Below are 56,319 nucleotides of genomic sequence, written 5' to 3' on the forward strand. Positions count from 1 at the left end.
GTATTTTTAGAAATCTGCACTTGATTATTTAGTGTTAGGATTCCAAAATAACTTTCTGCAACATTTGAAACAAGGCTTAAGCGCACCATATCCCGATTTGCCTTCACTGCAAACAACTGCGCCAAAGCTCTTCTGTCCGCATCTCTTGCGCGTCCCCACAAATCAAGCTCGAAGCTCAAAACCGCACTTAAAGAGAAATTGTTATAATTGTCTGGCTGATTTTGCGCTAGATTTTTGCGATTCTTTGTTGCCCCGCCCTGTGCTTGGATATTAGGATAGCGGTCGCTTCTCGCATAGCTCCATTGACTACGCGCCTGCTCTACTCTTTGCATTGCAACAAGTAAATCATAATTATTCTGCAATGCTTCCTCCACAAAACGATTTAAAGTCTCATCTCCAAACTCTTCCCACCATTTTTGCGAAATTGCTATTTCTTGCGCAGATTGTATTGCCTCTTGAGAATCCGGCAAGTTTGTTTGTGGTTGCGCATATTTTGGAGAAAGAGAACAACCACTTCCTAAAATAGCCAATATCGCAAGAGGAAAACAAATTTTAAAAATCTTAAACATGTTTGCTCCTAAAAGACGCGATAAATTCGCTAAATCTTGCAAAATAAGTATAAAAAAGCGGAATAAAGAAAGTAGCAATAAAAGTTGCTGCAAGCATTCCACCAATGACACCTGTTCCGATTGCGTGGCGACTAGCTGCCCCTGCACCTGTGCTAATTGCGAGAGGAAAAACACCGATTGTAAATGCAAGCGAAGTCATTACAATCGGGCGGAATCGCAATCTTGCTGCTTCCACCGCAGAATCATAAATATCCTTACCCTCGTGTTCTCGCGCCTGCATTGCAAACTCAATAATCAAAATCGCATTTTTTGCTGCTAGTGCAATCAAGGTAATCAACCCGACTTGGAAATAAATATCATTGTTTAATCCTCTAAGCCAAGTTGCTAAAATCGCACCAAACACCGCAAAAGGCACAGCAGTAACAACTGCAAGAGGCATAAGCCACCGCTCATATTGTGCCGCTAGAATCAAGAAAACAAAAACAAGTCCAAAGATAAAAGCAACCGCTCCTGTCCCACTGCTTGCTTTTTCTTGATAAGAACTTCCCGAAAATGCAATCGTATAACCCTCTGGCAAAACTTCATTAGCGACTTCTTCAATCGCCAAAAGTGCGTCCCCTGAAGAATAGCCCGGTTTTGCATCTCCTGAAATTTGTGCTGCCGGGAAGAGATTAAATCGCTCCAAAATATCTGGACCAATCACGCGTTCATATTTTACAAGCGCGCTAATCGGCACAAGTTCGCCACTATTAGAGCGCACAAAGACATTACGCAAATCCTCTGGCTTTTCTCTAAAAGGACTTTCAGATTGCACATTCACCTTGTAAGTGCGCCCAAAGAGATTAAAATCATTGACATAATATGCCCCAAAAGTTGCTTGAAGTGTCGTAAAGGCATCAACCACATTCACCCCCATTGCTTTTGCTTTTTCTCTATCCAAATCTATGTGATATTGCGGCACATTTACGCTCAAGGTTGTTCGTAGTCCTGTGAGTTCTGGACGCTTTTGTGCAGCCTCTAAAACAAGCTGCGTGTTTTTTTGCAACTCTTGCACAGGAGCTCCTGTGCGGTCTTGTATATACATTTCAAATCCATCTGTCAAGCTAAGTCCCATAATCGGTGGAGGATTGAGTGCGAAAATAATTGCGCTAGGATATTTCATAAGCTGTCCTGTTAGAGAGCCCGCTAAAGCTTGAGAATGCTGCCCTGCACTCTTTCTTTCTTTCCAATCTTTTAACATAATAAACGCTGTACCACCATGACTTCTTACTGCACTTGAGAGCATATCATAACCTGCGAGTGTCATAATAGAATAGGAGTTTGGATTATTCATTACTGATTCTGCCACAAAATCTGCCATTTGTGTTGTTTTGCTAAGAGCAGTTGCTGGTGGAAGCTGCATAGAAATAAGCAAAACACCCTTATCTTCTGATGGCACAAGCCCACTTGGCACACGCGTAAAAAGTCCTGCTGTAATTGCCAATAACCCCACAAAAAGAATCACATACAAACTTCCACGTCGAATCGTATGCGCGACTTTTTCAGTAAATTTATGTGTAAGCCAATCAAAGAAAGTGTTGAATTTCTTAACAATATAAAAAGGCTTTGGTTCTTTTGTTTTAAGGATTGACACACAAAGTGCAGGCGTAAGCGTCAAAGCAACAAATCCTGAAATAACAACTGAAATAACAATAGTTACCGCAAACTGCTTGTAAATCTCTCCACTAAATCCTCCAATAAACGCAACAGGAATAAACACCGCAGAGAGCACCAATACAATTGCGATAACCGGGCTTTGAATCTCCTCCATTGCCTTAATCGTGGCTTCTTTTACGGGGAGTTTTTCTGCGTGAATAAGTCGCTCTACATTTTCTATAACAATAATCGCATCATCTACGACGATTCCAATCGCCAAGATAAGCCCAAAAAGTGTCAATAGATTGATAGAAAATCCGAGCAAATACATTCCCGCAAATGAGCCAATAATAGACACTGGCACTGCAATAACAGGAATAATCGTCGCCCTAAAGTTTTGTAAAAAGAAGTAAATAACAATCACAACAAGAATAATTGCTTCAACAAAAGTTTTAATCACCTCACCGATAGATATTTTCACAAATTGTGTTGTATCATAAGGAATCGCATACTGCAAACCATCAGGGAAATCTTTTGAAAGCTCCTCTAGCTTTGCAGCCACACCATCGGCGACATCTAACGCATTGGCTCCGGGTTGCAAAAAAACACCAAAGGCAACTGCCTCTTTTTGATTATAGTAAGCATTCACACTATAATCCTCCGCCCCCAATTCAATCCGTGCAATATCCTTAAGACGCAGAGCAGAACCATCTTCGTTTGTCTTAATCAAAATTTCCTCAAACTCTTTTGCATCACTAAAACGTCCTTTTGTTGTTACACTATAAGTAAATTCTAAATCCTTTCGCACGGGTTCTTGTCCAAAGAATCCTGCGGCAAACTGCGAATTTTGCTCTTGAACTAGAGCAATTACTTCGGAGGGAGTAAGGTTGTATTTGGTCAATTTATCAGGAGAAAGCCAAATACGCATAGAGTATTCTTGTCTGCTAAAGAGTGTTGCATCACCAACGCCCGGCACACGTTTTAACTCATCTAAAATATTAATTGCGGCATAGTTTGCAATATAAGTTGCATCTTGATTGGGCATATCAGAAAATAATGAATAAACCGCCAAAATCGTAGAAGACTGCTTATTAACTGTTACGCCATACCTTTGGACTTCTTGTGGTAATTGACTTAACACAGCTTGCACACGATTATTTACATTGATGGTCGCTTGGTCTGGGTCTGTTTCATTGGTAAAATACACATTAATGCTTAAAGAACCACTAGAAGTGGAAGAACTTTGCATATAAATCATATTTTCTACCCCGTTGATACTATTCTCCAATACACTTGCAACGGTATTAGAAATAACTTCCGCACTTGCGCCGGGATAAGTAGCAGATACTGCGACTTCTGGTGGAGTTACTTGAGGATATTCCTCCACTGCCAAAGAAAAAGCCGACAAAGCCCCAGCAATGACAATGATAATGGACATCACCATTGCCAAAACAGGACGTTCAATAAAAAATTTAGAAAACATTAAAGAATCCTTTGCTTAAGGCTTAGCCTGATTGTTTGGAGCTTGATTGGTCTGTGCCTGATTGAGCGGAGTTACTGGAGCACCCGGGCGCAATTTAATCAACTGACTTGTAACAATTATATCTCCGTCATTCAAACCACTTTTGATTATCACATCGTTACCGATATTATAACCTAACACCACAGGTGTTGGCTGGGCTTTCCCCTCCACAACTTTAAAGACAAAGCTTCCTTTGGCGTCTTGCATTAGTGCTACTTGTGGAATCGCAATGCAATCTTTTGCGATGATTCCATCTAAACGAATGCGCGAAAATTCTCCGGGCACCAACAAATGCTCTGGATTCTCTACAATAGCACGCGCTTTAATTGTTGCCGTACTTGGTTCTAAAACGCTATCAATAAAGTCTAATTTACCAAGATTATCAAAAGGTGTGCCATCAGAAAGCAGATAAATCACCTTGACATTTTCATAATCCAAAGTGCGCAAGAAATAATAATCATTGCTAGGGATAGAAAATTCTGCGTGGATTGGGTCTAATTGCGTAATGGTTGTGAGCAAATTATCTGCTCCTACTTTACCCACCAAATCACCGATGTCGTAACGCTTCATACTGATTTTACCACTTGCAGTTGCCATTACATCAGTGTAACCCAAATCAATCATTGCCGCGTCCAAGTTCGCACGCGTATTTTCATAAGTAGATTGTGCAGAATCATATTCTTTTGGGCTAAGTGCTTTATTTTTGAAAAGCTTTTGTGCTCTAATCCAATCACGTTGTGCAGCTTTAAAAGCTGCTCGTGCCATATTGACAGCTGCTTGATATTTGTCAGGTTCAATTTTAAAGAGCTTATCGCCCTTTTTAACCAATGCACCCTCAACAAAATATTGCTCCAACAAAACTCCCTCTACACGTGCATAGATTCCTACACTCTGCAAACTTGTTAGCTTTGCAGGATATTCAAAGTTAATCGGCACATCTTGTCTTTTAACATTATGCGTATTAACAGGAAGTGCCATATTTTGCTGTTGTTCTCCGCCTTTATTTTCTTTAGAACAACCTGTTAATAAGACAACACCACAAAGGACGCCTAAAAATAATTGAGAAAGTATTTTAAGATAATTTTTCATTTTTTCTCTTTTATATGAATGATTCCAAGCATAGGGCTTGCTTGGTATTTAAATGCCTGTAAGACAATTTGTTTTGTAAAAATTCTGCGTAATGGCATATTACACAAAATTTAATGCGATATTTTAACTCAAAAAAACCTTAAAAATAATAAAAAATCCTGAACTGCTTTAAAAAAACTTCAAAATTCTATAAGACAAAAGAGGTTTCAACCTTTGAGATTCCATTGTTTTTTGCAATCTCAAAGCTACGGATTGCCACGATTCCATAATATAGAATCTCGCAATAACGCATTGTCTAATTTTGCAACCTTTCTGCTTTGTCCCATTCCAAAGGCGCTATAATCTCTCTTAATTGCATTTGTAATTGCTCATATTTTTGGCAAATACATTCTGTTGCGCTTTGCAATCCCTCACCAATTCCGTCCAATGTTTTTATAACTTGACGCGCTTTGATAGAAATATCTTGCAAAACTCCATTGGTCATTGCAGGGCTCATTACTTTCTTACTCAATTTTAAAGTCATCAAACTGATTAATTCGCCATTTTTTTGCATCAACCTTGAAACATTTAAAATATCCTCCAAATCCGTTTGGGCAAATGTTAAACTCTCTTTTAACTCTTGTGTTTTAGAGTGCAAAACAGCCAAAAATTCATAAGAATGTTTGGAATCTTTTTTGACACTCTTGCTTTTGTGCGCATTTTTGGTCTTGGCAAACTCAACACCATTGCAATCTTGCAACAAATTCTTTAAACGAATTTCAAGATTCATTAAGGTTTGCATATGAATGTGAGAAATGATTTCAAAACTTTTTTCTTTAGATTGATTGGCAAAGTTTCTATCTTGCAATTCCTTGATAGCAATATGGAAAGATTCTATATCCATTGTCATTGTATCAATACAAACTGCTCTTTGACGCAAATGCCCAATCTGCGCCTCATAATACTGCCTTAACGATTCTATTTCCAATTTATTCAACATCAATATTACCCTTCTTTAGTGTTTATCAATAATTCTAAAGTGAAGATTGCAAAAGAATTGCTTACCTAAAAGAATCTGATATGATAGAATAATGAGAAAAAATTTGCCAAATGAAGAGAGGAATAAAAGCGGATTTTTTAAATTTAGAGATGTTAATTTTTCTACTAAAAGCCCCCCCCCCCCGCAGGAATAGCCTTTAAGTAAAATAAGATTTATTGTGGTTTGTTTGAATTGCAAAAACATTTCATTCCTTAAATACGCTCAAATGATAGAATAAGTTTCTAATCCACACTAGACTAACAAGCTAAACAATGATTTATTTTATAGAGAATAAAATTAAGATTCCATAAAGTTATATTAATCCATCAAAATTTATGAGAATTTAAGGAAGAGGGAGAATGGTACGCCCGGAGGAATTCGAATCCCCGACCTACAGGACCGCAACCTGTTGCTCTATCCAGCTGAGCTACGGACGCATATATGGTGGAGTGTAGGAGGTTCGAACTCCTGACCTCAACGCTGCCAGCGTTGCGCTCTCCCAGCTGAGCTAACACCCCTACACTTTTACTAAAAGGCGTAATTATAGCAAACAAAGCTTAAATTAAATTTTAAGCTTTTGTAGAGAGTGCAAATAAGTTTCCACCGCACTTTGCAATTCCTCTAAGCTTCCTGAATTGTCAATCACATAACTAGCCATTGCGCATTTATCTTCTAATGGCATTTGCGATTCTATACGACAAAGCGCATCTTGCTCACTTAGGTGATTGCGTTTCTTAAGACGTTCAATCTGTAAATCCTTTGTTGTGTAAATCAGCAGAGATTGCTGAATTGGATAATGTTTTGTCTCAAAAAATAAAGGAATATCAATAAAATATAAAACCTTTTTACTTTCTTGCTTTTGCGCTTGTTGTAGAATCTCTTTTCGGATTTTTGGGTGCAAAATGGATTCCAACTTGCCCCTAGCAACTTTGTCTGCAAACACAATCTTTCCTAATTTTTGCCTATCAATCCTCAATGCGCAATCACTACAATCTGCACTTAAGATTTCATCACCAAAAAGCGCAATCACTTCTTTTGCGCTAGAATCCAATATCGTATGTGCAATCTCATCTGCACAAATAATATGATACCCATAAAGCTTTAGCAGCGAAGCCACTGTGCTTTTGCCACTTGCGATTCCACCGCTTAATGCAATAGCATATCTAAGCTTCAATTTTTCGCTACTCCAAAAAGCATGTTTTTAACGGATTTTGGTAACACAAATGCACTCAAATGTAAATTTGCGTGATAATATTGCAATCCCTCTAACATATCTGCGCGTTGCAACTGAATATCCGCTGTGGGGTGATAGATTTTAGAGGCAAAAATATAACAATCTTGTAAAAGAGACAAAGGCGCGAAACAAGGCATTTTCACCCCAAAATCTCCCAAAGATTCCAATAAACGCTTGACTTCTAAGGTTTCTAAAAGAATCTGTGGTGATTTTATCATTAAAATTCCTTTTTCTTCTAGCAAAGGCTGATAATCCTGCGCTTGCTGTGCAGAATCCAAAAGCAGGACAATATCATAACTTACCCGATTTTCTTGTGTATTTTGCCTTAAAAATTCTTTACTTTGCTGTGGAATCAAAGTAAAGCGCGGGGATTCCATTACTTCTTTATAATGCGGAAAAAAGCTAACAAGCGATTCTAAAACCTTTAAATCAAATTGCAAAAAATCTACGCATAAATCTTGATGACGCAAAAATTCAAAAGCAATTTCTAAGTTGAAACTTCCCGCAATCAATACACGCTTGGGTGCTCTGTGCGAACAAGCCAAGAGATGTGCCAAAAACTCACTTTGCACACAAAGCATTTTTTGAAGCAACATTCCTTCTTCTAGCAAGGCAATCTCACCAAATGCTTTGGAGGTAAAAAGCTCCAATGTATGCCTTTCACCTTTGACTTCGTGCAATTTGCGTTCTATTTTATATTCTTGTTGAAATTTATCGTTATAGGATTTTGTAACCCACATATTTTTCCTTTATTCGTTAAATCTCAAAAGCCTATTGTAATTTTGGTAAAAATATCTTTAAACTTATATGTTTAGTTCAATACCAAATAAAAATCTTTTCCTATAAAGAAAATTTTACTCATTCCCTTGCTTTCTTCTACTACAAGAATCTTTGTAGAAGCATTAAGAAAGTTTTGCACCAAAATGTCTTCGTGTGTCATCGTATTGGGTTCGCACATTTTACGCGTCATTCCGACATTGTCTAGGTGGAAAGATTGCTCTTGAATCAAATAACTTCCAAAAAATTGATTACATCCAAAAGTGCCATAGATTTGATTTTTGGAGAACTGCAAAATCGGGAGATTCTCTACATTTTTTTCTAAAATAATGGTTTTGCCTTTGAAATGATATGAATGGATTTTCCATTCTTTTTTGGATTCCAAAAGCGTTACAAAATCCACTTCCTCACAATTCTTAGCCGTCTTTGTTCCTTGATGATAGCAGGGAGCAAACTTTAGGTCATTGGGAGTAACAACACTAGAACTACAACTTACAAAGGTAAAAGCCGCCGCACTCATCGCCATACCAAACAAACCCCATTTCAAAATTTCTTGCATTTTACGCATACTTACTCCTTAATTTAAACGTACAATATTTACCTTTGCGTTAGAACGCAACTTTTCAAAATATTCATAAATCAAATAATCCTCTTTTTGTTCCATTATTTTTTGCAAAACTACATTGCGCACATTATCATAAGGCAAAAGCGCAGGATTATTTTTTGCCTTAATCAAAAACACAACAAATTCATCAGAAACAGGAAAAATCGGAGTGAATCTGCCGATTGCCCCTTGTGTAAAAGCACTGACGATTTGCGGATGTAACTCCATTGTTTGCAATACTTCATTTGTCTTTTGCACATTGGGCAAAACGACTTTACCATTACTTTGGACAACTTTTTCAAGTGATTTTGCCTCTTTGCTGAAGTATTTGACGACATCTATGCTTTGAGGGATAGAAAATTCTTGCTTGTGCGTATTATAATAATTTTCAAGCTCTTTTTCATCTACCATTCTCAAACCCTCTTGCGTAATAGATTGATAAAGCTTTCTTTTTTGCAAATTGCGTTTAATTTCCTCTTTGTAATGCTCCCAATTTCCGCCATTCCCTTGAATATAATTTCTCACTTGCTCCAATGTTGCCTTTTTTTGCTTTGCGATTCGTGCAATCTCATCTTGAATCTCTATCTCATTGACAATAATTTTTCTTTTATCTATTTCCTCTTTATGCAAGCGGTCATTAATAAGCAAGTCTATCGCAATCTGTTGCGAAACTTTGTCGCGTTGCTGTATTTTATAAACTTCCATTAAAGTAACAGGATAATCATTGACGAAAAATGCGATTCCATTCACGAGAGAAGGGGCAGCAAATAAGCTAGAATGGGCTAGCAAAAAACCAAAACCCACAAAATAAACAAGAAATTTTAGATTCCATTTGTGTTTTGCCATTATGATTCCTAAATCTAAATTTTGAGCAATTTTAGCAGAATCTCTCTAGGTTTTTGTTAAAATGCGCCAAATCTTTTAAGTACATCTTGCAAAATTTTATCAAAGCATACAAAACTTTCCAAGTCAAGCTCTTCACGCACAGAATGCGGGTGAGAAATATTTGGACCAATAGAGGCAAAACAAATGGAGGGATATTTTTGTTTTAAGATTCCACATTCAAGCCCCGCGTGGATACTTTTTAGTTGCGCGTTAGGATTATGCTTTTGAGCAATTTGCAAGACATTTTGCAACAACTCGCTTTCCTCTCTCTCCCAAGGCGCATAATAATCTAATAATTCAACCTCAAAACCCAATGCTTCTAATCTCATTTTCTCTTTGGCAATATTGTCCTGCATTAAAGATTCTTGATTTCCTCTCCCCATTACCACAAATTCTATCTGCACTTTTTCACCCTGAAAGTCTTGTTGCAAAATACCAAGATTACTTGAAAGAATCGGCTCGGTATTTTGAGCAACTATGACGCCATTTTGTAAGTCTAAAATAGCTTCCAAAAGCTTACAAATATCAAAAGTCTTTCTTTGTTTTTCTAGTGGTTTTTTCGTAACTTTAAATTGCACACAATCCCCTAAACCTCCTTGTGTGATTCTTTCTAGGATTTCTTTGCATTGCGCCGTTCCCTCCTGTGGAATCGCAACAGATAAAGTCGCATTCACAGGAATAGAATTCCTCTTTTCTCCCCCACAAAACTCTATTGCTAGTGCGCCACATTCTATAAGAGATTGTGCCACTTTGGCTAATTCCAAAATCGCATTAGGGATTCCTTTGTGGATTTCAATCCCACTATGTCCCCCAATAAAACCTTGCGTACAAATCTCCAAAACTTCACAATCTTTTGTGATTTCAAGACTTGGAAAAGACATTTTACATTCCAAATCATAACCACCCGCACACGAGCATACCACCTCATCTATCTCCTCACTATCACAATTTAGCATATACGGAGCTAAAAGAGGCAGTGTAATCTCCCTTGCTCCTATCATTCCTACTTCCTCATCTATCGTAAAGAGGCATTCTATATTTTGGCAATCCCTTAATGCAAGCAACATACAAGCCAAAGCCACGCCATTATCTGCCCCCAAACTAGAATCCTCCGCACACAAAAATGCTTTGCCCTCACGCTCTATAAACTTAGGTTTTACCAAAAATTGTGCAGATTGTCCAACATACACCATATCATAATGTCCTTGCAAGCACAACTTCGGTAAGCCTTTTGTGCATAGCACATTGCCCGCTGTATCGCATTGTACTTTTGCGCCAAACTTCTGCGCTTTTTCAATAATCCATTCTTTTAATGTTTGCGTTTGGAAGCTTGAATGCGGAATCGCACAAATTTCCAAAAATACCTTTATGGGTTCAAAATTCTTATATTTTTGCATATTTTTTCCTTTAGATTTTATGAATTTTACAATATTCTACAATTTTACCATGGAATCTTGCAAAGAGCAGATTAAGCGGAATCTTAAAGCCATAAAGCGTGCAAACCTTGTCATAATTTTCATACACTCCACTGCTTAACCAAATTTGTAAATCCTCATAAGACTCCAAAGTATAACCATAGCTTTGGAGTAGCTTATAAGTGTATTTGTCTGCAACCATTACTTCTTTTCCTAATCCATAGCACAAAATCGCATCGCAACTCTCGGCTCCAATGCCCTTTTGACTCAAAAGCCACTGCCTTGAAACTTGCGCACAAAAACTTGCATAGTCTCCAAAATCTTTTAAAATATTCTGACAAAGTTGCTGGATTCTTGCTGCTTTTTGGCGGTATAATCCGACATTTTGAATGAGATTCTGTAAGGTTGGCAAGGACATCTCACTCAAAGAGTTTAGATTCAATACTTCTTTGTTTTTTAATTTTTCTAACGCACTAGAAACTTGCTCCCAACGCGTATTTTGTACCAAAATCACCCCAACAATTACTTCAAAACTTAGCGCATTAGGCCACCACCATAAATCTTTTAAGGATTCCAAATCCGCTAAAGAAATCTCTACAAAGTCTTGTGGAATCACTGGCAAAAGATTCTGCGACTTTAGATACTCTAGCAATTCATAACTATCTGCGATTCTCATTCTCTGCCCTTAATTTTATCTAGCCATTCCTTTAAAGTCTTTTCAAACCCCTTAGGTAACCACTTTACAAACTTCAAATCCTTATGAAGATATTTTTGTTCTACAAAACCACCAAAATCGTGAGGATAAAGATAGTTTTTGTTAAATTGCACAATATTTTGCGGAATCGGCTCGTTGGGATTCTGCTCTACATATTGCAATGCCTTATCAATGGCACAATAGGCACTATTGGATTTGGGCGAACTGCTAAGATAAATCACACATTGTGCTAAAAGAATCCTTGCCTCTGGATAACCAATCTTTGCAACACTTTGCAAGGTAGAATTGGCTAAATTTAACGCATTTGGATTCGCATTTCCGATGTCCTCACTCGCCAAAATCACAAGACGGCGCGCAATAAACTCCGGATTCTCACCCCCCGCAATCAAACGTGCAAGATAATAAATCGCCGCATTCTCATCACTTCCGCGAATGCTTTTAATCATCGCAGAAATCAGATTATAATGCGTATCTAACTCACTCGTTCCACTTAAATTTGTTTTGCGGAAAGTTTCTAATAACTCCACATTTAAGGGCAAATCCGTGCTTAAAGCGCAATCCAACAGATTCAGCATTGCCCTTGCATCGCCACCACTTGTTTGAATTAAAAAATCTTGAATCTCTGTGCTTAATGCGTAAGGTTTTAAAATCTCCTCTAAATCCTTTTTCTCTAGGGGATAAAATTCAAAAACCATTGAACGTGAGCGAATCGCTTGAGTAAGTGCAAAATAGGGATTTTCTGTGGAAGCTCCCAAAATTAACGCTTGATAATTTTCCATAATGGGCAAAAGCATTTCTTGTTGGGTTTTGTTTAAACGATGCACTTCATCAATAAAAATCAATGGCTTTTGCAAGGCATTTTGATAATTTTTCAAAATTGCACGCAAATCCTCTGACTTGAAGTTTGTCGCATTTAGAGAATAAAAAGGAGAGTCTATTGCTCTAGCAATGAGAATCGCAGCACTCGTTTTGCCACTTCCGGGAGGTCCAAAGAAAAAGCTGTGTGGAATCTTACCGCTCAAAATAAGGCGCATTAAAGGAGCATTTCCTCCAAAAAGATGCGATTGTCCTACGAAATCTTGGAAACTTTTAGGTCTTTTATTGTATGCTAAATTTTTCATTTTCACTCTTTAAGGAAAAATATGTCAAAGTTTGTTCCTTTGCTACTTGGGATTTTCGCCGCTTTTATGGTGCTTTTTATGATGTATGGTATAGGCAATCCTGTGTTTTAGCAGGATTCATCATCAATTTTGATATTTTTTTAAAATCTTTAAAACCTTTTTGGGTTTGTTTGCAATTTGGATTAGTTCTAATTCCTTTTTTGAAATAACGCCCTCCTTTAACATTGTGCATTTAAGCCATTGCATAAATCCCCTCCAATAATCTTTGCCATACAAAATAATCGGGATTCTCTTGTGCTTACCTGTCGCAATTAGCACCAAAACTTCGCTTAATTCATCTAAAGTGCCAAACCCTCCGACTGCCACAATGAATGCAGTAGAATTATAATTAAAAACGATCTTTCGGCTGAAAAAATTTTGAAATTTCAGCGGCACTTCCACATAAGGATTCATTTGCTGTTCGTGAGGAAGTTGGATATTCAAACCAATAGACACAACCGAATGATTTTTCAAGCTTGCGCTAGGGGACATCAAACTTTGAGTTTTTTTGTATTGTATCAGCCCGCGATTCGCCGCTTCCATAATCCCAGGACCGCCCCCTGTCATAATAGAATAACCCTTTGCGCCAAGTTTCTGCGCTAACTTCATAATGGATTGATAAGCTTTACTCTCGCAACTCACACGCGCTCCTCCAAAAATCGTAACAATATTATCTAAATTTTCTAAAGTCTTTAATCCCTCTTTAATCTCTGCTTTTAATGCACTTAAATCCATTTTTAGCCTTTTAAATTTGTTTGATTGATAAATGTTAAGAAAGTTCTATGTGGTACGCTCAGAGGGAGTCGAACCCCCAACCCTCAGATCCGAAGTCTGATGCTCTATCCAATTGAGCTATGAACGCATTTTAAAATTTAAAATAAGGTATAATAATATCTCAAAAAAATTTAATAATTACTAAAAGGAAAGACAATGAAAAAGTTATTCTTGGCTTTGTTATGGATAAGTCAAATCATTTTTGCGCAAGAAGCACGACAAATCATTGCAGTAAGCATTCCTATGCAACAAGAATTTGTGCAGAAAATGGCAGGGGAACAATACGAAGTATTTGCCTTAATAGAATCTGGAATCAATCCCCACGACTTTGAGCCGAAGTTTTCAGATGTCAAAAAAGTAAATTCTGCTTTAGCTTATTTTGGTCTTGGAATGGAGTTTGAAGCTATTTGGCTAAAGCGATTCAAAGCACAAAACAAGGCGATGAAAATCTATGATAATAGTTCAGGAATCACAAAAATTAACTTTGCACATTCACACGAAAAACACAAGGGACATTCTCACAATGAGGGGGACACACACATTTGGCTCTCTACGCAAAACGCTAAACAAATTGCACAGAATATTTACGAGGCTTTAAAAGAATTAGACCCAAAGACAGATTATTCAAAGGCTTATCAAGCCCTCCTTGCTGAAATCAATCAAACCGATATGCAATTAAGGCAAATCTTAAACACCTTAAAAGAACATCAGAAATTTGTTGTTTTTCACCCTATGCTTGGGTATTTTGCTAGAGATTATCACTTAGAGGAAATTGCGATTGAGATTGAGGGAAAAAGTCCAAAAATGCAAGAAATGATAAGCGTCATAGAAACGATTAAAAACAATAATCTTAAAATCATTTTTGCCCAACCGGAATTTTCCACCAAAGCCGCAGAATTTATTGCCAAAGAAAGCGGTGCGCAACTTGGATTCTTTTCCCCTTTGCAAATCCCTTGGAGCAAGAATCTCTTAGACTTTGCTACTACATTAAAAGAAAATGCGCAAAAAGAATAGAATCTCTTAGATTCTTATGTGTGCGCTTTTTAAAGATTCCACTTGCGCCCTTGTAAGAGATTCACTAAGTTTTCGTTATTGCGAGATTCCACAAGGAATCGCGGCAATCTACAATTCTAACATATTTATGATTCTATAATCTTATTCCTTGCAAGATTTTTGCTTAATTAAATATTTATTTATTTTCGCTCTTTGATTCATGAAACGAAATTCCATCAAAAAACTCACAAATATCCACTTCTAAAACTTTAGCAATTTGCAAAAGATGTTCAATATTAAAATGCGCTCCTTTTAACCCAATTTCAGCAAAAGAAACAAGACTTACGGAATTGTGTCCTATGGCTAAAGAAAGTTTGAGCTGGGAATAATGATTTTTCTTCCTTATTTTTGCAACATTTGCGCCGATTTGTTTATAAATTTCTTTAATCTCTTCAGGCTCTAGTGGCAACTAAATCACCTTATCATAATAAGTCAAAAAGGAGGAAAGATGAAAGTTTCATTTAGTTTTTGTTTGGTCAATTTACTTATATTCTTTTTTACAGGCTGTGGAATCAAAACACAAGAATATCATTCATCGGCAGACAATGTGATAGAATTAAAAAAATATAGCACCAAGGTTGCAGTGGGAAATTTTAGTGCAAACAACGCAGGAGAAAGTCATATTTTATGCAGGTTAGCTGAAACGATTTCTACACCAAGCGGAGAGCCATTTTCAGAGTACATCAGAAAAGCTCTTATAGAAGAACTTAAAATAGCTGGGCTATATGATAAAAATTCTAATATTGTTATTATTGGCAACCTTAATAATATCTATGGTAGCAGTGCATTGGCAAACGCTTATTGGGAATTTGATGTAACAATTTCGCAAGAAAATACTTCAAAAACTTTCAATATCCAATCCAAAACGAATTATCCATCTGCTTTTTTAGCTTTCACAGCTTGCACCAATATGGCTGCAACTTTGAATAAAGGCGTCAAAGAGTTGGTTAATAAAATCATTATACATAAAGAATTTGCAGACATTATGCAAGATTATAAAAAACAATAACAACTAGGGAATAACTCTAAACTAACATAAAAGATAGATAAAAAAGGTTTGTAGTACAAAAAATAGGTATAATGATTTTGTGTCGCCATTCGTCGTACTTCTAAATACGAGCCAAGAAGATTTTGAAGCCACAAGATTGCATATTACACTAGAAACTTACAGTAGCACGAATGTGTTAGATAAGAATGTCAAAGCAAAATGAGCCTTAAATATGGCTCAAGTAATTTAATTGAGTAAAATCAACCATAGGGCTTTTTATGTTGGGATACATTTTTATTTATTGTATTTTGTGTATTTTTGATTCGGTTTTTAAATGATATTGATAGCGAACGTAAGGAAAATGCTGACAATCCAACCAAAGAACATAAAAGTCTTTTTCAAATTGCATTTAAAAGCACGTCTAATATCTTTAAAGATATTAATCAAGCTTGGGAAAATACCAATGATGCATTAGAAGCTGGTTTGAACGAAATTGAAGCCAGTTTAAATAATGCTAAAAATATTCAAGATAGTGGCAAAAATGAAAACAAACATACAAATCTTAACCAATATCAAGATTATATTGTTAAGGATTCCGAATATTCTAGCGACACTCAAGTAAAATACAAAACTCACAAAATTTCTAGCAAATCACGAAATAAACAAAAAGGGGATAAATACGAATTGCAGATCGGCAAATATTATCAAAAGAAGGGCTATAAGGTATATTTTAAAGGTATTAATGAGGGATTGTACGATGAAGGCATTGATTTAATTGCTTACAGAGGTAAAGAGGCACTTTTAATTCAATGCAAAAATTGGGAGCATTCGCAAGTAAAACAAGGACATTTAAGGAAATTTTTAGGCGATTGCACTGCATATTTAAAGCAAAATCAAAAGATTTTTGCTAAAAAGAATATGCGCCGAGTGTTTGTAACGAGTTGTAAAAATATGAATTATGGAGTAAAGAAATTTATTGTGGAAAATAATATAGAATATAAAGTTATCCCATATTTAGGCTAAGGAATAACTATAAATCTACAATGCATTTGTAGCTCACTAAGCACTCTCCCACAAAGCGTAAATCTGTAATGGAATCGCAAAAAGCGATTCCACCTCACTCCCCATAGCCGAAATTTTCTACAACGAAATCTATGTCTTTATCTCCACGACCGCTTAGATTGACGAGTATTTTTTGTCCCTTTAAATTCGGAGCAACTTTGAGAGCATAAGCCAATGCGTGGCTAGATTCAATTGCGGGAATAATTCCCTCATTTTTACTCAATACAAAAAACGCTTCGATTGCCTCTTTGTCGCTAATCGTTGCGACTTTTGTGCGCCCAATGCTATGCAAATAGGCGTGTTCTGGTCCCACGCTTGGATAATCCAATCCGCTTGCCACACTATACACAGGCGCAGCCTCACCCTTAGAATCCTTTAGCATTATGGAATTAAACCCGTGCATCACTCCCTCACTCCCATAGCTCAAAGACGCAGCGTGCTGCCCTAACGCATTTCCCTTGCCCAAAGGCTCAACCCCTACAAGCTCTACGGCATCTTCAATAAATCCGCTAAAAATTCCCATAGCATTGCTCCCACCTCCTACACAGGCGCACACAATATCAGGCAATTCTCCTGTCATTTCTAAAAACTGCTCCCGCGATTCCACGCCCACAATGGCTTGAAAATCTCGCACCATTTTTGGAAAGGGGTGCGGACCTACGACAGAGCCGATTGCATACATTGTATTTTTGGGGTCTTTCAAATAGGATTCAAAGGCGGAATCCACAGCTTCCTTAAGCGTCTTAGCTCCAAAAGTAACAGGAATCACTTTCGCGCCTAAGACTTTCATGCGCACGACATTAGGGTGTTCTTTAGCAATATCCACCTCTCCCATATGGATTTCACATTCCAATCCAAAATAAGCGGCTGCAGTTGCGATTGCAACACCATGCTGCCCTGCTCCTGTCTCGGCAATTAGCTTCTTTTTACCCATAAATTTTGCCAAAAGTGCCTCACCCATACAATGATTGAGCTTGTGCGCTCCTGTGTGATTTAAATCCTCACGCTTTAGATAAATCCCAGCTCCGCCATATTTCTTAGTTAAATTATGCGCGAAATAAATCGGCGTTGGACGCCCTTGAAAAGTCTCCCGAATCTTTCTTAATTCCGCAATAAAATCACTATTTTGCGCAATGAGATTATAAGCTGTATTGATTTCTTCCATTGCGCTTTTAATAGAATCTGGCACAAAACTGCCACCAAACTTTCCAAAGAACCCAAACTCATCTGGAAACTGCTTCAAATAAGGTTTGTTCATCAAATATCCTTTATCAAAAAATTACATAAAAACTTTCAATCAAACTGAACGCCGAATCGTGAGCTTCATCATCCACGCACTACACCAACCAAACAATACTAAGGCATAAAACGCTTTACGCACTTCAAAATAAGATTCGCTATCTACAAAACTATAAGAAGAAATCATAATCACTATACATATAATAAGGAGCAAAAATAAATTAAATATTTCATAAGAATCAATATTTCTTTTAATGCACAAATATAACACCAATCCAATTCCCACACATAATAACATTAAATCAAAATAACCCAAGATTCCACTTTTAAAAAAAGGTGAAATAGAGAATCCAAACAAAACGCCTAGCATTACATTAAAACTTGGTTGTATGAGCTGCAAGAGTTTGCCAAAATTTGTGCTTTTATTAAAAGAAAAATTAAAAATATAAAAAATTGCTGGAAAAATCACAAAAAATATATAACAGATATAATCTACAAACATTTGATAAATCGTTTTAGAAAAAACATTTTCTTGAGTTAATCTTAAAGAATCTTCAAAAGAAAAAGGCTCAAAATATGTTCTACGCATTACAAAAAGTTCATAATAAAGCAAAAATGCAAACACACACAATGCACAACCAATCATCAAACTATATAACTTCGGTAAATGACTAGAATAAATACGCACAATATTAAAAAGGCTCACTATTACACCACAAGCAAGCAGAATCGCACTAATGCTAAAATATACGCCAAAAGGTTGTGTTGTAAGCCGAAACATATGTTTAAAATCTGGAGTAAAACTTGTTAAAACTAACATCAAAATCGTAAAAAGCGCTAGAACAAAATATAAAGAAGAAAATACTAAATGAGGAATCGTAATTTTTGCCATTATTAACCTTTAGGGATTTTTTTGAAAATAGCCATCTACGCCATCAGCAATGCCTTTGGCAATCGTTTTTTGAAAAGCGGTTTGATTCAGTCTTTTACCTTCTTTGGGGTGTGTAATATAGCCTACTTCAAGCAAAACAGAAGGCATAATCGCCCCCACAAGCACCCAAAAGGGTCCCTCACGCACACCACCATCTAGGGTTGCGTACTTAGGGCGCAAAGACTGCAACATACCATACTGAATATCAATAGCTAGACGATTAGAAGCCACAATGCGTTGCGTATTTAAGGTATTTAAAAAAGACTGCTTAGAAAAATAATTCATTCCCTCTGTATCGTCTTTATTTTCTAATGCAGCAACTTTTTTAGCACGCTCACTCCTAGCAGTGGATAAAAAATAACTTTCAACTCCCTCAAATTTTGCCTTATTCTCCGAAATTGCATTAGCGTGGATTGAAATAAACAAATCGGCATTTTTATTGTTGGCAAAATTTGTGCGCTGCCGCAACCCAATAAATACATCTTTATCGCGCGTCATATAAGTTTTATAACCGCGTTTTTTCAACTCATCACGCAAATATTTACCGATATTCAACACAATTTTTTTCTCACACACTCTATCTACGCCCATTGCTCCACAATCTTTACCTCCGTGTCCTGGGTCAATCACAATGGTTTTGTTTATTTTATTGGAATAACTTTTTGTTGTATGGGCTGTCTTAGGGGTTGTTTTTTCCTGTTTTTTGGGGCTTGACTTTGACGATTCTGTCTTTACAGGAGTTTGTTTTTTTTGTATTTCTTTGGATTGATTGGCAGGGATTTGAGGCTCAAAAAGTGAGGCAATGGAAAAATTGCTTTGCGCCAATTTAGCATTAGGAATCGTAAAGGTTGCTTGTTTTTTATTAATTTTCAATTCAATCTTTAATTGTTCCGAACTTGTAATAACTAAACGCACTTTTTCTTGAGAGTTTTGAGCCACTTTCACTCGCACATCGCCTTGAAACTCAAAAACTCTTGCACTCCCTTGTAATTGGGATTCTATATCATAAACATAACGTAATTTTTCTTGACTTTGCAAAAGAAAATTTTTAAAATCTGTTGGTTTAATTATTTGATTAAAATTTAAAACAATGCCATTTTGCAGTTGTTGCACCGAAAGAATTTTAACTTCTGCTAATAATCCACTACAAAATAAACAAAATAGGAGAAAAAATCTAATCATCGGCTTAATTCATCTAAAATTTCTTGCACGTTTTGGATTTTCTCAATCCGATAACCATTTGAACCTGTGAAATACAAGCCATTAATGGGGTCTCCTAGATAGCCATCTCCTAAACCATCTGCAATACAATATCCCACCTTTTTTGCTTCTTCTCCCCTATGACAAGGGCTTACACAATTACTCACACAAGCAATTTTAGGAGGACGCCCTTCACGTAACCCTTTAACAATACCTGTAATCACAGCGCGTGCAGGATAACCCACAGGAGATTTTATCAATTCAATGTCTTCTTTTTTAACTCTTAACATAAGTTCATTATAGTATGTAGCATCACACTCCTTAGCTCCCAAGAATCGTGTTCCCATTTGCACTCCGCTTGCTCCCAAATCTAGCATTTTGTCAATATCTTTTCTATCCCAGATTCCTCCTGCAGCAACAATTGGAATATCCCCCCATTTCTTACTTTCTTCAATGACTTCAGGCACGACAGCCTCTAGTTGATGTTCGGGCTTAAAACAATCCTCATAACTCACGCCTTGATGTCCTCCGCTCAATGGTCCTTCCACAATCACTGCATCAGGAATGCGTTTATAACGTCCCTCCCACCGCTTACACAAAATCTTTAAAGCTTTGGCGGAAGAAACAATAGGAATCAAAGCAACATTAGGAAAGTTACTCGTAAATTCTGGCATATTTGTAGGCAATCCCGCTCCTGTAATAATCATATTTGCCCCCGCTTCGCAAGCATCACGCACCACTCTCCCATATTCATTGATTGCATAAAGAATATTTGCACCCAAAGGATTTTCGCCACAAATTTTTCGCGCATTCTTAAAAATCTCCATGAGAGATTCTTTGGAATAAAAATTCATAGTATCAAAAGGTCTATGCTTAATCGTTTTTTGCACAAATGCACTTCTTTTGTAATAGCCTGTTCCCACACACGAAATAATGCCAAGCGCACCACATTTAGATACATTACCCGCGAGATTATCCCAACTGATTCCAACTCCCATTCCCCCTTGAATAATAGGTAAAGGAATGGTGTATTTTCCAATTTTAAGTGCTTTGAGTGTGTGTAGCATATCTTTCCTTTTTTGAAGTTTATTGAATTATAATTTTAGCAAATTTACGCTTGCCAACTTGCAAAATATATTCACCTTGATTTAAATTTATCTTAGAATCCTCAACTTTCTGACTATTCAGCTTCACTCCTCCCTGTTTGATAAGGCGCAACGCTTCAGAATTAGATGTGCAAAGATTGCACTCGCTCAAGAGCTGCGCAATCCAAATGCCGCAAGGTTTTTTAAACTCTGGCATCTCACTTGGTAATTCCTCTTTTACAAAAACTTTTGCAAATTCCTCTTTTGCATTCAAAGCACAACCCTTATCATAATAACGCGTGATAATCTCTACTGCCAAATCCTCTTTGACTGCTTTTGGGTGCAAACTACCCTTTGCTACTCCCTCTTTTAGCAATTCTATCTCTTGAAGTGTTTTTGTGCTTAATAGTTCATAATATCTCCACATTAAAGAATCTGAAATGCTCAAAAGCCTCCCAAACATTTCCTTTGGTTCTTGTGTGATTCCGACATAATTCCCTAGACTCTTGCTCATCTTATGCACGCCATCTAATCCCTCAAGCAACGGCACCATAACAACAGATTGTCCCTTGTTTAATCCATAAGCGCGTTGCAAATGTCTGCCCATAAGCAAATTAAACTTTTGGTCTGTGCCACCAAACTCAATATCACAATTCAGTGCCACAGAATCATAACCCTGCAAAAGCGGATAAAAAAACTCTACAATACTAATAGGATTCTGTGCTTTGAATCGTTTTTCAAAATCATCTCTCTCCAACATTCTAGCCACCGAAAATTTTGCAGCAAGCTCAATCATACCGCGTGTGCCGAGTTTATCAAGCCATACGGAATTAAAGACAATTTCCATTTTGTCTGCGTCCAAGACTTTTATTACTTGTTCCTCATAAGTCTTTGCATTTGCCAACACTTGCTCTTTGCTTAATGGCTTCCTTGTCTCACTCTTGCCGCTTGGGTCGCCAATCATTCCTGTAAAATCACCAATCAAAAAATAAACTTTTGCACCATATTTTTGAAAAGTAGCAAGTTTTTGCAAAAGAACGGTATGCCCCAAATGCAAATCAGGTGCAGTCGGGTCAAAACCTGCTTTAATTGTAAAAGTTTTGCCTTCTTTAAAGTATGCACTTACTAAATCTTCAATGGTTTCTAGTCCGATAATCTCCTGCGTACCGCGTTTAATCTCTTCTAAAGCAGTGCTAATTTGAGATTCTACATTCATACATACTCCTTAAATTAATCTGCATACGCGTCTTTTAACGCATGCACTTCTATGATTTTATAATTATTCCCTAAAAGATTTTTAAGCTCTTTAATTTCGGTAATACTAGATTCAAACCGCAATTCACAATGCGTTGCATAAGTACTCTTTTGTGAGCCTAATTCCACACCTAAAACATTAATATCGTGCTTTGCTAAAAAAGACAAGAAATTAGCCAATACTCCCTTTTGATTCTCTAACGCAACGATAAGTTTATAAGTTTGCAACTTATCCTCCAACCAATCTACATAAAGCATTTTAACGCCTTTTTGAATCTCCAAATATGCTCGCTCGCAAAGCTTATGATGCACAAACGCCTTAGAACCGCTCTTAAATGCGATAATGGAATCCCCAAATTTTGGGTGGCAGCAATAATCAAAAACCGCTTGATTAATCGTATGATTGGTTTCAATCACAAGATTGTCAAAACGCAATTCTTTGAGTTTTAGGATTCTGATTTTAATCTGCTCCAAAAATCCAGCGTTTTGTTTATAAAAATTCTTAATACGATTCTTAATATCCTTTAAGAATCCAATATCCGTTGTCGCACGATAAATTGTATCCTCTAAATCATTTTTTGTTATATAATCCTCAATCTCTTCTGCGCTTTTACCGAAAATCGTTGCAATAATATTAATCGCACTTTTGCGCTCAATTTCTTTAATACGCGTTGCACAATTCATCTTGATTTGGCTTTTTGCACGAGAGGTTTTCACCGCATCAATCCAAGAACATCGTAAAATCGTATCTTTTGCCATAATGATTTTTACAATATCGCCACTTTTCAATGTAGTCAGCAAAGAGGATTTTTGATTATTCACATAAGCCTCTTTTGCGCGATTCCCAATGTCTGTATGCACCGCATAGGCAAAATCCAACACCACCGCACCAATTGGCAAAGAATAATTATCGCCATCAGGAGAGAAAACTACAATATCCTCACGATATAAATCATTTTTTACAAGCTCATAAAATTCTTCAATAGAATTATTTTGAAATTGCAGCTTGTTAAGCCAATCAAGACTTGGACCGCTATTCCCACCGGTTTTATATTTCCAATGCGCTGCGATTCCATATTCTGCACTTTTGTGCATATCCTCTGTGCGAATCTGCACTTCAAAAATAGCAGAATCATCAAATAAGGTGCTATGAATCGTTTGATAACCATTTTCTTTTGGCAAAGCAATATAATCTTTAAAGCGCGACATAATGGGCTTAAACTTCAAATGCAAAATCCCCAAGACTTTATAGCAATCTAAAGGATTTTTGACTATCACGCGGATTGCTAATAAATCTAAAACCTCATCAATAGAAATGCCTTTACGTTGCATTTTAAGATAGATAGAATAATGCCGTTTAATCCGACTTGCAATGCTAAACTCACTCTCTGGAACGCCCTCTTGCACAAGACTTTTGCGCACTTTTTGGATAAAGGCATTGAGTTTGAGCTGAATCGTTTGCTTGTGGCTTAAAAAATATTCCTCTATCTTGCGGTATTCTTGAGGAAAAATATAATAAAAACTTCTGTCCTCTAGCTCATTTTTCAAAGAGGAGATTCCTAAACGATGGGCGATAGGAGAATAAACAACAAGTGTTTCCTCAGAAATTCTCCTTTGTTTATTGGGGGGCAAAGCACCAAGCGTTAGCATATTGTGCAATCTATCGCAAAGTTTCACAACAAGCACACGCACATCTTTGACAGAGGTAATGAGCATTTTACGGAAACTCAAGGCTGCTACGACGAGTTTTTCATTAGAATGGGACGCGGGCAACTCTTCTGCACGAATCGCAACGATTTTTGTCAAACCATCTACAAGTGAAGCAATATCCTCACCATAATTGCACTTAATATCCTCTAATGTCGCGTCTGTATCCTCTACCACATCGTGCAAAAGTGCTGCACACACCATTACTTCATCTCCGCCAAAATACGCCACAATGCACGCAACAAGCAGAGGATGCACAATATAAGGTTCGCCACTTCTCCTTTTTTGTTCCTTGTGCAATTCCGTAGCAAAAGCAATTGCATTTTGGATATTTGGTGTCTCCTCTACCATAGAATATAACAACTCTAACGCTGCTTTAGGGCTTGTGATTTCTGCAACTTGTTTCAAAAATTCCAAATTCTACCTTCTTTAGCATGAGATTTTAAATTTATCTTATCTGAATACCTTTAAATTTCTTAAAAAGAGGATTAATTTTGCGATTCTTCAATTTTATCTAAACCGATTTTACCTTCTGCCACTTCAAGTAAAGCAATATCCGCAAGCTTATCTGCCTTAACATTTTTATTTACAAGAGGTTTTGCTCCACGACTTAATTCATCAATTCTCATAAATAAAATATTTGACAGCAAGTATCTATCACCATTGACTTTTTCTAATGCTTTTGATGCGATTTCTTCAATTCTCATTTTTTTCCTTTAGTTAAGTTAATTTTCATTGGATACTTTAGAATACACTGCACCAGAATCGCCTTGTATGATTTTCAGCAAATTTCCTTCGCGCAACATATTGCATACAACAATCGGCAATGTGTTGTCTTTTGCAAGCGCAATTGCAGTGTCGTCCATCACTTTAATATTATCTTTAAGAGCTTGGTCATAGCCGATTTGGCGCAACATCACTGCGTCATCAAACTTTGCAGGGTCTTTGTCAAAAACGCCATCTACTTTGGTTGCTTTGATAATCATCTCTGCTCCAATCTCCACTGCACGCAAAGTAGCCGCGGTATCAGTAGTAAAAAAGGGATTCCCTGTGCCTGCTACAAAAATCACAACGCGTCCTTTCTCTAAATGCCGAATCGCACGCCGATTAATGTAGGTTTCACACACTTCTTTAATCTCTAGCGCACTTTGCACGCGCACATCTAAGCCATAATATTCTAAAGCTTCTTGCATTGCAACGCCATTAATCATTGTTGCAAGCATTCCCATATAATCTCCGCTTGTACGCCGAATCAAACCACCTTGAGATACACTCACGCCACGGATAAAATTCCCCCCACCAATCACGATTCCAACTTCAATTCCAGCTTCCACAAGTGTTTTAAGCTCCCTTGCAAGATAATCCAAAATTTTACTCTCAATCCCAAAGCCGCTTTCACCAGACAATGCTTCGCCCGAATATTTAACCAAAACGCGTTTTGCCATACCAGCCCTTTCTTTAATTTCAAAATTTATAATTTTAATCAAAACTTACTTATAATCTAGTAAATTTAGCGTTATTTACTCATTTCATCATTTTTTTGACGCAATACTTCTATCCTCTTTTGTTGAATCTCGTATGCTTCTTGTATTTTTTCGTTGAGATTCCTTTGTGCGGAATCCTTTTTAGGAATATCTTTGCGTCCGTGATAGCTCTCAAAATGCTCCAAATGTTTCTGCAAACCTGTGTTTTGCTCCATTTGCAAATTGTTTAGATTCTTTTCTTGCAATTCTTTGCTTAATTCGTCTAAATGGCTTTTAAGATTCTTTTTTAACTGCTGTTGCAAGGGAGATTCCAAAGAATCTTCCTCTTGTTGCTTTGATTTCAAGAGGCTTGTTGCGTTGTTTTCTAATGTTTTATTGTCTTCTTTATTTTTTTTGGATTTTTCTCCATTACAACCCATTAAACCAAACAATACAAGACAAACTACAAAAAAATTTAAAAAAATAGTTTTAAATGCCATAAAAATTCTTTATACAATCACTTTTTAGACTGAATTTATAGCATATTTTGTTAAGATTCCAAAAGCTTTTGTTCTCTATAAGGAATCCAAAATGAAAAATTTATTTTTAAGCACACAAGAATTAGACAAAAATGCAACAAAAAGCTTTAATCTACCCGCAGAATTGCTAATGGAAAATGCCGCAAGTGGAATGTATTATTTCATCAAAAATCGCTTTTTATCTAATCCTTTTGAAACTCCCAAAAAAGTATTACTTGTTTGTGGGAGTGGCGACAATGGCGCAGATTGTTTGGCACTAGCTAGAATGCTTTGTGGAATCTGTGAAGTGCATCTCTTTTTGCCCAAAGGCGCAAAAAGCCCTTTATGCCTAACGCAGCTCCAACGACTAGAAATATTGCAAACAAACTCTAAATTGAATTTACGATTCTTAAAGTCCTTAAAATCTGCAATGGACTATGAGATAATCATTGATGGAATCTTTGGAGCAGGTTTTAGAGGGACATTAGACTTAGAAATAACCAAAATCTTACGCATTCTTAATCAATCCTATGCAATCAAAATTGCCTGTGATATTCCAAGTGGAATCACAAAAAGTGGCGCACTAGGTGGAGAGGTAGCCTTTAAGTCGGATTTTACACTCACAATGGGTGCATTAAAGATAGCATTATTTTGCGACGAAGCAAAAGATTTTGTGGGTGAAGTGCATTTGATAAACTTAGGTCTTAGCGAGGAAGTTTTTGCGCCAAATTCTAGCTTCAAACTACTAGAGAGGAGTGATTTCAAACCTCCGCACAGAATCGCACAAAACACAAACAAAGGAGATTTTGGACATCTGTGCGTCTATGCAGGAGAAAAAATCGGTGCGGGTGTATTAAGCGCACTTGCGGGCTTACGTAGCGGGGCTGGACTTGTGAGTGTAGCAAGCAAAGCAAAAATCCAAAATCTCCCTTTTAGCCTGATGAATCCGCAAGAGATTCCACAAAATACAACAGCAATGTTGCTTGGTATGGGTTTTGGCATAGAATCTCCCTTACCAAATTTAAAAAATCTTAAAAATCTCCCTTTATTACTAGATGCGGATATTTTTTATCATTCTTTATTTTTAGAAATTCTACAAACCCACAAACAAATCCTTTTAACACCCCACCCAAAAGAATTTACACAAATCCTAAAAGTATGCAACCTTGCAACAATTTCTACGCAAGACTTGCAAAAAGACAGAATCACCTATGCACTAAAGTTTTGCAATACCTATCCACACGCAATTTTAGTGCTCAAAGGAGCAAATACACTGATTTGCAAGGATAAAAACATTTATATCAATCCTTTTGGCGCAAATATTCTAGCAAAAGGAGGAAGTGGGGACATATTAGCAGGAATCATTGGTGGGCTTTTAGCGCAAGGGCGCACTCCTCTAGATTCCGCGATTTGTGGTGTTTTATTGCATAGCTTTTGCGCACAAGAAATTGCGAAAAAATGCAATGATTTTTCATTTAGTCCTCTTGATTTAATTGAGCAAATCCGCTACATTTAGAATTTCATTATCACTTTAAGGAAATTTTATGAATCATCAACTTTTAAAAATCGGAAATCAAACCTTTCAAAGTCGCCTTATCGTGGGTAGCGGCAAATACAAAAACTTTCAAACCACCTTTGACGCGACGATTGCCTCGGAAGCAGAAATCATCACGGTTGCCGTTAGACGCGTTAATATCACGAATCCCAACGAGGAAAATCTGCTAGACTATTTCAGGGAAAGCAAGATTCAGTTTTTGCCAAACTCTGCGGGTTGCACTAAGGCAGAGGAAGCCATTACCCTTTTTCGCTTAACGCGTGAAGCCACAGGCATTGAGTTTATCAAACTAGAAATTATTGGCGACACACAAAAAACACTTTATCCCGATGTCTTAGAGACATTAAAAGCTTGTGAAATTCTAGCAAAAGATGGCTTTTGCGTGCTTGCATATAGCAACGATGACCCCATTATGGCGCGACATTTAGAAAATGCTGGTGCAAGTGCAGTAATGCCTCTTGCAGCACCTATTGGTAGCGGGCTTGGCATACAGAATCGCTACAATATCGCCTTTATCAAAGAGGCTATCAATGTGCCACTTATCGTAGATGCGGGTGTGGGTTGCGCCTCTGATGCTGCGATTGCAATGGAGCTTGGAGCAGACGCAGTGCTAACAAACACAGCCATAGCTCAAGCACAAAACCCGATTCTAATGGCACAAGCTATGCGTGATGCAGTGCGTGCAGGACGCGCAAGTTATCTTGCAGGTAGGATTCCAAAAAAACCTTATGCTACTGCAAGCTCCCCCATAGAAGGGTTAGCTAATCTCTCTTGATAGATGTATTATGGTATATTTAGAGATTCTTTTGCTTGGAATCACTTTGGCAGTTGATGCGTCTATTGTTGCATTTTCTTATGGATTGTATGAAAAATGGTGCATACAAAACGGATTGAAAATCGCATTAGTAACTGCATTTTTTCAAGCACTTATGCCCATTTTTGGCTGGGTTATAATAAAATTTGCAAACGATAGTTTCTCACAAATTGCTGATTCTTTTGACCATTGGATTACTTTTCTTGTCTTTTTAGTCTTAGGATTAAAAATCATTAAAGATTCCTATACAACCAAAGAGGAGCAAGAATTGCACAAAATCCTTTCATTATGGGTTTTACTCCTCATTGGAATCGCTACGAGCATAGACGCACTTGCTGCGGGTATGCTCATCTTTTCACAAAATGCACCTTTATTTAAAAGCGCTTCTTTGATTGGAGGTATTACCTTTTTATGTGTAATTCTTGCCTACTCTCTTAGTAAAACCCTTACCAAAATCCCTACACGCATTCTTGAAATCAGTGCGGGCTGTATTTTGATTGCATTAGGGCTTAAAGTATTAATTGAACACACTTTAATTAACTAAAGCATTTGAGTGTCAATTTGAAACCTTAGAATCTCTACAAGGTTTGCATTATAAAATCACTTGTGGAATCTATCTTATATAAAAGCATTGGGGATTCCATTGAAAGATTGCTTGTTGTGTAACTCTTGATTTTGCTTTTCTAATTGCTCTCTTTTATTTAAAATATCAAAAAAACTTTGTGTGGAATCAAAGTTGGAGGCAAGAGAAGTTAGAAGTTCGTCAGACTTTTGATAGGAAATAGAAAAGTTACCTCCATATAAGAATGGGTCAGTAAAGGAGGGGTCGCCCTCAAATGAGATAACATAGTCTCCCACTTTAAAAGAATTATCAATATTTCCGCTTTGATTATACAAATATCTTTGGGCTATTTGTAAAGAATCTTGAATCTTAGCCTTGCTAGATTCTGGAATCGCACCAAAGAATTCGGCTAATCTAAAGAAAAATTCTAATGAGTAGCTCAACCTAGAATTAGTCGCCTGATAGGAGGTAAGGTTACCATAATTATCAGCCATTGCAGTAAAAGCATTAATTTGGTTATCATCAATAGAATTTGTAGAAACTCTTGAAAGCAACTTGTCCATAAATTCTTGACTTTTTGCAAATTTTGGGTCTTTTTGTGCTTGATTTAAAAGATTAAGTAACTGCTGTTTATCATTCTCTCTTGTTTCTGTTTCGGAGGTAATAACCAAAGCATAACCTAATAGATTTCTAAACTCCTCACTATCTGGTTCTTTTTCATAAAAATTTGTCAAAATGGAATGAAGTTCTTTTGTCAGATTATTCAAGGAAGTTTGAAATTCGCTTTCTGTAGGCAAAGACACATTATTCTTTAAGTTTTTAGTTGTTTCTAAAAATTTTTGAAACTGCTCTAAACTATCACCATCTTACTCCATTAATGCTGAATGACTTTGTTTGTATAAAGAGAATTAGAAAGATTAATAAGAAGCATTGCTTATCCTTAATTTAAAGCTAGAAAAGAATAAGCGAATTTTATTCCAAATTGTTATTTAAAGTATTTAATATTGATTTTATCTTGTCTTATCCAAGAATCCACCCGATTGAAATCTTTAATTTCCGCTTGAGTATTCAGATAACGCATATTGACATAATCCTTTGTATTAATGGCTACAATGCTTGTTGAGACTTTATTTGTTCTAAAGTCATAAGTCGCTTCCACAGCTGCAACTTCACTGGATACTAAATTAATATAAAGAGTATCCATATAAGTTTCTAATGTAATAGGATAATATGCAGTATAGTATATGTTTTGTCCATAGTTATTCATTACACCATAATGTTTAATAAAATTGCTTGTTACACGTGCTCCCCCTACAACCTGCTTCATCTCCTCATCGTTTAAAACTTTCACACCTGCACTTTGTTCGTTAAACTCTCCATTGGTTGCAAGAGCAATGAAATCTACTTCTGCAAAAAGAGTGCTTGAGATTCCAAAGCTTAAATGAATTAAAAATTTGTAAAACCAAAAGAAACCTTCAAGATTATGCTACAATCCCGCTAAAAAAGGCAAATTTTGCAAGGCTATATTCTACATACTTTGCGTGTGCGTGAGGAAGATTTGCTCGTTAGAATCCTGACACAAAGCCAACTTTACACCCTTTATAGATTCTATGGTGCGCGCCATAGTGTCGTGCATTTGGGACACAAGATTGACTTTTCTATACAACAAGACTTGCGTGAAATTGGCAGACTAAGAGAGCCAATCCATTTAGGTTTCATTTGGGAGCGGGACACGCAAAAACGCTATTTTTGGCAACAATACCTCAACCTCTTAAATACGCATTTAAGAGATATTTCTCATCTAGATTCCTTTTATTTTGAGCATTTAGAAGAAGGGACAAAACGACTAGAAAAAGAGAATCCCAAACGCGCAATTCTTAATTTATACGCTAAACTCTTGCGCTTTGAAGGCAGAGGAAATACCTTGCAAACTTGCCTCATTTGCGAGCAACCCCTGCAAGATAAAATCATCTTAGGGCGCGGATTGGTTCGCGGACACAAAGATTGTATGCAAGGTGCGGTATTTGAGCAAGCACACATTACACAATGGCTTTCTTTACGCGGAGAGTTCTTAGAAGAAGCTGAGGTAGATAATCTGTGGAATCTCTTAATGCAAGGTCTCTAAATTCAAAAAAGAGCTGTTTTAGGCTATAATTGCATATTTATTAAGGAATGAAAAATGAAAATTTTATACTTTTTTTGCTCCATTCTCTTAGCCTTTAGCTTCAATGCTTGTCAAGAAAAGGTTGGAGATGAGATTGTCTCTAGTGGCACAAACAACACAAAAGAACAATTAGAGGCAATGAAAAATATAGATAGAAACTCCTATGCGGAAGTTTCTGATGTATTTAAGGAAACAAGCGAGATTACAAGTGATAATCTACCCTTTTTTCTTGTGTTTTCGGCAAATGGTTGCGTGTATTGCGATAGGCTAAAAAATCTCATCAAAGAGAATCCTGAAATCAAAAGCTTTCTTAAATCCAACTACGCACCTTATTATATCAACATCAGCTACACCAAAACGCATAAAATCAGGTTTTCAAATCAAGAGTTAAGCACTGCGGATTTGGCACAAAAATACAATATTAAACCCACGCCCACACTTGTTTTTTTGAGCCAAAGTGGCAAAGAATTATTTATCTATCCCGGTTTTATGCCAAAAAATCGCTTTTTTGCGACTTTGGAATTTCTTACTAATCCAACACTAGAGACAAAAGAGCCTCAAAACATTGCACAAGAGCTACAAACCTATTGGAAGCAAAAGGGAGTGTAAAAGCTTACTCAAATCATAGAATCCCAAAGAATTTTGAGGATTCCTTTAACACACTTTTTGAATCATCTCCAAAGCTTTGGCATAAAAGAATCCCGATAATAATCCTGCACACCTGCCGTTTGTTGGCAGACACACACATTTGCAGATTCCACCATAACTACCGCCTACCCATTTGCGTTTGAGAAAATCCCTGATAAGTTCGGGGAGATTTCTATAACTTAAAAGACTTAAAAATCTTTAGGGTTAGAGGATTTCAAAAACAGCTATTTTTGTGGATAATCCCCCCCACCTAGAAGTTTTACGCAAGTATTCTCTTAGAGCCATTTTTTCTTTTTAAAATAAAGCATTGGCAAAATCGTTGAAATCACCATTATTCCTAAGGCGACAGGATAAGCATAAGTCCATTGCAACTCCGGCATATGTGTGAAGTTCATTCCATAAATTGTAGCTATCAATGTAGGTGGCATCATCGCAACCGTTACCATTGTAAAGGTTTTGATGATTTTATTTTGCTCAATATTGATTTGACTTGAAAAAAGCGTTTGAATGTTATCTAAAATATTCATATTAACATTCGTAAATTCTACCAAAGAGTTGATGTCTTTTAGCACCGTGCCTAAGTCCTTTTTCACCTCTGAATCTGCCTTATGCGTGCGCAAAAGTGCAGCGATTGCAAGTCTTTTATCAAACAAACTATCACGCAAACTTAAATGCATTTCTTGCAAAATAGATAAATTTTCCAAGATTTCATCTCCTAATTTTTTGTCAAATACCACAGAGCGACGCAAAAGGCGCGTTTGCTTCGCAATGCTTTCTAGCATATCCGCATCTCTTTCTACGCGCAATTCAAAAATTTTGGAAATCAAATCAAATCCATCTTCAAATTTTTTTGGACTTGCAAGCACCCTCTGCTGAATTTCATCAAAAACCCTAAATTCGCTATATCTAACTGTGAATAAAATCCCACGCGTAAGCAAAAAAGTAATTGTTTCATTATGTAACACATTTTCTGTATTTGGGCGCGTAAGGAAGTAGGTATTAATCGTTACGGTTTCGCTATTTTCCCAATAACGCGAAGATTCCTCAATTTCTTCGCGTTCCTCTTTTGTTGGAATATCTAAAAGATAAGTTTTAGATATATAGGCAATTTCTTGCGCTGTTGGGTGTAGCAAATCAATCCAAAGTATATCTGCATCTACTTGGATAGCCTCTACGGCTTGCACACTTTCTCTTACCACCATACCATTGCGTTTAATAAAAAGATTCAACATCATCTACCTCTAATTTTAAAACTAAAGGAGACTTACGGAATCTCTCCTTTAGTTTTTTATTTTCGTCGGGGGTTCTCCCATTTTATACTCTCTTATCCAATACTTCAAATGCTGGCAATACAGCACCCTCAAGCAATTCTAAACTCGCGCCGCCTCCTGTTGAAGTAAAACTCATACCATCTTTATTTCCCGCCTTATCTACTGCATCTGCAGTATCACCTCCTCCAATCACACTATACGAATAAGTATCTGCGATTGTATGGGAAATACTAAAAGTTCCGCGAGAAAATTTCTGATTTTCATAAACACCAAGAGGTCCATTCCAAATAATCGTCTCGCAATCCCGAATCACTTCGTTAAATAGCTTCACAGTTGCAGGTCCAATATCTACCGCCATTAAACCCTCTTGAATATCCTGTGCAGGGCTGATTTTGATTTCTTTTGGTTCTTTGAGATTGTCCGTTGAAACAACATCTACGGGCAAATAGATTTTTACACCTTTTTCTTTTGCATTTCTTAGAATATTACGCGCCTCTTCTAATAAATTTTCTTCAATAAGAGAATTTTTCATATCATAGCCCACAGCTTGTAAAAAGGTATTGCTCATTGCGCCGCCGATAATAATCTTATCTACCACATCTAAAATAGATTTCAAAAGCGTAAGCTTTGAAGAAACCTTTGAACCTCCAACAATAAGCAACAAAGGACGCAAAGGGTTAGAAAGGGCGATAGCGAAAGAATCAATTTCTTTTTTAAGTAACAATCCTGCCACTTTTTCTTTGGCGAAATTTGCAATTCCATAAGTAGAAGAATGTTTGCGGTGCGCTGTGCCAAACGCGTCATTGACATAAATATCACAGAGGCTAGCAAGCTTTTGAGATAATTCTGGATTATTCTTTTCTTCTCCCTCGTGGAATCGGATATTTTCTAGTAACACAATACTGCCATCTACTAATGTATTTAAAGTAACTTGTGCATTTTCTAAATTATCCACAAAAACAACATCTTTAGCCAAAAGCCTTTCTAATCGTTTCAAAATATGCTTCAGAGAAAATTCATTGCTTCTACCTTGCGGACGCCCCAAATGGCTTACCAAAATAATAGACTTCGCACCATTGTCAATACAATAATTAATGGTAGGAATCGCCTCACGGATTCTTGTGTCATCGCTGATATTTAATTCGCTATCCATTGGGACATTAAAATCTACACGAATCAAAACCCGTTTATCTTTGATATTGACCTCACGAAGACTCTTTACATTCTGCATTTCTTGAATATTATTGCTCATTTTTGCCCTTTTTGTTCATTGTAGTTAAAAATTTTAACTCAAAATGGCTTAATTCCTATTATATCCCAATGCAAAAATGTAACAAAAATTTAATTTTTCAGTCAAATGTGCAAATTTTACGCGTTTGAAGTGAATTTAGAATTACGGAATGAGGATTTTAAACCCTTTTCTTTCTCCCTCTATAAGAGAAATTGTGCCTCCATGCGCCTCAATAATCTGCAAAGAGAGTGCCAAGCCCAAACCATTTCCTTTTAATTTCGTGCTTTTAAAAGGTTCAAAAAGAATCTCTGGATTCTCAATAGGCTTACCACTATCATAAATTCTAAAAATCGTATTTTGGGAATCCTTAATACAATCAATCTCTACAATTCCCTTTTCCTCTTCGCCCTCTTCTATCGCATCAATCGCGTTAAATAAGAAATTTTGTAGCACGATACAAAGCAAATCAAAATCCGCCTCAAAGGAATCGCATTCAAAATGGAATAAAAAATCAATATTTTTAGAATAAGTATAATAATTTAGTGATTCGTTGAGCTCCTCTTCAAGACTTTTGGGATTAATTTTTGCCTTATTGCAATGCACACCCTTAGAAAACAACAAAGTTGCCTTTACGATTCTCTCTACACGCCAAATAGATTTTTTAATCTCTAATACAAGGGTTTTATTTTTTAACTCCACACGATTTGCAAGCGTGGAGGCAAGCAAGGCAACTGAACCTACAGGATTCCTGATTTCGTGTGCTAAATGTGCAGAAATCTGACCCATTGAAGCAAGTCTTTCGCGCCTTTTCTCACTTGTAATATCTGTGGCAGAAATAATCAATTTATTTAATTTTTGATTGGCTTGCACCAAATAGACTTTTAGCTCACCAAAAGCTTCCAATTCAATTTCTTGCCGATTATTTTGTGATAAATCAAGCTTTTCTAATAACTCTGGAATCTCGCTAGCAAGGCTATTTTGATAAAAAATCGTCCCCTCTTGCTCTAGCACCCAAACCGCTGTTGGCAAAACATCTAACACTTCCTCAAAAAGAGCTTTTAACTCTACAAATTCCTTTTCTACTTCATAGGTTTGAGTAATCAGCTCCTTTAAACCTCTCGCAAAGGATTCCTTATCGCTACTACTTAAAGATTCTAGCAGATTTTGGTCTATCACTTATAAACCCTTAACGCCTTGTTTGCCTTGCAAGTCTTTAAGATAATCATAAAGTAAATCACTAAACCCAAAGCTTCCACTTAAACTATCGGCTAAAGTATCCCGATACATAGATTCATAAATATCGTGTCCGGGAGCTTTAGGAAAAAGAGATTCGTCCATTTTAAGCGCAGTATCTAGCATATTTTTGATAATCAATGCTTCAAAAGAGTCTGTTTGCTCTCTCAATCTTGAATCGTCATCTGTTTTAATAATGTTTGGCGTAGATTTTGCTGCGTCTAATAACTCTTTAGAATATCCACCGATTCCACTAAAATCAAGATTCATTTTAAACTCCTTAAATAATTTCTAAATCCGCATTAAATGCGCCCGCTTTTTTCATCGTTTCCAATATCGCAATCACATCTTTAGGAGTTGCCCCCATTCGTTGCAAAGCACGTGCTACACTTGAAATCGTCGGATTATTCGCACTTGTTACCATTGCACCTTGCGCACTAAAGGTTGCTCCATTGCCCATATCTACAGCTTCTGGGTCGTTATTTGGCTCATTGCTGACTTTAATCGTAATATTATTATGCGTTACAATAATTGGCGAAACCTCTACACCCATTCCGGCAATCACCGTCCCTGTGCGTTCATTAATGATGATTTTGTCTTCTTTAATCGCATCTACCTCTACTTCTTGCACGCGAGCCAAAAACTCTACCATACTCATTTCTTGTGGGCGTTGCAGTTTGATTGTGCGAGGATCTACGGCAGTAGCGACAGGAGTTTGAATCTCGCCTGCATTTTGAGGGTTGGGGAAAGCCGCATTGATACGCGTTTGAATTTGCACAGCATTTTGAAAATTAGATTCCTTTAAACTCAAAGTTGCATTAAGCTTATTATAAAGGTCATAAGTTACTTCACGTTCCACCGTTGCGCCATTAGGTAAAATACCTGCTAAAGGGTGATTCGCACTCCCTCCTCGCTCACTTTTACCCCCGATTCCAACCGCTCCTTGTGCTACTGCATAGATTCTACCATCTAAACCGCTAAGCGGGGTAAGCAAAAGCGTCCCGCCCTCTAATGATTTCGCATCTCCAATGCTAGAAACAACAATATCAATTTTGTCCCCTTGTCTTGCAAAGGCGGGGAGTTTTGCAGTTACCATTACTGCTGCTGCGTTTTTGGAGCTAATGTCATTGGGATCCACTTTGACATTCACGCTTTCTAACATATTTGAAATAGATTGCATTGTAAAAGTTGAAGTCGTCTTATCGCCTGTTCCATTTAACCCCACAACCAAACCATAACCAATTAATTGGTTATCACGCACGCCCACTACATTGACTAAATCGCCCACCTTTGCGCCAAAGGAGGGAATCGCAAAGCAGATGAATGCTAATAAAATGATTGGAATCTTACAAAATTGTTTCATTGCTTGAATATCCTTTTCTCGCTTAAACTACATAAGAATAAAGCAAAACTTGTTCCAAAATTATTCAATACACCAGATTGACTTAACTTAGATTGTTTTAAATGAGGAAGTTTTCTTGATTTCAAGGGATTCTGCATTTTCATACAGAACCCGAATTTGGATTATTTTGTTTGACCACTACGATGAGAAGGGTGCTGATAGTCGTTACCTTTGCAAGCATTAAATGCAAACATTAAGCCTAAGATTCCCAAAATGATTAAAACTTTTTTCATAACCTCTCCTTATTAGAATGAGTAATTATACAGATTTTTTATAAAATTGTCTATTGCTAAATATACTATGATTCCAAGCTAAAATTTAAATATAAAGGCGAAACAATGAAAGGAACAATCCTATCCAATGGAATCCTAAGAGCAGAAGATGGCAAACGTTATACTTTTAAGTTAGAGGAAATTCAAAATTTATCCAAATTTTCATACACAGACGAACATAGTTTAGATGGAATGGAAGTAGATTTTGAACAAGGCAAAGAGGACGAGAACCAAGCAACCTCACTTTTTATCCTTCCAACTCAAGAATCTAAAGTTACCACCCACCCCGCAGCCTAGCAGCACACAAACAAATAGCATAGAATCCGCTCAACAAAGTTTTTGCGAAGAAGTTGAAACGGGCATAGAATCAAAATTTATGGTTTTTCGTGGCGTTATTGAAAACTCTAGCGATTCACAAACTACACATACATTTGACGAGATAAAAGGTAATGCACGAAGAGTTACTGGTGCGATTAGCTCCCTCATACAAAAAGACAAGAGATTCAAAATGGGAGATAAAACCTTTATTTTTGATCTTAATGCTATTGGCAAACTCTCCCCTCTCCTTGCTTTGTCGGGCGCAGGTGCTGTTAGCCCGATGATGTCCGCATTTTCTAGCTCTAATGATATCAATCTTGAAAGTGGCGATGAAGTGATTGTCGCTGCTTTGAAAGACAAAAATACCGGACTTTACAGAGTGGAAACATTAAAAAATCTAAACAAAGATTATTACTTCTCTCACCTCAAACACGATAGCTTATATCTTACGCTGTTGGCAATTTTTGGTTTTATGCTTATTAATTATCTTATACTTGGATTGTTTATGTATCTCTCGGACAATAAACCCGCTATGCTAATGAATGGAATTTTTATTTGGTTGCCCTTGTTTTTCATTGGGAGATTCTTTGCTCTAAGGCTTTTTGGTGTTAAAAAAGGAAAAAGCTAGATAAATTTATCAAAAACTATGTCAAACCTTGAAATATTTTAGAATCTAAAATTCAAAAATATTTAAAAATTTCTTTGCACGCTCACTTTTGGGATTGCTAAAAAATTCCTGTGGCGTTGCAATTTCTGCTATTTTTCCCTTATCAAAAAACACGATTCTATCGGCGACATTTTGGGCAAACTTCATCTCGTGTGTTACAAGCAGCATTGTCATTCCCTCTCCCGCCAACTCTTTAATCACATCTAGCACTTCTTTTACCATTTCAGGGTCAAGCGAAGCAGTAACCTCATCAAAAAGCATAACGTCTGGATTCATACAAAGCGCACGCACAATGGCAACGCGTTGTTTTTGCCCACCGCTTAAGCTTTTGGGATATGCGTCCTTTTTTTGCTCCAAACCTACGCGGCGCAAGAGGCTTAAAGCCTCTGTAATTGCCTCCTCTCTTTTGCGATTCTCTACTTTCATTGGTGCTAAGATAATGTTTTCTAATACACTCAAATGAGGAAAAAGCTCATAATTTTGAAATACCATACCGATTTTTTGACGCACTTTTTTCCATTGCGCTTTTGAGCCCTCCCCACTAATTTGCGTGTCTTTGAAAAAAATCTTACCTCCTTGTATGGACTCTAAACCATTAATGCAGCGCAAAAAGGTGCTTTTACCGCAACCACTTGGTCCCAAAATAGCACAAACTTCTCCCTTTGCAACCTCTAAACTCACAGAATCTAGCACCAAATTGTCCCCGTATTTTTTCGTAATATTTTCTAATCTCAAAAGAACAGGATTCATCGCCTTAACCTTATATTAATTTTTTCTCTAAACTTCTGCTCCACAACGAGAGGGGATAGCATAGCGCGAAATACACCATAAAGATTCCGCCATACACCCAAAAACTCGCTGTTGGATAAGCAAGGAGATTCACTTCAATGATTTGCTGTCCGACTTTTAGCATATCACTCACACCAATGAGTGCTGCTAGAGAGGTTGTTTTTATCATTCTAGTAAAGAGATTTACAAGGCTTGGCAGAAGTCGCTTAAAACTCTGCGGAAAGATAATATAAAACTGCACTGCAAATTCGCTTAAACCCAATGCCCTTGCACTCTCGCTTTGATGTGGAGGCAAACTTGAGATTGCTCCGCGCACCAAGTCGCCCATTTCTGCGATTCCCCAAAGGCTAAAGACTAGGATACACGCGGCGATTCCGCTTAAATTTAAAAAGCTAGAAAAGCCAAAATAAACAATAAACAACCAAGCCAAAATCGGAATGATGCGGATAGATTCTAAATACAATCGGCAAATACTGCGTAAAATCATACAACGCAAAGTCATCAAATATCCTAAAATAAAGCCAAAAATGCAAGAAAACAGAATCGCTATCAGCGCGATTTGAAGTGTTACTAGCACACCTTGCGCGATTCTTAATATATTTTGCGGTAAAAAGAGTAATTCCATTAAAAAGTTCCATTTAAAATTTTATTTTTTACGCTATCATACCACTGCTTTTCATCGGTTGAAATCTGTGCTTGTTGCTCGGAATATAAAAATATTTCGCGCATTTCTTTTGGTGTTAATTTGCGTATCTTATACGATTTTTCTAACATATCAATTAGCACATTTAATTCCAGCGGAATAATGACTGATTTACCACCATAATATTGTATATTAATCTTATGTAGTGCGTAAAAATGCGCAATACAAGATTCATTAATTTTAGGTGCGATAAAAAAGCAATATGCTTCTTTGTTGATTGATTTTTTGAAGTGAGCCAAATGCCTTGAAACAGATTCGCTTTCCATCTCATATTGCCTATGTCCGCTTTGCATTGTAACTTCAACTATCACTCCAAACTCACCATAATCACAAGCAATATCAGGCATATTTCCACTGGCATTTGACATAGGAATCCCATTATCATCAAACTTTAAATTCGCCTTGATTTCACCACCATTGAGCATTGTTAAAGTTCGCCAAACATTCCATTCTAAAATCAAAGGTGCATCATACAACCTATTTTGCTGAATATCTTTAAACATTTCCATTACATTATCGTAATCTTTGTATGTCTTTAGGCTTTCAATTTGCCTTTTTAATGCTTGTTCTTTGCGAGAATTTATTGCGGTTGTCAATATCTCTTTTAATTCTTTAATGGAAGAGTTAGATATTTCTTTTGTAAATTGTGGAATCTCTGTAAGTCTTTTCAATAGCCTTTCTTTATCGTCATAATATAATTTCGGCTTGTTCTCATTAAACAAATACGCCTTATATTTAGCTTCATCTTTTATAAAATTTGGCTTTTTACTTATAGTTTTTAAAAAGAATTTCACTTCCGCCTTTTTATCTTGTGCGATAGATATAGAATAATTACTTTGTGAAATTTCCACCATACTTGTAGCCCTTAAATATCTAAAGGCTGCGTCTGTATAATCCCTTAAATTACTTGCTTTTGTTGTGATAAATTTTTCTTTTGAAATCTCTTTTGTCTCTCTTGTTTTAATCATTCCACTTGCGATTTCTAATTGATAAATTTTGGAGATTTCTAAATGTAAAATTTCGTTTTTAAAATCCTTATATCTTAACTTTGTTTGCGTTTTTTGCGCTCTAAAATCTTTAATTTTTGTAACAATTTCATTAAATCTATTATAATGAGTAAGTTGCATTCCAAATATCATCAATTCATCAAAGCTTAAATATTCCAAGCTATCAATCAACCTGAAAATTTCCAAATATGGCTTTACATTAAAGATTCCTTTAAACCCTTCTGTCTCCTTATGGTATGGAGATGGAAGCTGAAATTTTAATAATTGCCGCAGTAGCACTTCCTCTTTATTCGTAGCTTCAATGAAATTTATCCCTACTTTTGTGATAAGAATCACAGGTGATAAATCCACAAATCCTAATGACTTTGGTGCGCGATTAATGCGGTCTCTTGCGCTAAAAGCCTTATCGTTGATAGAGCCAACACCACAAAACTCATCGTGCTTTGCAAGTTCCTCCATAAATCTTATTTGTGATTCCATATTCCACTTTTGATTTTGAAAGTCAGATAATATTTTAACTCTGGTAGCATTTTTAGAGGCGTTCTAGGCGAAGTTGTAAAAAATAGCGTCTTGCTTCTAATATATGCCAAATTTAATCCTTTCTATAATTTGTTATTATTAGGTGCTTTGCGGCAGATTTAAATCTGTTTTTGATATTAACCGAATAATTTTTATCATATTCTTCTATGATATACTTACGATAAAGTTCCATAGTTAGCGGTGTTTTACCAATTACTAGCATTGTTTGGGAGGAGATATTTTTAAAATCACTTGCAAGCCGCCTATGCTCCGCCTCTCCAAAGCCATTTTTATAATCCTTATTGCCATAATCACTAAAAATGCAGTCATAAGGCGGGTCGAGAAATACAAAATCGCGTTCGTTTGCCATTTTGAAAATTTGCGCATAATCCTCATTGTAAATTTCGGCACTTTGCAGTAATTTATAATGCTCATCAGTGATTAATTTGGTATTAAAATGCTTATATCTGCCAAATGGGACATTATATTCCCCGCTTAAATTGTAGCGAATCATACCAGAATACGCAGTTTTATTAATAAAATAATACAAAACCGATTCCAAATAATGCAAACTTTTTTTGCCGTTAAAAGCATCTCGTAAATGATAATAAAGTGCTTCATTTGCATTTTCTATTCTTTTATTATAGTTTGCGTTTTTTAATGCCTCATATTTTTGCTGATTTTTCTCATAAATTCCTTGTAGCTCCATTAATTGAGCCCTTGCAAGTGTGCTGTTTTCCTGCAATTCCTTATAAAAACAATATAACTTTGTGTTAATATCATTGATAATTGCTTTGCGCGGTTGCAAATAAAAATACAACGCGCCACCACCAAAAAATGGCTCAATATATCGTGCGTATTTGTTAGGCATATTCTTAACAAAATATGGAATCTCTTTAGATTTTCCGCCTCTATATTTGATAATAGGATTCATAGTTTGCCTAAATATACCGCTTATAATGTCGTTCCAAAAGCGAAAACAAAATGGACAAAGGTAAAAGCACCACCAAATAGCAAAGCACGAGTAAAAGCAGAGTTTCATTTGTCTTATAATAACTGCCGATTAAGTCTTTGGTTACATACAACACATCTGCTAGAGCAATCGCGCTGACAACCGAAGTTTCTTTGAGCAAGAAAATTGCATTTGCAGCAATAGAGGGCAAACTCACCATTAGACTTTGCGGCAACACAACAAAGGCGATGAGTTGCCATTCATTAAGCCCTAAACTTCGTGCGGATTCTAATTGAATCTTGCCCACAGATTCCAATCCTGCGCGAAAAGACTCCGCCATATAACTTCCGCCCAAAAACACTACACCGATGAGGGCGCAAGCATATCCGCTTAAGTGGAATCCGATTTGCGTCAATCCATAATATAAGAAAAAAAGTTGAATGAGTAGTGGCGTGTTGCGCGAAAGCTCAATGTAGCCTTGCATTAATGCAGTGAAAAAACGCAATTTATAATATTGCGCCAAAGCAATCAAAAACCCCAAAAGAATAGAAAATAAGATTCCAAAAAAAGATAAATGCAGCGTCAGCCACAAAGCTTTAGCAAAGGTTGGAATCGCATTTTGCATAAAGGTAACATCAAGGTTCAAAAACAACTCGTGCAAATAAAATCCTCATATAAATTTCAATTATTTTAGCAATTTGTCGCGGATTATACAAAAAAGATAATTAATTTTTCGCTTGACTTTAAGTCTGTTTTGATACAATTCTGACTTTCAGTTTGTAAGGAGTAATCTATGACATATCTTTATGTAAAGATTTTTCATATTGTGGCGTTTGTATCGTGGATGGCGATGCTATTTTATCTCCCTAGACTTTATGTCTATCACGCGGAGCATTTAGACAACACCGGCTTTGTAGAAGTCGTCAAGATTCAAGAGGAAAAACTCTTTAACTTTATTGGCTATCCCGCGCTACTTTGCACATTGATTTCTGGGATATGGTTGCTTGTCTTAGAACCCACTTGGCTAAAAGGTGGCTGGATGCACGCGAAGTTCCTTATTATAGCTCTTTTACTTGCTTACCATTATAGCTTGTATCGTTTTTTGGTGGCTTTTAGAGAGAATCGCTGTTTTAAAAGTGGTAAGTTTTTCCGTGCTTACAATGAAGTGCCAACCCTCGCTATTATTTTTATCACGATTTTAGTTATTCTCAAACCTTTTTAAGGCAAAAATATGGAAAACCAAAAACTTTGGGGTGGGAGATTTAGCGCGAGTGCAGCAGAAATTTTAGATGAATTTAACGCCTCTTTGCCCTTTGATAAAAAGCTCTACAAACAAGATATTCTAGGCTCACAAACACACGCTAAAATGTTAGCAAAATGTGGAATCCTCACACAAAGCGAAGCAGAGAAAATCTGTGAGGGCTTGGAGCAAGTCAAAGAGGAAATGGAGCGAGGGGAATTTGAGTTTATCCTTAGCGATGAGGATATTCATATGGCAGTGGAGAAGCGACTGACACAAATCATCGGTGAGGTGGGCAAAAAGCTCCACACTGCGCGCAGTCGTAACGACCAAGTTGCCCTTGATTTTAGGCTTTTTGTGCTAGATTCCAACGACAATTTACGTGTGCTCCTTTTAGAACTCATTGATACCTTACTAGAAATTGCAAAACAACACACACAAACAATGTTACCGGGTATGACACACTTACAACACGCCCAACCTGTGAATTTTGGCTTTTTGATGTGTGCTTATGTCAGTATGTTTGCAAGAGATTTTGAAAGATTGGAATCCTCTTTTAGACGCAATAATTTTTGTCCTTTAGGTGCAGCAGCTCTTGCTGGCACTCCTTATGCGACAGATAGATTTTTCACTGCACAAACTTTAGGCTTTATTGCACCGACATTAAACGCCACAGATTCCGTGAGCGATAGAGACTTTGCGCTAGATTTTCTCTATGATTGCTCTATGATTGCAATGCACATTTCAAGACTTGCAGAAGAGCTTGTGCTGTGGAGTAGCTATGAATTTAAATTCATCACCCTAAGCGACGCGTATTCCACAGGAAGCTCCATAATGCCACAAAAAAAGAATCCCGATGTTCCCGAGCTTTTGCGCGGCAAAAGCGGACGCGTATATGGTAATCTCCTCTCGCTTTTGGTAGTAATGAAAGGCTTGCCGCTTGCTTATAACAAAGACACGCAAGAGGATAAAGAGGGCGTATTTGATAGTTTTGAGACATTAAGCATTGCGTTAAGAATCCTCAAAGACACCTTACAAACAATGACAATCAATACAGATTCTATGCTCAAAGCTTGCAAAAAAGGACATTTAAGCGCAACAGATTTAGCAGACTTTCTCGTGCAGACTTGTGGGATTCCATTTAGAGAGGCGCACCATATCACAGGAAAAGCAGTCGCCTTTGCAGAATCCTTAGACAAGGACTTAAGCGACTTAAGTGCGGAGGAATTATGCAGTGTGGATAGCGCGATTCCACAAGAGGCGCACAAAAGCCTAGATTTAGAGGCTTCTATGAATAGCAGAAACTCCTATGGTGGCACTTCCACACAGGCAACAAAAACACAGATTGAGAGCTTGGAAGCTTGGTTGCAACTTGCAAAAAAAGCATTACAAGACTCAAAGGAACCCCAAAATGCAAAATAAGCAACAAGAAATCATTGCAATGTTTGACAATATTGCAGGAAGCTATGACTTGGCAAACCGCGTGATGAGCTGCGGAATAGATATTGCTTGGAGACAAAAAGCTTGTCAGCTTGCCTTTAGAAACTTGCCACAAGAATCCCTATCCGCGTTAAATATTGCCGATGTTGCTTGCGGGACGGGAGATATGATAAGCCATTGGCACAAAAATACACTCAAAGAAAATGTGCGAATTCAAAGTATAATAGGACTAGACCCAAGTGAGGGAATGCTGAATGTCGCACGCAAAAAACTTCCCAATGTAGAATTTAAGCAATGTGAAGCAAAAGAACTCCCACTAGAAAACGCAAGTAAGGATATTTTAAGTATTGCCTATGGAATCCGCAATGTCGTAGAAAGAAAACGCGCTTTAGAGGAGTTTGCGCGGGTGATTAAACCAAATGGAATCTTAGTGATTTTAGAATTTACCAAATGTGAGAATCCCACGCTTTTCGAAAAACTTATGGGATTTTATACCAAAAATATCCTACCTTACATAGGTGGAATCGTTTCTAAAAACTATCGCGCTTATCGCTACCTGCCTGATTCCATTGAAGAATTTCTCACCGCAGAAAAGCTGAATAGCGAGCTACAAGAAGTAGGTTTTATGCCTCTTTATACCAAAGCATTTTCTGCAAATGTTTGCACCTTATTTATTGCTAAAAGGCTTTGATTTTATCCTCATAGAGTTTCTTACTGCGTCCTTGCGACTGAATCTTTTACAAAAAGCCACAATAAAATCCTACAACAAGGCAGGATAAAGGATTCTACTACGATTTAGGTGTATATTTAAAGGTTGGTAGCCCCAAATGATAACGAATTGCAACCAAGCGCGCAACAAAGCCAATAGAAAGACAAGCAATAATGATAAGATTCTGATTCATTGCAAAATAATTCGCACTAATCCATTCGCAAACTACATATAAACTGCCTACAAGCAAGGAAATGCTAGCATAAAGCTCTTTTTGGAATACAAGCGGAATCCTCGCACAAAAAATATCCCGCAAGATTCCGCCAAACACTCCCGTGATGACTGCTCCTATTACCGCCATTGCTCCACTTGGGTGCAAATCTATCCCCACACGCGCGCCAATTACACTAAAGACCGCAAGCCCCATAGCGTCTAATACTAAAAAAGTGCGCTCAAATCTAGCAACAAAATAAGGAATCCTTGTCGTCAAAATTGCCGCAAAACACACGATGAGCAAATATTCGGGGTGAGCCACCCAAGTAAGAGGATAATGCCCAAAAAGCACATCACGAATAGAACCTCCGCCAATCGCGGTTACACAAGCGATAAAAACCACTCCAAACCAATCCATATTATGCCTTCCTGCTGCTAACGCCCCGCTCATTCCCTCTGCAGTAATTCCTACAATATATAAACTCGTCAAAAGCATTTTAACCCCAACATCATTTTTATCTCCTTAAGATTCCATATGAAAAGTTGCGCAATTTATTTGTCGGAATCTTTGCTTAATGTTTCTTTGGCAATCTCTTGCAAAGTTCTTTTCAGACATTCCATTTCTTTACTCCACTCTTTCCATAATCCGCGCTTTTCAGCCTTTGCAATGCTTTCTAGCACTTCCAAATCTGCTAACACTGCGGATTCTGTAACATCAAAATACTGCACCACCGCATAACCATCACGCACTAACTCCGCATTAAAGAGATTCCCCCCGCGTTGCAAAAAACACCAACCGCTTTTATAGCCCAAACGATATTGCTGCTCCAAAAAAACCTTATTGCGCGTGTATTGCATCGCAAAATGTCGCATTTCCTTAACCGCTCTTGCACTTACTTCGCAAGTGTCATTTTTGAAGCTTTTGCTTACACCAGCGACACCATAAAGCTGACAATAAAGCATTCCATAGTCCTTGCTATACATACTAAAAAGTGTGGGCGCAAAAATATGCTTCATCAGTGCTTGTCTGCTAATAGGAGGTGTTGCAAAGGCAAAGAGGTTTGGACTTGCCAAACACAAGCCCAATAAAAGAACAAAAAGATTTTTAAGCAATTTTTGATTTTGCATTTTAAGATTCTGCCTTTAAAAGAGCATTTTATATTTTGTTTGAAATTGTAGCAAACTTCCACTTTTATCAAATTTTAATCCAAACAAAACTTAAATTCTTGACACATTAAGATAAAACGCGTTAAGATTTCGGGAATTTATGATTTTAAAAGGAAAAATATGCAACAACTCACCCAAGACGACAAAAAAAAATTGCTTGATTCTATCCGCACGATTTCGGATTATCCACAACCTGGAATCTTATTTTACGACATTACAACACTTCTAAACAATCCACAAGTTTTTCATTTTATTATCTCTCATCTTAAGACACATTATGAATCTTTTAAGATTGATTTTATTGCCGCGATTGAAAGTCGTGGCTTTATTTTTGGTGCAACTTTGGCTTACGCACTAGGAGTTGGATTCGTGCCGATTCGCAAAAAAGGCAAATTGCCTTATACAACGATTTCTGAAAAATACTCTTTGGAATATGGATTTAGTGAAATTGAAATCCATATTGATGCGTTTAAAAATTCAAAGAATCCATCCCCCAATGTGCTTTTAATAGATGATTTGATTGCCACAGGTGGCACGGCAGTCGCCGCAGTCAATCTCATTAAACAAGCGGGAGCAAATTGTTTGGAATCTTGCTTTATTTTAAATTTAGAATCCCTAAAAGGCGCAGAAAATTTGCGCAAAATTGTTCCGATTTATACACTTTTGGATTTATAAGAAAATCTTTATTTAAAGATTCTAAAAATATGAAATAAAAATATTTTGGACAAAATGTGTTAAAATTCTTAAAAAGGTTTTAAATTGAATCTCACAATGTTATATAGCAAAATTCATCGAGCAAGCGTGAGCGATGCCAACCTCAATTATGTAGGCTCTATCACCATTGATATTGAACTAATGAAAGCCGCAGGACTTCAAGAGGGACAAAAGGTAGATATTGTCAATATCAACAATGGTGAGCGATTCTCAACCTATGTGATAGAGGGACAAAAGGGAGATATATGCCTAAATGGTGCAGCAGCACGCAAGGTGCAAATAGGAGATAAAATCATCGTAATGGCGTATGCCACCTATACGCAAGAAGAACTTGCAACTTATACACCAAAAGTTGTGCTAGTAGATGAAAAAAACCAAATCATCGCAATTAAAAAGGAGTTGAAAAATGTTTGACCCGCAGGAGCTTGCCAAAACACTTGGAAACCTACAAGAAAAGCTTAAAGAAGCGCAAGAAGAGAGTAAAAACTTGACTTTCAGTGCCAAAAGTGGTGGGGGATTAGTTCATATCACAGCAAATGGAGAGGGAGAAGTCATTGATATTGGCATTGACGATTCTTTGCTAGAGGACAAGGAATCCCTACAAATTCTGCTGATGAGTGCGTTTAATGACATTTCTAAGAGTGTGGAGCAAAATCGCAAAAATATGGCGATGGGAATGTTGGGTAATTTAGGAGAGTTTCCATTTAAGGGGTTATGATGAATTTAATAAATTTCAAAAAACTTTGTTGGTTAGGATATGGAATCATTGTATTGAATTTGCCACTTGTTGCATACGACTTTGAAGCTTGCAAACAAAAGGCGGTTCTTTCAATGGAGCGCGTAGGCAACACTTATGGAATCGCAATCAAACGACTAGGGGATTTTACAAAAGAATCTGAAATCAACTTGACGCCCTCCAAAGTAGCCCTTTTTGTTTATTCTCCACACTCCACACCCAAAGGTTATAAAATCCTAAAACACGACCCATTTGTCGGAATGTATTTATTGGAATCTAAAAATGAATTACTCCCCATCTCCTTGCGTTCTATCAATAAAGAAATCCTAGAGGACGAAATGGCAAGCATTCTACCGCAAGAGGGCGTGAGTGGCAAAATTCAAACGCGTATGCAAAGCCCCATTGATTATGCAACGCTCAACACTCCAACCTTTCAAAATAGCCTTATTAGCACGGTTTGCGATCATATCTATGGAATTGGGATTGGTAAAAATCAATTTATTGAAAAAGCCTATTTAGAGCGATTTGTTTATAGTGATTCTGTTTATTATGGAGACATTGGAGTGCGCGTTTTTCAAAATAGTGAGGATAGAGTGGAAGTTAATCTCATTGACCCATTTTTCAGCGCGAATCCCTTTGCGTATGGAGATATTATTATGGCAATTAATGGCGAAACGATTCCAAATGTTGCACATTTTCATCGTGTAGTCTTTGATTTAAAAGAGGGTGAAAGCGTGCCTGTGCGTATATCACGCAATGGAGTAGTAATGGAGTTGCAGGCGCGTGTGGATAAAAGACGTGGAGGAATGCTCTTAAAAGAAGATTTTTTAGGGCGCGTAGGGATTGAAGTCAATAGCGATTTTGTGGTAACCTCTGTCGCACCTTATGCCAAAAATGGTTTTGAACGTCTAAAAGTAGGCGACAAAGTCTTGCGCGTCAATCAGCAAATTGTTCCAAAAGGCTATGATGCAATTATTCGCTTGCTTGGTAAATTTCCAGACAAAACGCAAAAATGGTTGATTTCGCGAGATGATTTCCAATTTTTTATCAATGTCAATCAAAAAGCACAACCCACAGATACGCAAGATAGCTTAATACAAGGACTTTTAAATGAATCTAATGCCTTTAGTCTTTGATAGATTTGAACATTATGTCAAGAATCAAGCTCCTAAAGTTGCGAGTTTTCACCCCCATTTTGAAGATGCCTTGTGGGAAATGGTTTTAAATGGCGGTAAAAGATTCCGTCCTCAACTGCTCTTAAGCATTGTCGCAAGCTATAAACCCAAAATGCTAGAAAAGGCTTTTGCCCCTGCACTTGCATTAGAGATTCTACATACTTATTCACTTATCCACGATGATTTACCTGCAATGGACGATGCACCCTTGCGCAGAGGTTGCCAAACACTCCACACAAAATACGGCGAAACAAGTGCGATTCTAGCAGGCGATGGGCTAAATACACACGCTTTTTATCTGCTTACAAAAGCAAAACTAAAACCAAAAACAAAGGTTAAATTAATCCAATGTCTAAGCTATAATGGCGGAATCTATGGTATGGTGCTAGGACAGGCACTAGATTGTTATTTTGAACATCAAAAACTTCCGCTAAAACAACTAAGATTCATTCATTTAAACAAAACAGCCAAGCTGATTGCAGCAAGCCTACAAATGGGTGGAATCCTTGCAGATTGCGACAAAAAGACGCGTAAATCTCTTTACAAATTAGGATTAGACTTGGGATTATTTTTTCAAATTCGTGATGACATCATAGATACCACACAAAGCGAACAAGAAGCCGGCAAACCCACACAGCAAGATACTGATAAAAATAGCTATGTAAATTTATTGGGATTAGAGGGCGCAAAAAAGGAAGCAAAAAATCTATCGGATTCTATTTTGACACAATTTAAAACGCTCAACCCAAAAGCCAACAAAATTTTAAATGAACTCTTAAGTCATTATTTTATTTTTTAAGAAGCAGTAATGAAACGCATTTTAATCACCAATGACGATGGTTATCAATCTCCGGGACTTTTAGCACTTCAAAGTGCGTTAAGCCCACTTGGACACATTATGATTGTAGCACCCGCAAGTGAAAAATCTGCCTGTGGGCACGGAATGACACTCACCCGCCCTTTGCGTTTTGTGGAGATAGAAGACGATTTCTACAAGCTAGAGGACGGAAGCCCTACGGATTGTGTTTATCTTTCTTTAAATGCGCTTTACCAAGAGGGATTTATGCCGGATTTAATTGTGAGCGGAATCAATATTGGCTCTAATATGGGAGAGGATATCAGCTATTCTGGCACAGCAAGTGCTGCAATGGAGGGCGTTCTGCACGGGATTCCATCTATTGCTATTTCACAAGTCTTGCAAGATAAAAATTATTTTGGATTTGATTTTGAACTCGCAAAACAAAGTATTTACAAAATAGCCAAAAAAATCCTAAATCACACATATCCTCTAGGTGCAAGAGAATTTTTAAATATCAATATTCCACAAATTTCTCCTAAAGACTGCAAGGGATTTAAAATTACCGAACTTGGAATCCGAGCCTATGGCAACGATGCGCATGTACATCGCAATCCTCGCGGAGAGGAATATTATTGGCTTGGGCTTCATCCTCTTGCATGGAATGAACGAGAAAACAACGAAACTTCTGACTTTGAAGCGACCAAAAATGGTTATGTTTCTATCACTCCCATTACCCTTGATTTTACCGCAAGGAATCGATTACGCACTTTAGAGGATTGGATTAGCGGAGGATTCAATGAATAAAAGATTTGTAAGAACTTTACCATTATTCAAAGAAGAGGGCTTAGCAAAGCTACAAGATTCCAAAGCCCTTATTCTTGGCGTAGGGGGTGTTGGGGGATTTGCGTTAGATTGCCTTTATCGCACAGGAATCGGTGAAATTTGCATTATAGATTTTGATTGTTTCGAGCCAAGCAATCAAAACCGCCAAATCGGCTCTTTAGGAGGAATCGGGCGCAAAAAAGTAGAAGTTCTTGCTGAAATTTATCAAGGTGTCATTCCCCTTGATGCAAAAATCACACGAGACTTTATTCAACAATTTGACTTTACTGCTTATGACATTGTTTTAGATGCGATTGACGACATTGACGCAAAAATTGCTCTTGCGCTTAAAGTCGCAAATCAGCCCGAATCTCCCACAAAACCTCTTTTGCTCTCTTCTATGGGAAGTGCTAAAAAACTAGACCCCTCACAGATTCAATTTGCGCCAATTTGGAAAAGTTATGGGGACAAATTTGCAAGAAAATTTCGCGAAGGACTGAAAAAGCAAGGTTTTAAAGGCAGTTTTATGGTAGCCTTTAGCCCAGAAGAGCCAAAATGTAAAGAGCTTGGGAGTTTCAGCGGAGTAACAGCAAGTTTTGGGCTACGTTTGGCGAGCGAAGCAATTGCAATGATTTTAAAAAGGAGAAAAGATGAAAATTTTTGAGGACGAAAATTGCGAAGAGTTTGAGGATGAGGAATACGACGGCTACAATTCAGAGTATGAAGATAGCGATAAATTCCTCTATGATGAGGACGATTACGATAGCGGAGAGGAAGATTACGAGGACACAGACTACTAAGGAGTAAAAATGGAATCCAAAATCAAAGTTGCTTTAATCCAACAATCCTATAAAGGTAGCAAATCCTCTACACAGCAAATAAGCACGCAAATGATAAAAGAAGCTGCACAAAATGGAGCGCAACTAGTTTTATTACAGGAACTTCATACGCAAGAATATTTTTGCCAAAGTGAAAATGTAGATTTTTTTGATTATGCGTTGAGTTTTGAAGCGGATTGCGAATATTTCAGTCAAATTGCCAAAAACAATAAAATTGTGCTTGTAACTTCACTTTTTGAACGAAGAAGTGCGGGGCTTTATCACAACACAGCAGTTGTGTTTGAGCGCGATGGAGGCATTGCGGGAAAATATCGCAAAATGCACATTCCAGATGACCCGGGATTCTATGAGAAATTTTATTTTACGCCCGGAGATTTGAATTTTACGCCTATTACCACAAGCTTAGGCAAGCTCGGGGTGCTTATATGCTGGGACCAATGGTATCCTGAAGCCGCACGCATTATGACATTAAAAGGAGCAGAGATTCTCATCTATCCCACTGCAATTGGTTGGTTCAATAGTGATAAAGCTGATGAAAAAGAACGGCAAAGGGAAGCGTGGATGGCAGTGCAACGCGGACATAGTGTCGCAAATGGAATCCCTGTTGCAACGATTAACCGCGTAGGTTTTGAAGCAGACAAAAGCGGAGTAATGGAGGGAATCACTTTTTGGGGTTCTAGTTTTGCCTATGGAGCGCAAGGCGAATTGCTTGCACTTGGAAGCGTAGAAAAAGAAGAAATTTTGTATTTTGAATGGGACAAGCAAAGAAGTGAGGAAGTGCGTAGGATTTGGCCATTTTTGCGTGATAGACGCATTGATTCCTATCAAGAGATTCTCAAAAGATTCTGCGACTAATGCAAAGCGACCAAGACAAATGGAATCTGCGTCATAAAAACAATCCGATTCCGAGTGAGCCTCTTGCTCTGCTGCGTCAATTCATTACCGCAGCCCCACGAGGCAAGGCACTAGACATTGCTTGCGGTATGGGACGCAATTCGCGCTTTATGCGAGATTGTGGGTTTGAGGTAGAAAGCATAGATATTTCTGACTTTGCGATTACTTCTTTGCAAAATGAACGCAATATTTACGCGCATTGCGCAGATTTGGATTCTTTTAAGATTCTGCCACAAAACTATCATATTATTTGCAATAGCTATTTTTTAGAGCGAAGATTGTTTCCTTTGATGTGTGAGGGATTAAAAAAAGGTGGAATCTTAGTCTTTGAAACTTTTGCCAAAAGCGAGATAGAATCGCACAATGCCTTTGCGAGTGATTCTAGCCATTTATTACACAAAAACGAACTTTTACACGCCTTTTTGGATTTAGAGATTCTATTTTATGAAGAAACTTTGATTCCGCGCGCCAAAGATTCCTCATTGGCTTTGGTAGCTAGATTGGTTGGCAGGGCGAACTAACGCATTTATTTGTAGCAAGATTTTGTATTGACATTTGCAACAAGCAAAAACACTACCCACAATAAAATCATTGACCGCCAAAGGCAAGAATCGCTGAACCCCAAGTCAAGCCACCACCAAAAGCGTCCAAAAGCAGTTTTGAACCCTGCTTGATTTTACCGCTTTCGTATAAATCATTGATAGCCATAGGAATGGAAGCAGCGGAAGTGTTGCCATATTTTTGCACAGTGAGGGCGACTTTTTCACTTGAGAATCCCAATGCCTCTCCTACTGCAGAAATAATGCGTAAATTTGCTTGATGTGGGACAAAAAAATCAATCTCGTCTTTGGAGAGATGATTTCTTTGTAGAATCTCTACCACATCTTTTGTCAAAGTTTTTACCGCAATTTTAAAAGTCTCATTGCCTTTCATTTTGATAAATTGCAAACGTTCTCTCAAAATTTCAGCACTTGCAGGATAACGACTGCCACAACCTGGTGTCATCAAAAGCTCTTGATATTGCCCATTTGCAGCACACTGCACATCTAATACGCTAAGGCTTTTATCCTCTGTTGCACGAATAACCGCAGCTCCCGCTCCATCACCAAACAAAACACAAGTGCTACGGTCTTCCATATCTAAAATACTTGAAATCTTTTCCGCACCAATAATCAAGATATTTTTGTAAGTCTGGGATTCTATGAAAGATTTTGCAAGAGAGAGGAGATAGATAAATCCGCTGCAAGCCGCTGCAATATCAAAAGCAGGTTTATTGATGATTCCTAAGTTATTTGCCACTACACACGCTGTTGAGGGCATACAAAAGAAATCAGGAGAGATTGTAGCAACAACCACCGCATCAATCACACTAATATCAATCTGTGCGCGCTCTATTGCGATTCTTGCGGCTTTGGTTGCCAAATCACTTGTTGCTTCATTGTCCTCTGCAAATCGCCTTTCTTTGATGCCTGTGCGTTTCGTAATCCATTCGTCACTCGTCTCAACAATTTTAGATAAGTCCTCATTACTCACGATTCTACTAGGAACATACGCACCAATAGAACTTAAAGACGCATAAATTGGTATTTTTACTGACATTTCTTAAATCTTATATTTCTCTAAAGCACTTAAAATTTTGTCATTGACATTATTTTCAACCGCTAAAATTGCTTGAAAAACTGCATTTTTCATCGCCTTTGCATTACTTTTTCCGTGGCAAATGATGACATTCCCATCTACTCCTAGAAGTGGCGCACCTCCATATTCCGCATAATCAATTTGTTTTTTAAGCTTTTTGAATACATTTTTCATAAACAATGCACCAAAGATTCCAATAGGAGAGGATTTAATATATTTCTTTAACAAAAAAATAATAGAATCCGCCACTCCCTCACTTGTTTTTAGCACAACATTACCGACAAATCCATCACACACAATTACTTCTACATTTGCGTCAAAGATATTGTTTCCCTCAATATTCCCAATAAAGCTTGGATGTTTTTTTAAAAGGTCAAAGGCAGCTTTTGTCATTTCATTGCCCTTGCATTCTTCCTCTCCATTTGCCAACAAACCAATCCGTGCTTTAGGATAGTTAAGAATCGCAGTTGCATACTCGTGTCCCATAATTCCAAACTCAAAGAGATTCTCTGGTTTGCAATCAACATTTGCGCCCGCATCTACTACTAAACTTTTTTGTGCATCTATACGTGGCATAAGCGTGCAAATTGCGGGACGAGAAACACCCTTTAAACGTCCTATCTTTAAAGTTGCAAGACTCATTGTTGCACCGCTATGCCCAGCAGAAACCACTGCGTCTATTTGTTTATTTTTAAGCATTTCAATTGCAAGATAGATAGAGCTTTCTTTGCGCTTGAGTGCAGAAGTTGCACCTTCTTCCATTGTAATAAAATCCGTGCAATGCACAATCTCTACCTTTTGCTTGCATTCTGCAGGAATAAGTGGCGCAATAACCTGCTCATCCCCAACAAGTACAAGTGCAAAATCGCGTTCTTTTAATGCCTGTAAAGCACCTTGCACAAGTGGGGAAGAGCCAAAATCTCCACCCATTGCATCAACGGCAATTCTCATCTGTAAGATTCCAATTAATTGTTTTTGTATTTTCCAGTAAATTTATTTACACGATGAGGCATTTTCCATGTTCCGTCTTTATCTTTTACAGGAACTGCTAATGTAATTTTATAATGTGTTCTTCGTTTTGCTGCTCTTGTTTTACTCACGCGTCTTTTTGGTACTGCCATTTTTTACTCCTTAAATTCATTTTCTTTAATATGATAATCACAGCGAATCATCTCTAATTCGCTCTGTAAAATTTCTTCAAAATCAATCTTGCCCTCTTTGCATTCCACAATTTCTTCAAAATGCTCACTATCTAAATGCACAATTGTATCACTTAGATAAAATCCTACAGGCTCTTCTAGTATTTTTTGATATTCTTCTCCACTCAAATCACAGACAAGAGTGATTACCCCGCTTAAGATTCCATTGAGTTTAAGCATATCGGGATAACTTTTATCACAAGATAAAACACCCTCCAACTTGACTTGATTCTCTTCAATGCAAAATCGGACTTTTTCTCCATTCTTGCAACTCTGAAATGCCTTTGTGAAAGCAATTTTATGCATTAACTAGCAAATTTCCTTTGTAGCAAAGAAAAATGCAATTTCTTTTTTAGCATTTTCCAAACTATCACTTCCATGCACTGCATTTGCATCAATACTCTCTGCAAAATCCGCGCGAATGGTGCCGGGTGCTGCTTCTTTTGGATTAGTTGAACCCATTAGTTCGCGGTTTTTTGCTACCGCGTTCAATCCTTCAAGCACCATAACCACAACTGGTCCGCTTACCATAAAATCTACCAACTCGCCAAAAAAGGGACGCTCTTTATGCACTGCATAAAAATCTTTTGCATCGCATCGGCTAAGTCTGATTTTTTTCATTGCTGCGATTCTTAGCCCATTACTTTCAAAGCGATCAACAATTTTTCCAATAACATTTTTTTTCACCGCATCAGGCTTGATAATGGATAATGTTTGCTCCATTGCTACT

At 37.3% G+C, this 56,319-nt stretch carries 65 protein-coding genes and 3 tRNA genes (1 of these 68 running past the window's edge); 23 read left to right on the plus strand and 45 right to left on the minus strand.

Translation table 11 applies throughout. The features are described 5' to 3' along the window. The 15 genes from CQA43_RS03190 to CQA43_RS03265 form a co-directional block, all read right to left on the minus strand. Nucleotides 1-569 carry the 5' portion of an efflux transporter outer membrane subunit gene (locus CQA43_RS03190; RefSeq protein ID WP_115551161.1) on the minus strand. It extends 844 nt beyond the left edge of the window, so the window shows 569 of its 1,413 coding nt (coding positions 1-569); the start codon lies at nucleotides 567-569; its stop codon lies off the left edge, out of view. Continuing rightward, entirely contained in the window at nucleotides 562-3,687 is a 3,126-nt protein-coding gene (locus CQA43_RS03195; protein ID WP_115551162.1) for an efflux RND transporter permease subunit, read from the minus strand. The genes CQA43_RS03190 and CQA43_RS03195 overlap by 8 nt, the downstream gene beginning before the upstream one ends. Before the next feature lie 15 nt (nucleotides 3,688-3,702). Beyond that, nucleotides 3,703-4,815: an efflux RND transporter periplasmic adaptor subunit gene (locus CQA43_RS03200; RefSeq protein ID WP_115551163.1), complete on the minus strand. Its 1,113-nt coding sequence runs from the start codon at nucleotides 4,813-4,815 to the stop codon at nucleotides 3,703-3,705. 295 nt (nucleotides 4,816-5,110) lie between these two features. Beyond that, on the minus strand, nucleotides 5,111-5,794 hold the full coding sequence (locus tag CQA43_RS03205) for a hypothetical protein (RefSeq protein ID WP_115551164.1): 684 nt from the start codon (nucleotides 5,792-5,794) through the stop codon (nucleotides 5,111-5,113). A 399-nt stretch (nucleotides 5,795-6,193) separates the two neighbouring features. After that, nucleotides 6,194-6,270 (minus strand) — tRNA-Arg (locus CQA43_RS03215). A 5-nt stretch (nucleotides 6,271-6,275) separates the two neighbouring features. Further along, nucleotides 6,276-6,351, minus strand: a tRNA-Ala gene (locus CQA43_RS03220). Nucleotides 6,352-6,395: 44 nt separating this feature from the next. Beyond that, nucleotides 6,396-7,007 carry a dephospho-CoA kinase gene (gene coaE / locus CQA43_RS03225; RefSeq protein ID WP_115551166.1) on the minus strand — a complete coding sequence of 204 codons (612 nt, stop codon included), beginning with the start codon at nucleotides 7,005-7,007 and terminating at the stop codon, nucleotides 6,396-6,398. Further along, nucleotides 7,004-7,807 (minus strand): spermine/spermidine synthase domain-containing protein, encoded by an 804-nt coding sequence (locus CQA43_RS03230; protein WP_115551167.1) that lies wholly within the window; start codon nucleotides 7,805-7,807, stop codon nucleotides 7,004-7,006. The genes coaE and CQA43_RS03230 overlap by 4 nt, the downstream gene beginning before the upstream one ends. Nucleotides 7,808-7,878: 71 nt before the next feature. Further along, on the minus strand, nucleotides 7,879-8,412 hold the full coding sequence (locus tag CQA43_RS03235; protein WP_115551168.1) for an META domain-containing protein: 534 nt from the start codon (nucleotides 8,410-8,412) through the stop codon (nucleotides 7,879-7,881). A 9-nt stretch (nucleotides 8,413-8,421) separates the two neighbouring features. Continuing rightward, on the minus strand, nucleotides 8,422-9,294 hold the full coding sequence (locus CQA43_RS03240; protein ID WP_115551169.1) for a peptidyl-prolyl cis-trans isomerase: 873 nt from the start codon (nucleotides 9,292-9,294) through the stop codon (nucleotides 8,422-8,424). A gap of 56 nt (nucleotides 9,295-9,350) precedes the next feature. Beyond that, nucleotides 9,351-10,730, minus strand: coding sequence for a M20/M25/M40 family metallo-hydrolase (locus CQA43_RS03245; protein ID WP_115551170.1), 1,380 nt, complete (start codon nucleotides 10,728-10,730; stop codon nucleotides 9,351-9,353). 10 nt (nucleotides 10,731-10,740) lie between these two features. Beyond that, entirely contained in the window at nucleotides 10,741-11,424 is a 684-nt protein-coding gene (locus CQA43_RS03250) for a 3-methyladenine DNA glycosylase (protein WP_115551171.1), read from the minus strand. Continuing rightward, on the minus strand, nucleotides 11,421-12,584 hold the full coding sequence (locus CQA43_RS03255; protein WP_115551172.1) for a replication-associated recombination protein A: 1,164 nt from the start codon (nucleotides 12,582-12,584) through the stop codon (nucleotides 11,421-11,423). The genes CQA43_RS03250 and CQA43_RS03255 overlap by 4 nt, the downstream gene beginning before the upstream one ends. 123 nt (nucleotides 12,585-12,707) lie before the next feature. Further along, the gene (locus CQA43_RS03260) at nucleotides 12,708-13,358 is read right to left on the minus strand and encodes an LOG family protein (protein WP_115551173.1); all 651 of its coding nucleotides are present in this window, start codon (nucleotides 13,356-13,358) and stop codon (nucleotides 12,708-12,710) included. Between the two features lie 50 nt (nucleotides 13,359-13,408). Further along, nucleotides 13,409-13,485, minus strand: a tRNA-Arg gene (locus tag CQA43_RS03265). A 68-nt stretch (nucleotides 13,486-13,553) separates the two neighbouring features. Here CQA43_RS03265 and CQA43_RS03270 point away from each other — a divergent pair. Then, nucleotides 13,554-14,411 (plus strand): metal ABC transporter solute-binding protein, Zn/Mn family, encoded by an 858-nt coding sequence (locus tag CQA43_RS03270; protein WP_115551174.1) that lies wholly within the window; start codon nucleotides 13,554-13,556, stop codon nucleotides 14,409-14,411. Between the two features lie 175 nt (nucleotides 14,412-14,586). On the opposite strand, the gene CQA43_RS03275 is transcribed toward CQA43_RS03270, so the two are convergent. Further along, the gene (locus CQA43_RS03275) at nucleotides 14,587-14,859 is read right to left on the minus strand and encodes a helix-turn-helix domain-containing protein (protein WP_115551175.1); all 273 of its coding nucleotides are present in this window, start codon (nucleotides 14,857-14,859) and stop codon (nucleotides 14,587-14,589) included. A gap of 39 nt (nucleotides 14,860-14,898) precedes the next feature. Here CQA43_RS03275 and CQA43_RS03280 point away from each other — a divergent pair, with 39 nt between their 5' ends. Together CQA43_RS03280 and CQA43_RS09695 are read left to right on the plus strand one after the other, a co-directional pair. Then, nucleotides 14,899-15,459 (plus strand): hypothetical protein, encoded by a 561-nt coding sequence (locus tag CQA43_RS03280; RefSeq protein WP_115551176.1) that lies wholly within the window; start codon nucleotides 14,899-14,901, stop codon nucleotides 15,457-15,459. Between the two features lie 297 nt (nucleotides 15,460-15,756). After that, complete coding sequence (locus tag CQA43_RS09695; RefSeq protein ID WP_245944202.1) at nucleotides 15,757-16,461, plus strand: restriction endonuclease; 705 nt, start codon at nucleotides 15,757-15,759, stop codon at nucleotides 16,459-16,461. Between the two features lie 94 nt (nucleotides 16,462-16,555). Here CQA43_RS09695 and trpB read toward each other — a convergent pair whose 3' ends face one another. The 9 genes from trpB to CQA43_RS03330 form a co-directional block, all read right to left on the minus strand. Then, a complete protein-coding gene (gene trpB / locus CQA43_RS03290) occupies nucleotides 16,556-17,758 on the minus strand; it encodes a tryptophan synthase subunit beta (RefSeq protein ID WP_115551177.1) in 1,203 nt (400 codons plus the stop codon). Between the two features lie 39 nt (nucleotides 17,759-17,797). Further along, the gene (locus tag CQA43_RS03295) at nucleotides 17,798-18,631 is read right to left on the minus strand and encodes a hypothetical protein (RefSeq protein ID WP_115551178.1); all 834 of its coding nucleotides are present in this window, start codon (nucleotides 18,629-18,631) and stop codon (nucleotides 17,798-17,800) included. A 9-nt stretch (nucleotides 18,632-18,640) separates the two neighbouring features. Continuing rightward, entirely contained in the window at nucleotides 18,641-19,852 is a 1,212-nt protein-coding gene (locus tag CQA43_RS03300) for an N-acetylmuramoyl-L-alanine amidase family protein (RefSeq protein WP_115551179.1), read from the minus strand. After that, nucleotides 19,849-20,937, minus strand: coding sequence for a nitronate monooxygenase (locus tag CQA43_RS03305; protein WP_115551180.1), 1,089 nt, complete (start codon nucleotides 20,935-20,937; stop codon nucleotides 19,849-19,851). The genes CQA43_RS03300 and CQA43_RS03305 overlap by 4 nt, the downstream gene beginning before the upstream one ends. 19 nt (nucleotides 20,938-20,956) lie before the next feature. Beyond that, entirely contained in the window at nucleotides 20,957-22,171 is a 1,215-nt protein-coding gene (gene tyrS, locus CQA43_RS03310; RefSeq protein WP_115551181.1) for a tyrosine--tRNA ligase, read from the minus strand. 14 nt (nucleotides 22,172-22,185) lie between these two features. Next, nucleotides 22,186-24,333, minus strand: a complete 2,148-nt coding sequence (locus CQA43_RS03315; protein ID WP_115551182.1) for a RelA/SpoT family protein — start codon at nucleotides 24,331-24,333, stop codon at nucleotides 22,186-22,188. Between the two features lie 71 nt (nucleotides 24,334-24,404). Further along, nucleotides 24,405-24,623, minus strand: a complete 219-nt coding sequence (locus CQA43_RS03320; protein ID WP_115551183.1) for a DNA-directed RNA polymerase subunit omega — start codon at nucleotides 24,621-24,623, stop codon at nucleotides 24,405-24,407. 18 nt (nucleotides 24,624-24,641) lie between these two features. After that, nucleotides 24,642-25,361: a UMP kinase gene (gene pyrH, locus CQA43_RS03325; RefSeq protein ID WP_115551184.1), complete on the minus strand. Its 720-nt coding sequence runs from the start codon at nucleotides 25,359-25,361 to the stop codon at nucleotides 24,642-24,644. Between the two features lie 71 nt (nucleotides 25,362-25,432). After that, nucleotides 25,433-25,879, minus strand: coding sequence for a hypothetical protein (locus CQA43_RS03330; RefSeq protein ID WP_115551185.1), 447 nt, complete (start codon nucleotides 25,877-25,879; stop codon nucleotides 25,433-25,435). A gap of 91 nt (nucleotides 25,880-25,970) precedes the next feature. On the opposite strand from CQA43_RS03330, the gene CQA43_RS03335 reads away from it, so the two are divergent. The 3 genes from CQA43_RS03335 to CQA43_RS03345 are packed head-to-tail and all read left to right on the plus strand — an operon-like array spanning nucleotide 25,971 to nucleotide 28,810. Further along, complete coding sequence (locus tag CQA43_RS03335; protein WP_115551186.1) at nucleotides 25,971-27,413, plus strand: NAD(P)H-hydrate dehydratase; 1,443 nt, start codon at nucleotides 25,971-25,973, stop codon at nucleotides 27,411-27,413. A gap of 28 nt (nucleotides 27,414-27,441) precedes the next feature. After that, complete coding sequence (locus CQA43_RS03340; protein WP_115551187.1) at nucleotides 27,442-28,227, plus strand: thiazole synthase; 786 nt, start codon at nucleotides 27,442-27,444, stop codon at nucleotides 28,225-28,227. Nucleotides 28,228-28,237: 10 nt separating this feature from the next. Beyond that, nucleotides 28,238-28,810: a manganese efflux pump MntP gene (locus CQA43_RS03345; RefSeq protein ID WP_115551188.1), complete on the plus strand. Its 573-nt coding sequence runs from the start codon at nucleotides 28,238-28,240 to the stop codon at nucleotides 28,808-28,810. Nucleotides 28,811-28,884: 74 nt separating this feature from the next. On the opposite strand, the gene CQA43_RS03350 is transcribed toward CQA43_RS03345, so the two are convergent. Further along, complete coding sequence (locus CQA43_RS03350) at nucleotides 28,885-29,631, minus strand: hypothetical protein (protein ID WP_115551189.1); 747 nt, start codon at nucleotides 29,629-29,631, stop codon at nucleotides 28,885-28,887. A gap of 182 nt (nucleotides 29,632-29,813) precedes the next feature. Then, the gene (locus CQA43_RS03355) at nucleotides 29,814-30,179 is read right to left on the minus strand and encodes a bacteriocin (RefSeq protein WP_245944203.1); all 366 of its coding nucleotides are present in this window, start codon (nucleotides 30,177-30,179) and stop codon (nucleotides 29,814-29,816) included. A gap of 162 nt (nucleotides 30,180-30,341) precedes the next feature. Between CQA43_RS03355 and recO the strand changes: the two genes are divergently transcribed. Together recO and CQA43_RS03365 are read left to right on the plus strand one after the other, a co-directional pair. Continuing rightward, nucleotides 30,342-30,953: a recombination protein RecO gene (recO, locus tag CQA43_RS03360; RefSeq protein WP_115551190.1), complete on the plus strand. Its 612-nt coding sequence runs from the start codon at nucleotides 30,342-30,344 to the stop codon at nucleotides 30,951-30,953. 54 nt (nucleotides 30,954-31,007) lie between these two features. Further along, on the plus strand, nucleotides 31,008-31,601 hold the full coding sequence (locus CQA43_RS03365) for a SoxW family protein (protein WP_115551191.1): 594 nt from the start codon (nucleotides 31,008-31,010) through the stop codon (nucleotides 31,599-31,601). 314 nt (nucleotides 31,602-31,915) lie between these two features. Here CQA43_RS03365 and corA read toward each other — a convergent pair whose 3' ends face one another. The 5 genes from corA to CQA43_RS03390 all read right to left on the minus strand — a co-directional run bounded on the left by corA (nucleotide 31,916) and on the right by CQA43_RS03390 (nucleotide 36,738). Further along, a complete protein-coding gene (corA, locus tag CQA43_RS03370) occupies nucleotides 31,916-32,872 on the minus strand; it encodes a magnesium/cobalt transporter CorA (RefSeq protein ID WP_115551192.1) in 957 nt (318 codons plus the stop codon). A gap of 82 nt (nucleotides 32,873-32,954) precedes the next feature. Beyond that, nucleotides 32,955-34,163, minus strand: coding sequence for a phosphoglycerate kinase (locus CQA43_RS03375; protein ID WP_115551193.1), 1,209 nt, complete (start codon nucleotides 34,161-34,163; stop codon nucleotides 32,955-32,957). 141 nt (nucleotides 34,164-34,304) lie between these two features. Further along, on the minus strand, nucleotides 34,305-35,318 hold the full coding sequence (locus CQA43_RS03380) for a sensor histidine kinase (RefSeq protein ID WP_115551194.1): 1,014 nt from the start codon (nucleotides 35,316-35,318) through the stop codon (nucleotides 34,305-34,307). Continuing rightward, nucleotides 35,319-35,645 (minus strand): rod-binding protein, encoded by a 327-nt coding sequence (locus tag CQA43_RS03385; protein ID WP_115551195.1) that lies wholly within the window; start codon nucleotides 35,643-35,645, stop codon nucleotides 35,319-35,321. Nucleotides 35,646-35,655: 10 nt separating this feature from the next. Continuing rightward, nucleotides 35,656-36,738 carry a flagellar basal body P-ring protein FlgI gene (locus tag CQA43_RS03390; protein ID WP_115551196.1) on the minus strand — a complete coding sequence of 361 codons (1,083 nt, stop codon included), beginning with the start codon at nucleotides 36,736-36,738 and terminating at the stop codon, nucleotides 35,656-35,658. A gap of 377 nt (nucleotides 36,739-37,115) precedes the next feature. On the opposite strand from CQA43_RS03390, the gene CQA43_RS03395 reads away from it, so the two are divergent. Next, nucleotides 37,116-37,346, plus strand: coding sequence for a hypothetical protein (locus CQA43_RS03395; RefSeq protein WP_115551197.1), 231 nt, complete (start codon nucleotides 37,116-37,118; stop codon nucleotides 37,344-37,346). Nucleotides 37,347-37,425: 79 nt separating this feature from the next. Then, nucleotides 37,426-37,995 carry a hypothetical protein gene (locus CQA43_RS03400; protein ID WP_115551198.1) on the plus strand — a complete coding sequence of 190 codons (570 nt, stop codon included), beginning with the start codon at nucleotides 37,426-37,428 and terminating at the stop codon, nucleotides 37,993-37,995. Nucleotides 37,996-38,040: 45 nt separating this feature from the next. Here CQA43_RS03400 and CQA43_RS03405 read toward each other — a convergent pair whose 3' ends face one another. Genes CQA43_RS03405 through CQA43_RS03425 form a run of 6 tightly spaced genes read right to left on the minus strand, consistent with a single transcriptional unit; the run spans nucleotide 38,041 to nucleotide 42,629 of the window. Next, nucleotides 38,041-38,784 (minus strand): amino acid ABC transporter ATP-binding protein, encoded by a 744-nt coding sequence (locus CQA43_RS03405; RefSeq protein ID WP_115551199.1) that lies wholly within the window; start codon nucleotides 38,782-38,784, stop codon nucleotides 38,041-38,043. Between the two features lie 10 nt (nucleotides 38,785-38,794). Next, nucleotides 38,795-39,448, minus strand: a complete 654-nt coding sequence (locus tag CQA43_RS03410) for an amino acid ABC transporter permease (RefSeq protein ID WP_115551200.1) — start codon at nucleotides 39,446-39,448, stop codon at nucleotides 38,795-38,797. Then, a complete protein-coding gene (locus tag CQA43_RS03415) occupies nucleotides 39,448-41,013 on the minus strand; it encodes an AlwI family type II restriction endonuclease (protein WP_220271597.1) in 1,566 nt (521 codons plus the stop codon). The genes CQA43_RS03410 and CQA43_RS03415 overlap by 1 nt, the downstream gene beginning before the upstream one ends. Continuing rightward, nucleotides 40,998-41,123, minus strand: coding sequence for a hypothetical protein (locus tag CQA43_RS09860; protein ID WP_281270096.1), 126 nt, complete (start codon nucleotides 41,121-41,123; stop codon nucleotides 40,998-41,000). Before CQA43_RS09860 ends, CQA43_RS03415 begins: the two co-directional genes overlap by 16 nt. Before the next feature lie 2 nt (nucleotides 41,124-41,125). Next, nucleotides 41,126-41,986: a DNA adenine methylase gene (locus CQA43_RS03420; protein ID WP_115551201.1), complete on the minus strand. Its 861-nt coding sequence runs from the start codon at nucleotides 41,984-41,986 to the stop codon at nucleotides 41,126-41,128. Between the two features lie 7 nt (nucleotides 41,987-41,993). Continuing rightward, nucleotides 41,994-42,629 carry an amino acid ABC transporter permease gene (locus CQA43_RS03425; protein ID WP_181881610.1) on the minus strand — a complete coding sequence of 212 codons (636 nt, stop codon included), beginning with the start codon at nucleotides 42,627-42,629 and terminating at the stop codon, nucleotides 41,994-41,996. A 168-nt stretch (nucleotides 42,630-42,797) separates the two neighbouring features. Between CQA43_RS03425 and hemJ the strand changes: the two genes are divergently transcribed. From hemJ to ubiE, 3 genes are read left to right on the plus strand one after another with little or no spacing between them, the layout of a single operon-like run. Then, nucleotides 42,798-43,226 carry a protoporphyrinogen oxidase HemJ gene (gene hemJ / locus CQA43_RS03430; protein ID WP_115551203.1) on the plus strand — a complete coding sequence of 143 codons (429 nt, stop codon included), beginning with the start codon at nucleotides 42,798-42,800 and terminating at the stop codon, nucleotides 43,224-43,226. Between the two features lie 9 nt (nucleotides 43,227-43,235). Continuing rightward, the gene (gene argH / locus CQA43_RS03435) at nucleotides 43,236-44,666 is read left to right on the plus strand and encodes an argininosuccinate lyase (RefSeq protein WP_115551204.1); all 1,431 of its coding nucleotides are present in this window, start codon (nucleotides 43,236-43,238) and stop codon (nucleotides 44,664-44,666) included. Continuing rightward, nucleotides 44,656-45,375 (plus strand): bifunctional demethylmenaquinone methyltransferase/2-methoxy-6-polyprenyl-1,4-benzoquinol methylase UbiE, encoded by a 720-nt coding sequence (ubiE, locus tag CQA43_RS03440; RefSeq protein ID WP_115551205.1) that lies wholly within the window; start codon nucleotides 44,656-44,658, stop codon nucleotides 45,373-45,375. Before argH ends, ubiE begins: the two co-directional genes overlap by 11 nt. Before the next feature lie 97 nt (nucleotides 45,376-45,472). On the opposite strand, the gene CQA43_RS03445 is transcribed toward ubiE, so the two are convergent. Continuing rightward, entirely contained in the window at nucleotides 45,473-46,102 is a 630-nt protein-coding gene (locus CQA43_RS03445; RefSeq protein WP_115551206.1) for a trimeric intracellular cation channel family protein, read from the minus strand. 56 nt (nucleotides 46,103-46,158) lie between these two features. Further along, entirely contained in the window at nucleotides 46,159-46,734 is a 576-nt protein-coding gene (locus CQA43_RS03450) for a thermonuclease family protein (RefSeq protein WP_115551207.1), read from the minus strand. A 159-nt stretch (nucleotides 46,735-46,893) separates the two neighbouring features. On the opposite strand from CQA43_RS03450, the gene apt reads away from it, so the two are divergent. From apt to CQA43_RS03495, 10 genes are all read left to right on the plus strand, one after another. After that, a complete protein-coding gene (gene apt, locus CQA43_RS03455) occupies nucleotides 46,894-47,448 on the plus strand; it encodes an adenine phosphoribosyltransferase (RefSeq protein WP_115551208.1) in 555 nt (184 codons plus the stop codon). A gap of 84 nt (nucleotides 47,449-47,532) precedes the next feature. After that, on the plus strand, nucleotides 47,533-47,901 hold the full coding sequence (gene panD / locus CQA43_RS03460) for an aspartate 1-decarboxylase (protein ID WP_115551209.1): 369 nt from the start codon (nucleotides 47,533-47,535) through the stop codon (nucleotides 47,899-47,901). Further along, nucleotides 47,894-48,205 carry a YbaB/EbfC family nucleoid-associated protein gene (locus CQA43_RS03465; RefSeq protein ID WP_115551210.1) on the plus strand — a complete coding sequence of 104 codons (312 nt, stop codon included), beginning with the start codon at nucleotides 47,894-47,896 and terminating at the stop codon, nucleotides 48,203-48,205. Before panD ends, CQA43_RS03465 begins: the two co-directional genes overlap by 8 nt. Beyond that, nucleotides 48,205-49,359, plus strand: a complete 1,155-nt coding sequence (locus CQA43_RS03470) for a DUF7488 domain-containing protein (protein ID WP_115551211.1) — start codon at nucleotides 48,205-48,207, stop codon at nucleotides 49,357-49,359. The genes CQA43_RS03465 and CQA43_RS03470 overlap by 1 nt, the downstream gene beginning before the upstream one ends. Further along, nucleotides 49,334-50,197, plus strand: coding sequence for a polyprenyl synthetase family protein (locus tag CQA43_RS03475; RefSeq protein WP_115551212.1), 864 nt, complete (start codon nucleotides 49,334-49,336; stop codon nucleotides 50,195-50,197). Before CQA43_RS03470 ends, CQA43_RS03475 begins: the two co-directional genes overlap by 26 nt. A 9-nt stretch (nucleotides 50,198-50,206) precedes the next feature. Beyond that, on the plus strand, nucleotides 50,207-51,001 hold the full coding sequence (surE, locus tag CQA43_RS03480) for a 5'/3'-nucleotidase SurE (RefSeq protein ID WP_115551213.1): 795 nt from the start codon (nucleotides 50,207-50,209) through the stop codon (nucleotides 50,999-51,001). Further along, a complete protein-coding gene (locus CQA43_RS03485) occupies nucleotides 50,994-51,683 on the plus strand; it encodes a tRNA threonylcarbamoyladenosine dehydratase (RefSeq protein WP_115551214.1) in 690 nt (229 codons plus the stop codon). Before surE ends, CQA43_RS03485 begins: the two co-directional genes overlap by 8 nt. After that, on the plus strand, nucleotides 51,670-51,819 hold the full coding sequence (locus CQA43_RS09465; RefSeq protein WP_181881603.1) for a hypothetical protein: 150 nt from the start codon (nucleotides 51,670-51,672) through the stop codon (nucleotides 51,817-51,819). Before CQA43_RS03485 ends, CQA43_RS09465 begins: the two co-directional genes overlap by 14 nt. Nucleotides 51,820-51,828: 9 nt before the next feature. Further along, entirely contained in the window at nucleotides 51,829-52,713 is an 885-nt protein-coding gene (locus tag CQA43_RS03490) for a carbon-nitrogen hydrolase (protein WP_115551215.1), read from the plus strand. Further along, entirely contained in the window at nucleotides 52,713-53,273 is a 561-nt protein-coding gene (locus tag CQA43_RS03495) for a class I SAM-dependent methyltransferase (RefSeq protein WP_115551216.1), read from the plus strand. Before CQA43_RS03490 ends, CQA43_RS03495 begins: the two co-directional genes overlap by 1 nt. 67 nt (nucleotides 53,274-53,340) lie before the next feature. On the opposite strand, the gene CQA43_RS03500 is transcribed toward CQA43_RS03495, so the two are convergent. Genes CQA43_RS03500 through ndk form a run of 5 tightly spaced genes read right to left on the minus strand, consistent with a single transcriptional unit; the run spans nucleotide 53,341 to nucleotide 56,312 of the window. After that, nucleotides 53,341-54,351, minus strand: a complete 1,011-nt coding sequence (locus CQA43_RS03500) for a beta-ketoacyl-ACP synthase III (RefSeq protein ID WP_115551217.1) — start codon at nucleotides 54,349-54,351, stop codon at nucleotides 53,341-53,343. Between the two features lie 3 nt (nucleotides 54,352-54,354). Then, entirely contained in the window at nucleotides 54,355-55,341 is a 987-nt protein-coding gene (gene plsX, locus CQA43_RS03505) for a phosphate acyltransferase PlsX (RefSeq protein WP_115551218.1), read from the minus strand. 14 nt (nucleotides 55,342-55,355) lie between these two features. Then, on the minus strand, nucleotides 55,356-55,511 hold the full coding sequence (gene rpmF / locus CQA43_RS03510; protein ID WP_115551219.1) for a 50S ribosomal protein L32: 156 nt from the start codon (nucleotides 55,509-55,511) through the stop codon (nucleotides 55,356-55,358). Nucleotides 55,512-55,514: 3 nt separating this feature from the next. After that, nucleotides 55,515-55,895, minus strand: coding sequence for a hypothetical protein (locus tag CQA43_RS03515; protein WP_115551220.1), 381 nt, complete (start codon nucleotides 55,893-55,895; stop codon nucleotides 55,515-55,517). 3 nt (nucleotides 55,896-55,898) lie between these two features. Beyond that, nucleotides 55,899-56,312, minus strand: a complete 414-nt coding sequence (gene ndk, locus CQA43_RS03520; RefSeq protein ID WP_115551221.1) for a nucleoside-diphosphate kinase — start codon at nucleotides 56,310-56,312, stop codon at nucleotides 55,899-55,901. Nucleotides 56,313-56,319: the final 7 nt, after the last annotated feature.

Origin of the sequence: Helicobacter ganmani (assembly GCF_003364315.1) — a bacterium.
In the GTDB taxonomy this organism is placed as follows: domain Bacteria; phylum Campylobacterota; class Campylobacteria; order Campylobacterales; family Helicobacteraceae; genus Helicobacter_D; species Helicobacter_D ganmani.

Coding starts and splice junctions, on each gene's coding strand:
- CQA43_RS03515 (WP_115551220.1), bottom strand. CDS start 55,895: ATGCATAAAATTGCTTTCACAAAGGCATTTCAGAGTTGCAAGAATGGA.
- CQA43_RS03405 (WP_115551199.1), bottom strand. CDS start 38,784: ATGAATCCTGTTCTTTTGAGATTAGAAAATATTACGAAAAAATACGGG.
- hemJ (WP_115551203.1), top strand. CDS start 42,798: ATGACATATCTTTATGTAAAGATTTTTCATATTGTGGCGTTTGTATCG.
- corA (WP_115551192.1), bottom strand. CDS start 32,872: ATGTTGAATCTTTTTATTAAACGCAATGGTATGGTGGTAAGAGAAAGT.
- CQA43_RS03300 (WP_115551179.1), bottom strand. CDS start 19,852: ATGATTAGATTTTTTCTCCTATTTTGTTTATTTTGTAGTGGATTATTA.
- CQA43_RS03410 (WP_115551200.1), bottom strand. CDS start 39,448: ATGGAATTACTCTTTTTACCGCAAAATATATTAAGAATCGCGCAAGGT.
- CQA43_RS03270 (WP_115551174.1), top strand. CDS start 13,554: ATGAAAAAGTTATTCTTGGCTTTGTTATGGATAAGTCAAATCATTTTT.
- ndk (WP_115551221.1), bottom strand. CDS start 56,312: ATGGAGCAAACATTATCCATTATCAAGCCTGATGCGGTGAAAAAAAAT.
- CQA43_RS09465 (WP_181881603.1), top strand. CDS start 51,670: ATGAAAATTTTTGAGGACGAAAATTGCGAAGAGTTTGAGGATGAGGAA.
- CQA43_RS03305 (WP_115551180.1), bottom strand. CDS start 20,937: ATGCTACACACACTCAAAGCACTTAAAATTGGAAAATACACCATTCCT.
- CQA43_RS03195 (WP_115551162.1), bottom strand. CDS start 3,687: ATGTTTTCTAAATTTTTTATTGAACGTCCTGTTTTGGCAATGGTGATG.
- CQA43_RS03345 (WP_115551188.1), top strand. CDS start 28,238: ATGGTATATTTAGAGATTCTTTTGCTTGGAATCACTTTGGCAGTTGAT.
- surE (WP_115551213.1), top strand. CDS start 50,207: ATGAAACGCATTTTAATCACCAATGACGATGGTTATCAATCTCCGGGA.
- CQA43_RS03400 (WP_115551198.1), top strand. CDS start 37,426: ATGGTTTTTCGTGGCGTTATTGAAAACTCTAGCGATTCACAAACTACA.
- tyrS (WP_115551181.1), bottom strand. CDS start 22,171: ATGAATGTAGAATCTCAAATTAGCACTGCTTTAGAAGAGATTAAACGC.
- CQA43_RS03240 (WP_115551169.1), bottom strand. CDS start 9,294: ATGGCAAAACACAAATGGAATCTAAAATTTCTTGTTTATTTTGTGGGT.
- CQA43_RS03425 (WP_181881610.1), bottom strand. CDS start 42,629: ATGCAAAATGCGATTCCAACCTTTGCTAAAGCTTTGTGGCTGACGCTG.
- argH (WP_115551204.1), top strand. CDS start 43,236: ATGGAAAACCAAAAACTTTGGGGTGGGAGATTTAGCGCGAGTGCAGCA.
- CQA43_RS03250 (WP_115551171.1), bottom strand. CDS start 11,424: ATGAGAATCGCAGATAGTTATGAATTGCTAGAGTATCTAAAGTCGCAG.
- CQA43_RS03475 (WP_115551212.1), top strand. CDS start 49,334: ATGAATCTAATGCCTTTAGTCTTTGATAGATTTGAACATTATGTCAAG.
- CQA43_RS03245 (WP_115551170.1), bottom strand. CDS start 10,730: ATGCAAAAATATAAGAATTTTGAACCCATAAAGGTATTTTTGGAAATT.
- rpmF (WP_115551219.1), bottom strand. CDS start 55,511: ATGGCAGTACCAAAAAGACGCGTGAGTAAAACAAGAGCAGCAAAACGA.
- CQA43_RS03200 (WP_115551163.1), bottom strand. CDS start 4,815: ATGAAAAATTATCTTAAAATACTTTCTCAATTATTTTTAGGCGTCCTT.
- CQA43_RS03205 (WP_115551164.1), bottom strand. CDS start 5,794: ATGTTGAATAAATTGGAAATAGAATCGTTAAGGCAGTATTATGAGGCG.
- CQA43_RS03375 (WP_115551193.1), bottom strand. CDS start 34,163: ATGAGCAATAATATTCAAGAAATGCAGAATGTAAAGAGTCTTCGTGAG.
- CQA43_RS03470 (WP_115551211.1), top strand. CDS start 48,205: ATGAATTTAATAAATTTCAAAAAACTTTGTTGGTTAGGATATGGAATC.
- CQA43_RS03420 (WP_115551201.1), bottom strand. CDS start 41,986: ATGAATCCTATTATCAAATATAGAGGCGGAAAATCTAAAGAGATTCCA.
- CQA43_RS03330 (WP_115551185.1), bottom strand. CDS start 25,879: ATGGCATTTAAAACTATTTTTTTAAATTTTTTTGTAGTTTGTCTTGTA.
- ubiE (WP_115551205.1), top strand. CDS start 44,656: ATGCAAAATAAGCAACAAGAAATCATTGCAATGTTTGACAATATTGCA.
- CQA43_RS03320 (WP_115551183.1), bottom strand. CDS start 24,623: ATGAGAATTGAAGAAATCGCATCAAAAGCATTAGAAAAAGTCAATGGT.
- CQA43_RS03500 (WP_115551217.1), bottom strand. CDS start 54,351: ATGTCAGTAAAAATACCAATTTATGCGTCTTTAAGTTCTATTGGTGCG.
- CQA43_RS03365 (WP_115551191.1), top strand. CDS start 31,008: ATGAAAATTTTATACTTTTTTTGCTCCATTCTCTTAGCCTTTAGCTTC.
- CQA43_RS03485 (WP_115551214.1), top strand. CDS start 50,994: ATGAATAAAAGATTTGTAAGAACTTTACCATTATTCAAAGAAGAGGGC.
- CQA43_RS03490 (WP_115551215.1), top strand. CDS start 51,829: ATGGAATCCAAAATCAAAGTTGCTTTAATCCAACAATCCTATAAAGGT.
- CQA43_RS03230 (WP_115551167.1), bottom strand. CDS start 7,807: ATGTGGGTTACAAAATCCTATAACGATAAATTTCAACAAGAATATAAA.
- CQA43_RS03260 (WP_115551173.1), bottom strand. CDS start 13,358: ATGGATTTAAGTGCATTAAAAGCAGAGATTAAAGAGGGATTAAAGACT.
- apt (WP_115551208.1), top strand. CDS start 46,894: ATGCAACAACTCACCCAAGACGACAAAAAAAAATTGCTTGATTCTATC.
- CQA43_RS03340 (WP_115551187.1), top strand. CDS start 27,442: ATGAATCATCAACTTTTAAAAATCGGAAATCAAACCTTTCAAAGTCGC.
- CQA43_RS03295 (WP_115551178.1), bottom strand. CDS start 18,631: ATGGCAAAAATTACGATTCCTCATTTAGTATTTTCTTCTTTATATTTT.
- CQA43_RS03235 (WP_115551168.1), bottom strand. CDS start 8,412: ATGCGTAAAATGCAAGAAATTTTGAAATGGGGTTTGTTTGGTATGGCG.
- trpB (WP_115551177.1), bottom strand. CDS start 17,758: ATGAACAAACCTTATTTGAAGCAGTTTCCAGATGAGTTTGGGTTCTTT.
- CQA43_RS03390 (WP_115551196.1), bottom strand. CDS start 36,738: ATGAAACAATTTTGTAAGATTCCAATCATTTTATTAGCATTCATCTGC.
- CQA43_RS03465 (WP_115551210.1), top strand. CDS start 47,894: ATGTTTGACCCGCAGGAGCTTGCCAAAACACTTGGAAACCTACAAGAA.
- CQA43_RS03395 (WP_115551197.1), top strand. CDS start 37,116: ATGAAAGGAACAATCCTATCCAATGGAATCCTAAGAGCAGAAGATGGC.
- CQA43_RS03255 (WP_115551172.1), bottom strand. CDS start 12,584: ATGAAAAATTTAGCATACAATAAAAGACCTAAAAGTTTCCAAGATTTC.
- plsX (WP_115551218.1), bottom strand. CDS start 55,341: ATGAGAATTGCCGTTGATGCAATGGGTGGAGATTTTGGCTCTTCCCCA.
- CQA43_RS03445 (WP_115551206.1), bottom strand. CDS start 46,102: ATGCTTTTGACGAGTTTATATATTGTAGGAATTACTGCAGAGGGAATG.
- pyrH (WP_115551184.1), bottom strand. CDS start 25,361: ATGGCAAAACGCGTTTTGGTTAAATATTCGGGCGAAGCATTGTCTGGT.
- CQA43_RS03280 (WP_115551176.1), top strand. CDS start 14,899: ATGAAAGTTTCATTTAGTTTTTGTTTGGTCAATTTACTTATATTCTTT.
- CQA43_RS03495 (WP_115551216.1), top strand. CDS start 52,713: ATGCAAAGCGACCAAGACAAATGGAATCTGCGTCATAAAAACAATCCG.
- CQA43_RS03385 (WP_115551195.1), bottom strand. CDS start 35,645: ATGAATCTTGATTTTAGTGGAATCGGTGGATATTCTAAAGAGTTATTA.
- CQA43_RS03415 (WP_220271597.1), bottom strand. CDS start 41,013: ATGGAATCACAAATAAGATTTATGGAGGAACTTGCAAAGCACGATGAG.
- CQA43_RS03335 (WP_115551186.1), top strand. CDS start 25,971: ATGAAAAATTTATTTTTAAGCACACAAGAATTAGACAAAAATGCAACA.
- CQA43_RS03450 (WP_115551207.1), bottom strand. CDS start 46,734: ATGCAAAATCAAAAATTGCTTAAAAATCTTTTTGTTCTTTTATTGGGC.